The organism is Streptomyces sp. NBC_00691 (assembly GCF_036226665.1).
GTDB lineage: Bacteria > Actinomycetota > Actinomycetes > Streptomycetales > Streptomycetaceae > Streptomyces.
In genome coordinates, this window is the sequence record NZ_CP109007.1 from 3,503,362 (window position 1) to 3,560,613 (window position 57,252).

General features: G+C 72.0%; 47 protein-coding genes, 1 tRNA gene and 1 pseudogene (2 of these 49 cut by a window edge). 27 read left to right on the top strand and 22 right to left on the bottom strand.

The genetic code is table 11. The annotated features are described in order from the left end of the window. Window positions 1–271: the 3' portion of a MarR family winged helix-turn-helix transcriptional regulator gene (locus OG392_RS15640; protein ID WP_329279739.1), read on the top strand. Its footprint begins 218 nt before the window's first position; 271 of the gene's 489 nt are visible here — the last part of the coding sequence; its start codon lies beyond the left edge, outside the window; its stop codon occupies window positions 269–271. Between the two features lie 152 nt (window positions 272–423). Here OG392_RS15640 and OG392_RS15645 read toward each other — a convergent pair whose 3' ends face one another. Further along, a complete protein-coding gene (locus OG392_RS15645) occupies window positions 424–1,953 on the bottom strand; it encodes an MFS transporter (RefSeq protein WP_329279741.1) in 1,530 nt (509 codons plus the stop codon). Between the two features lie 225 nt (window positions 1,954–2,178). Beyond that, entirely contained in the window at window positions 2,179–2,841 is a 663-nt protein-coding gene (locus OG392_RS15650; RefSeq protein WP_329279743.1) for a TetR/AcrR family transcriptional regulator, read from the bottom strand. Window positions 2,842–3,122: 281 nt separating this feature from the next. On the opposite strand from OG392_RS15650, the gene OG392_RS15655 reads away from it, so the two are divergent. Continuing rightward, a complete protein-coding gene (locus tag OG392_RS15655) occupies window positions 3,123–4,394 on the top strand; it encodes a M6 family metalloprotease domain-containing protein (protein ID WP_329279744.1) in 1,272 nt (423 codons plus the stop codon). A 48-nt stretch (window positions 4,395–4,442) separates the two neighbouring features. Here OG392_RS15655 and OG392_RS15660 read toward each other — a convergent pair whose 3' ends face one another. After that, complete coding sequence (locus tag OG392_RS15660; RefSeq protein WP_329279747.1) at window positions 4,443–6,218, bottom strand: class I adenylate-forming enzyme family protein; 1,776 nt, start codon at window positions 6,216–6,218, stop codon at window positions 4,443–4,445. A 196-nt stretch (window positions 6,219–6,414) separates the two neighbouring features. On the opposite strand from OG392_RS15660, the gene OG392_RS15665 reads away from it, so the two are divergent. From OG392_RS15665 to OG392_RS15695, 7 genes are all read left to right on the top strand, one after another. Further along, window positions 6,415–6,951, top strand: a complete 537-nt coding sequence (locus OG392_RS15665) for a hypothetical protein (protein WP_329279749.1) — start codon at window positions 6,415–6,417, stop codon at window positions 6,949–6,951. A gap of 145 nt (window positions 6,952–7,096) precedes the next feature. Next, on the top strand, window positions 7,097–7,933 hold the full coding sequence (locus OG392_RS15670; RefSeq protein ID WP_329279751.1) for a DUF4097 family beta strand repeat-containing protein: 837 nt from the start codon (window positions 7,097–7,099) through the stop codon (window positions 7,931–7,933). A gap of 40 nt (window positions 7,934–7,973) precedes the next feature. Further along, window positions 7,974–8,567: a hypothetical protein gene (locus OG392_RS15675; protein ID WP_329279753.1), complete on the top strand. Its 594-nt coding sequence runs from the start codon at window positions 7,974–7,976 to the stop codon at window positions 8,565–8,567. A 225-nt stretch (window positions 8,568–8,792) separates the two neighbouring features. Continuing rightward, window positions 8,793–11,090, top strand: a complete 2,298-nt coding sequence (locus tag OG392_RS15680; RefSeq protein ID WP_329279755.1) for an MMPL family transporter — start codon at window positions 8,793–8,795, stop codon at window positions 11,088–11,090. Between the two features lie 353 nt (window positions 11,091–11,443). After that, window positions 11,444–12,499: an ATP-binding cassette domain-containing protein gene (locus OG392_RS15685; RefSeq protein WP_329279757.1), complete on the top strand. Its 1,056-nt coding sequence runs from the start codon at window positions 11,444–11,446 to the stop codon at window positions 12,497–12,499. Further along, a complete protein-coding gene (locus OG392_RS15690; protein WP_329279760.1) occupies window positions 12,496–13,311 on the top strand; it encodes an ABC transporter permease in 816 nt (271 codons plus the stop codon). Before OG392_RS15685 ends, OG392_RS15690 begins: the two co-directional genes overlap by 4 nt. 116 nt (window positions 13,312–13,427) lie before the next feature. Then, a tRNA-Arg gene (locus OG392_RS15695) sits at window positions 13,428–13,500 on the top strand. Window positions 13,501–13,869: 369 nt separating this feature from the next. Here the strand turns inward: OG392_RS15695 and OG392_RS15700 are convergent. Then, window positions 13,870–13,986: pseudogene (locus OG392_RS15700) on the bottom strand (helix-turn-helix domain-containing protein); the annotation flags it as partial. Between the two features lie 228 nt (window positions 13,987–14,214). Beyond that, a complete protein-coding gene (locus tag OG392_RS15705) occupies window positions 14,215–15,447 on the bottom strand; it encodes a DNA sulfur modification protein DndB (RefSeq protein WP_329279762.1) in 1,233 nt (410 codons plus the stop codon). 395 nt (window positions 15,448–15,842) lie between these two features. On the opposite strand from OG392_RS15705, the gene OG392_RS15710 reads away from it, so the two are divergent. Beyond that, window positions 15,843–16,091: a hypothetical protein gene (locus OG392_RS15710; protein ID WP_329279764.1), complete on the top strand. Its 249-nt coding sequence runs from the start codon at window positions 15,843–15,845 to the stop codon at window positions 16,089–16,091. 80 nt (window positions 16,092–16,171) lie between these two features. Next, on the top strand, window positions 16,172–16,612 hold the full coding sequence (locus OG392_RS15715) for a hypothetical protein (protein ID WP_329279766.1): 441 nt from the start codon (window positions 16,172–16,174) through the stop codon (window positions 16,610–16,612). A 90-nt stretch (window positions 16,613–16,702) separates the two neighbouring features. Here OG392_RS15715 and OG392_RS15720 read toward each other — a convergent pair whose 3' ends face one another. Beyond that, a complete protein-coding gene (locus OG392_RS15720) occupies window positions 16,703–18,631 on the bottom strand; it encodes an MFS transporter (protein WP_443054787.1) in 1,929 nt (642 codons plus the stop codon). Between the two features lie 167 nt (window positions 18,632–18,798). Beyond that, window positions 18,799–21,267 (bottom strand): D-alanyl-D-alanine carboxypeptidase, encoded by a 2,469-nt coding sequence (locus tag OG392_RS15725; RefSeq protein WP_329279770.1) that lies wholly within the window; start codon window positions 21,265–21,267, stop codon window positions 18,799–18,801. Window positions 21,268–21,441: 174 nt separating this feature from the next. On the opposite strand from OG392_RS15725, the gene OG392_RS15730 reads away from it, so the two are divergent. From OG392_RS15730 to OG392_RS15740, 3 genes are all read left to right on the top strand, one after another. Continuing rightward, window positions 21,442–22,140, top strand: coding sequence for a GOLPH3/VPS74 family protein (locus tag OG392_RS15730; RefSeq protein ID WP_329279772.1), 699 nt, complete (start codon window positions 21,442–21,444; stop codon window positions 22,138–22,140). Window positions 22,141–22,345: 205 nt separating this feature from the next. Beyond that, complete coding sequence (locus OG392_RS15735) at window positions 22,346–23,206, top strand: helix-turn-helix domain-containing protein (protein WP_329279774.1); 861 nt, start codon at window positions 22,346–22,348, stop codon at window positions 23,204–23,206. Between the two features lie 204 nt (window positions 23,207–23,410). Next, window positions 23,411–23,611, top strand: a complete 201-nt coding sequence (locus OG392_RS15740; protein WP_329279776.1) for a DUF397 domain-containing protein — start codon at window positions 23,411–23,413, stop codon at window positions 23,609–23,611. Between the two features lie 148 nt (window positions 23,612–23,759). Here OG392_RS15740 and OG392_RS15745 read toward each other — a convergent pair whose 3' ends face one another. Continuing rightward, window positions 23,760–24,596 (bottom strand): hypothetical protein, encoded by an 837-nt coding sequence (locus OG392_RS15745; RefSeq protein WP_329279778.1) that lies wholly within the window; start codon window positions 24,594–24,596, stop codon window positions 23,760–23,762. 82 nt (window positions 24,597–24,678) lie between these two features. Here OG392_RS15745 and OG392_RS15750 point away from each other — a divergent pair, with 82 nt between their 5' ends. Together OG392_RS15750 and OG392_RS15755 are read left to right on the top strand one after the other, a co-directional pair. Further along, complete coding sequence (locus OG392_RS15750) at window positions 24,679–25,461, top strand: SDR family oxidoreductase (RefSeq protein WP_329279780.1); 783 nt, start codon at window positions 24,679–24,681, stop codon at window positions 25,459–25,461. A 163-nt stretch (window positions 25,462–25,624) separates the two neighbouring features. Beyond that, the gene (locus tag OG392_RS15755; RefSeq protein WP_329279783.1) at window positions 25,625–27,169 is read left to right on the top strand and encodes a sodium:solute symporter family protein; all 1,545 of its coding nucleotides are present in this window, start codon (window positions 25,625–25,627) and stop codon (window positions 27,167–27,169) included. A gap of 34 nt (window positions 27,170–27,203) precedes the next feature. Here OG392_RS15755 and OG392_RS15760 read toward each other — a convergent pair whose 3' ends face one another. Further along, the gene (locus tag OG392_RS15760; protein WP_329279785.1) at window positions 27,204–28,322 is read right to left on the bottom strand and encodes an ADP-ribosylglycohydrolase family protein; all 1,119 of its coding nucleotides are present in this window, start codon (window positions 28,320–28,322) and stop codon (window positions 27,204–27,206) included. 154 nt (window positions 28,323–28,476) lie between these two features. On the opposite strand from OG392_RS15760, the gene OG392_RS15765 reads away from it, so the two are divergent. After that, window positions 28,477–29,556 (top strand): tyrosine-protein phosphatase, encoded by a 1,080-nt coding sequence (locus tag OG392_RS15765; RefSeq protein WP_329279788.1) that lies wholly within the window; start codon window positions 28,477–28,479, stop codon window positions 29,554–29,556. 4 nt (window positions 29,557–29,560) lie between these two features. Here the strand turns inward: OG392_RS15765 and OG392_RS15770 are convergent, their stop codons facing one another. Continuing rightward, the gene (locus tag OG392_RS15770) at window positions 29,561–32,146 is read right to left on the bottom strand and encodes a bifunctional FO biosynthesis protein CofGH (RefSeq protein ID WP_329279790.1); all 2,586 of its coding nucleotides are present in this window, start codon (window positions 32,144–32,146) and stop codon (window positions 29,561–29,563) included. A 178-nt stretch (window positions 32,147–32,324) separates the two neighbouring features. Next, window positions 32,325–33,155 carry an LLM class F420-dependent oxidoreductase gene (locus OG392_RS15775; RefSeq protein WP_329279792.1) on the bottom strand — a complete coding sequence of 277 codons (831 nt, stop codon included), beginning with the start codon at window positions 33,153–33,155 and terminating at the stop codon, window positions 32,325–32,327. A 176-nt stretch (window positions 33,156–33,331) separates the two neighbouring features. On the opposite strand from OG392_RS15775, the gene OG392_RS15780 reads away from it, so the two are divergent. The 3 genes from OG392_RS15780 (at window position 33,332) to OG392_RS15795 (ending at window position 35,147) form a co-directional block, all read left to right on the top strand. Further along, on the top strand, window positions 33,332–34,072 hold the full coding sequence (locus OG392_RS15780) for a GNAT family N-acetyltransferase (RefSeq protein ID WP_329279794.1): 741 nt from the start codon (window positions 33,332–33,334) through the stop codon (window positions 34,070–34,072). Between the two features lie 109 nt (window positions 34,073–34,181). After that, the gene (locus tag OG392_RS15785; protein WP_329279796.1) at window positions 34,182–34,649 is read left to right on the top strand and encodes a carboxymuconolactone decarboxylase family protein; all 468 of its coding nucleotides are present in this window, start codon (window positions 34,182–34,184) and stop codon (window positions 34,647–34,649) included. A gap of 291 nt (window positions 34,650–34,940) precedes the next feature. After that, window positions 34,941–35,147, top strand: coding sequence for a hypothetical protein (locus tag OG392_RS15795; RefSeq protein WP_329279797.1), 207 nt, complete (start codon window positions 34,941–34,943; stop codon window positions 35,145–35,147). Window positions 35,148–35,253: 106 nt separating this feature from the next. On the opposite strand, the gene OG392_RS15800 is transcribed toward OG392_RS15795, so the two are convergent. From OG392_RS15800 to OG392_RS15825, 6 genes are all read right to left on the bottom strand, one after another. Further along, entirely contained in the window at window positions 35,254–36,819 is a 1,566-nt protein-coding gene (locus OG392_RS15800) for an APC family permease (protein ID WP_329279799.1), read from the bottom strand. Between the two features lie 238 nt (window positions 36,820–37,057). Next, entirely contained in the window at window positions 37,058–38,509 is a 1,452-nt protein-coding gene (locus OG392_RS15805; RefSeq protein WP_329279801.1) for an aldehyde dehydrogenase family protein, read from the bottom strand. Further along, window positions 38,506–40,245, bottom strand: a complete 1,740-nt coding sequence (locus OG392_RS15810) for an N-acyl-D-amino-acid deacylase family protein (protein WP_329279803.1) — start codon at window positions 40,243–40,245, stop codon at window positions 38,506–38,508. Before OG392_RS15810 ends, OG392_RS15805 begins: the two co-directional genes overlap by 4 nt. 145 nt (window positions 40,246–40,390) lie before the next feature. Further along, the gene (locus OG392_RS15815; RefSeq protein WP_329279806.1) at window positions 40,391–41,515 is read right to left on the bottom strand and encodes an LLM class flavin-dependent oxidoreductase; all 1,125 of its coding nucleotides are present in this window, start codon (window positions 41,513–41,515) and stop codon (window positions 40,391–40,393) included. Between the two features lie 121 nt (window positions 41,516–41,636). Next, window positions 41,637–42,398, bottom strand: a complete 762-nt coding sequence (locus OG392_RS15820; protein WP_329279808.1) for an SDR family NAD(P)-dependent oxidoreductase — start codon at window positions 42,396–42,398, stop codon at window positions 41,637–41,639. An 11-nt stretch (window positions 42,399–42,409) separates the two neighbouring features. Beyond that, window positions 42,410–43,327, bottom strand: a complete 918-nt coding sequence (locus tag OG392_RS15825; RefSeq protein ID WP_329279810.1) for an LLM class F420-dependent oxidoreductase — start codon at window positions 43,325–43,327, stop codon at window positions 42,410–42,412. A 266-nt stretch (window positions 43,328–43,593) separates the two neighbouring features. On the opposite strand from OG392_RS15825, the gene OG392_RS15830 reads away from it, so the two are divergent. Next, window positions 43,594–43,842 carry an RICIN domain-containing protein gene (locus OG392_RS15830; RefSeq protein WP_329279812.1) on the top strand — a complete coding sequence of 83 codons (249 nt, stop codon included), beginning with the start codon at window positions 43,594–43,596 and terminating at the stop codon, window positions 43,840–43,842. A gap of 67 nt (window positions 43,843–43,909) precedes the next feature. Here the strand turns inward: OG392_RS15830 and OG392_RS15835 are convergent, their stop codons facing one another. After that, the gene (locus tag OG392_RS15835) at window positions 43,910–45,127 is read right to left on the bottom strand and encodes an amidohydrolase family protein (protein WP_329279815.1); all 1,218 of its coding nucleotides are present in this window, start codon (window positions 45,125–45,127) and stop codon (window positions 43,910–43,912) included. A 184-nt stretch (window positions 45,128–45,311) separates the two neighbouring features. On the opposite strand from OG392_RS15835, the gene OG392_RS15840 reads away from it, so the two are divergent. Together OG392_RS15840 and OG392_RS15845 are read left to right on the top strand one after the other, a co-directional pair. Further along, entirely contained in the window at window positions 45,312–48,395 is a 3,084-nt protein-coding gene (locus OG392_RS15840) for an AfsR/SARP family transcriptional regulator (RefSeq protein ID WP_329279817.1), read from the top strand. Between the two features lie 210 nt (window positions 48,396–48,605). Next, window positions 48,606–48,815, top strand: a complete 210-nt coding sequence (locus tag OG392_RS15845; protein ID WP_329279819.1) for a hypothetical protein — start codon at window positions 48,606–48,608, stop codon at window positions 48,813–48,815. A 247-nt stretch (window positions 48,816–49,062) separates the two neighbouring features. Here the strand turns inward: OG392_RS15845 and OG392_RS15850 are convergent, their stop codons facing one another. Next, entirely contained in the window at window positions 49,063–49,731 is a 669-nt protein-coding gene (locus tag OG392_RS15850; RefSeq protein ID WP_329279821.1) for an LppU/SCO3897 family protein, read from the bottom strand. Window positions 49,732–49,889: 158 nt separating this feature from the next. Beyond that, window positions 49,890–51,434, bottom strand: a complete 1,545-nt coding sequence (locus OG392_RS15855; RefSeq protein WP_329287302.1) for a FadD3 family acyl-CoA ligase — start codon at window positions 51,432–51,434, stop codon at window positions 49,890–49,892. Between the two features lie 89 nt (window positions 51,435–51,523). On the opposite strand from OG392_RS15855, the gene OG392_RS15860 reads away from it, so the two are divergent. Genes OG392_RS15860 through OG392_RS15870 form a run of 3 tightly spaced genes read left to right on the top strand, consistent with a single transcriptional unit; the run spans window position 51,524 to window position 53,878 of the window. Continuing rightward, complete coding sequence (locus OG392_RS15860) at window positions 51,524–52,666, top strand: lipid-transfer protein (RefSeq protein WP_329279823.1); 1,143 nt, start codon at window positions 51,524–51,526, stop codon at window positions 52,664–52,666. A gap of 13 nt (window positions 52,667–52,679) precedes the next feature. Then, entirely contained in the window at window positions 52,680–53,105 is a 426-nt protein-coding gene (locus OG392_RS15865) for a Zn-ribbon domain-containing OB-fold protein (protein WP_329279825.1), read from the top strand. Then, a complete protein-coding gene (locus tag OG392_RS15870) occupies window positions 53,102–53,878 on the top strand; it encodes an enoyl-CoA hydratase/isomerase family protein (RefSeq protein ID WP_329279827.1) in 777 nt (258 codons plus the stop codon). The genes OG392_RS15865 and OG392_RS15870 overlap by 4 nt, the downstream gene beginning before the upstream one ends. On the opposite strand, the gene OG392_RS15875 is transcribed toward OG392_RS15870, so the two are convergent. Continuing rightward, the gene (locus OG392_RS15875; RefSeq protein ID WP_329279829.1) at window positions 53,865–54,476 is read right to left on the bottom strand and encodes a hypothetical protein; all 612 of its coding nucleotides are present in this window, start codon (window positions 54,474–54,476) and stop codon (window positions 53,865–53,867) included. The genes OG392_RS15870 and OG392_RS15875 overlap by 14 nt on opposite strands. Before the next feature lie 123 nt (window positions 54,477–54,599). Here OG392_RS15875 and OG392_RS15880 point away from each other — a divergent pair, with 123 nt between their 5' ends. Next, the gene (locus OG392_RS15880) at window positions 54,600–55,208 is read left to right on the top strand and encodes a hypothetical protein (RefSeq protein WP_329279831.1); all 609 of its coding nucleotides are present in this window, start codon (window positions 54,600–54,602) and stop codon (window positions 55,206–55,208) included. 51 nt (window positions 55,209–55,259) lie between these two features. Here the strand turns inward: OG392_RS15880 and OG392_RS15885 are convergent, their stop codons facing one another. Further along, on the bottom strand, window positions 55,260–57,252 hold the 3' portion of the coding sequence (locus OG392_RS15885; RefSeq protein WP_329279833.1) for an outer membrane protein assembly factor BamB family protein. It continues 467 nt past the right edge of the window; only the last 1,993 of its 2,460 coding nucleotides appear in the window; its start codon lies beyond the right edge, outside the window — the gene reads right to left on this strand; its stop codon occupies window positions 55,260–55,262.

The following is a 57,252-nucleotide window of genomic DNA, read 5'->3' on the forward strand; positions in this document are numbered from 1 at the left end:
GCTCTCCCACGCCGTCGCCCGGCTGGAGAAGAACGGCTGGGTGACCCGCGAGAACTGCCCCTCCGACAAGCGGGGCCAGTTCGCCCGGCTCACAGACGAGGGCGTGGAGGTCCTCCGGCAGAACGCCCCCGGCCATGTGGCGGCGGTCCGCCAGGCCCTCTTCGACCGCCTCTCCCCCGATCAGGTGGAGCAGCTCGGCGCGATCATGCGGGTCATGGCCGAGGGGCTGGAACCCACGGACGCGGACGCGGACCTGCCCTGGCTCCGCTGACGAGCGGCGCACAGCGCACAGGGCCTGCCCCGCTCCTCCGCGGACACGCGACGCCACCGGAAACAGCCCTGCCCCGGCTCCGCTGACGAGCAGCGGAGCCGGGGCAGGAGCCGGGGCGGCGACCAGGTGGCGTACGGGATCGGTCTCCGGGATCAGTGCGCGATGACCGGCACCTTCACCTCGTCCTCCGCACCCTCACCGGACCCGGCGACGACGCCCATGTCCGGCTTCCCGGTGTTGATCAGGGTGAAGGCGATCGTGGCCGAGACCACCAGGATGCCGACGGCCCACCAGATGGCCGCGGTGTAGCCCTCGACCATGCCCTGCAGCTGGAGGAGCTTCTGCGCGGCAGGAGTGGTCGCACCCGCCGCGTTGTCCGTGAGGTACGCGGTGGTCGCCGAGGCGGCGATCGTGTTCAGCAGGGCGGTACCGATGGCGCCGCCGACCTGCTGCGAGGTGTTGACCATCGCGGAGGCCACACCGGCGTCGCGCGGGTCCACGCCGTGCGTGGCCAGCGACATGGCCGGCATGAACGCCGTACCCATGCCCAGACCGAGCAGCAGCTGCGCGGGCAGGATCAGACCGGCGTACGAGGTGCCGATCTCCAGCTGGGTGAGCAGCAGCATGCCGGCACCGGCGGTCAGGAAGCCCGGGGCCATGAGCAGCCGCGGCGGGACGCGGGTCATGAGCCGCGTACCGATCTGGGTGGAGCCGATGATCATGCCCGCGATCATCGGGAGGAACGCGAAGCCTGTCATGACCGGGGAGTAGCCCTTCACGACCTGCAGGTAGTAGGTCAGGAAGAGGAACAGGCCGAACATGGCGATGACGGCGAGACCGAGCGACAGGTAGACACCACCGCGGTTGCGGTCGGTCAGGACGCGCAGCGGCAGCAGCGGGGACTTCACCTTCGCCTCGGTGAGCACGAAGGCGGCGAGCAGGACGGCCGAGCCGACGAACATGCCGATCGTGCCGGCGTCGCTCCAGCCCTGGGACTCGGCGCGGGTGAAGCCGTACACGAGCGCGACGAGACCGAGGGTCGACAGGATGACGCCGGGGATGTCGAGCGTGGAGCGGTTGCGGCTGCCCGCGGGCTCACGGATGACGAGGTACGCGCCGACGGCGGCGACGATCGCGAAGGGGATGTTGACGAAGAAGGTCCAGCGCCAGTTCAGGTACTCGGTGAGGAAACCGCCGAGGATCAGGCCCACGGCGCCGCCACCACCGGCGATCGCGCCGTAGATGCCGAAGGCCTTCGCGCGCTCCTTGGCGTCGGTGAAGGTCACGGCGAGCAGCGAGAGCGCGGCGGGCGCGAGGAGCGCGCCGAAGGCGCCCTGGAGCGCACGGGCGCCGAGCATCATGGCCTCGCCGTTCGCCGCGCCGCCGAGGGCGGACGCGAGCGCGAAGCCGATCAGGCCGACGACGAAGGTGCGCTTACGGCCCCACAGGTCGGCGATGCGACCGCCGAAGAGGAGCAGACCGCCGAAGGCGAGGGCGTAGGCGGTGATGACCCACTGCCGGTTGCCGTCCGATATCCCCAGGTCCTGCTGGGCGGAGGGCAGCGCGATGTTCACGATCGTCGCGTCGAGCACGACCATCAGCTGGGCGAGCGCGATGAAGACGAGCGCCTTCCAGCGGCCCGGGTCGGGGTGGTTCAGGGAGTGGTCGGGGACTTTCGGCATGGGGGTAGCCACCTCTTGGCGCGTTCTGGTGAAAAAGGACGTGAAAGGTCAGGAGGACGGGCGGAGCACGGAGCCCGGATGACGGGCTGTGCGTCGCGGGTCGCGGATTACGGGTTACGGGTCACGGGCTATGAGTCGCGGACCACGGGTCACGGGCTCTGTGTCACGGGTCGCGGGTGCCGCGTCACGCACGCCGGGATCCCCGCGGACGAGCGGGGACGACGCTCACGAGCAGGAGTCGCGTCGAAGATCCTCCAGGGTCGCGGCCGTCCCGGGCAGCTCGGAGCGCGCGGGCGCCTCCAGGCCGTCGAGGAACAGCAGCAGATGACGGCGGACGAACTGGTCGAAGGACCCGCAGCCCGAACCGGGCAGCGGTCGGGTCAGCTGGGAGAGCGCCACCATCAGGTCCCCGACGCCCACGTCGGCGCGGAGCCGGCCGGCCCGCTGCGCCCGGTCCACGAGGCCCTGGACGGCCTCTTCCAGGCGGTCGCGCTCGGCGACCAGGTCGGGGTGGTCCTTGTCGAAGGCGCCGTCGAGCATCGGGCACAGGGCGCCGACGCGCTCGTCGGCGGCGCCGAGGGTGAACCGGCGGAGGGCGGCGAACGTGTCGCCCTCCTCCTCGGCGGCCCGTTCGGCGACCTCGGTGACGCGGGCCATGAGCGAGAGGACGACCTCGTGGACGAGGTCGGTGCGCTCGGGGAAGTTCCGGTAGAGCGTGGCGTTCCCGACGCCGGCCCGGCGCGCGATCTCGTCGTACGGCACCTGGGAGCCGAACTCGACGAACATCTCGCGGGCCGCCGTCACGATCCGCTCGCGGTTGCGCAGGGCGTCCGCACGCGGGCGGGGTACGCGCCGGGCGGGCGCGGAATCGGCGACGGTGCTGGTCACGCCACGGCCTCCTCTGAGGGTCTTGTCTGGGGTGTCCGGGGGTTCCCGGGATATCCGGGGAAGGACTCCCCACTTCGCTGAACACAGTCATAAACGGGGACCTGGTCCCCGTTTATTTCCCCGCCGCCGTGTGACCTGGGTCACATCTCTCGTCGGTCCACCGATCGGGCCACCCGGCGCGCGCACCGGAGGCACCCGTCACAGAGTGATCGCACAGCGCGACCCCACGAGCACCGGAAGGGGCTGTGCCGCCGACCTGCCCCCACCGGAGAGGCGCCCGTATGCAGCACCCCCGACGACGGATACGCAGACCCGTCGCCATGGCCGCGACCACGGCGCTCTCCCTCACGCTGCTCGCCTCGGCGAGCACCACCCTCCCCGGGCCCGCCCCGGCCTCGGCGGGCCCCGTGGCCGCCGCGCCCGACGGCGCCCAGCTGGGACCCTGCCGTATCGCCACCACGATGGGCGTGCAGATGTCGGAGGGGCTCCCCACGGCCCCCGGGTACGTGCGCTCCACGGGCCGGGTCAGGGCCCTGAACCTGATGGTCGACTTCCCCGACGCCCCCGGGGACGGGACGGCGATGAACCGCTTCCGCGAGTTCTTCCCGCAGACCGCCGAGTGGTTCCGCGTCAGCTCGTACGGACGGCTGCACTACCAGGCCGAGGCCCCGATACCCGACTGGCTCCGCATGCCGAAGGCCTTCTCGGCGTACGGGATCGAGCGCGGCTCACCGTACGAACCGGGGTACCGCTCCCTCGTCGAGGACATCGTCACGGCGGCCGACCCGAAGGTGGACTTCAGCGCGTACGACCTGGTCAACGTGCTGGTCACCCCGAACGCCGGGCCCTCCGCCCTCGACACCGTCCTGTCCGTGACCTTCTCCGGAAACGACGACGCCCCCTACGCGGACGGCGTGCCGCTGGCCAACACGTCCTTCGTCTACAGCCGGCAGGACGACGGCTCCGGCAGCTTCGGCGAGACCGGCTACCGGGTCCTGCCGCACGAGAACGGCCATGTCTTCGGCCTGCCCGACCTGTACACGTCGGACGGCGGCGGGACCGTCGGGCACTGGGACATCATGTCCGAGGACTGGGGAGCCAACAACGACCTGCTCGGCTGGCACAAGTGGAAGCTCGGCTGGCTCGACAACGACCAGATCGGCTGCGCGTCCGGCGTCGGCACCGGCGACTACACGCTCACCCCGCTGGCGGTCGCCGGCGGCCCCAAGCTCGCGTTCGTCCCGCTCTCCGAGACGTCGGGGTACGCGGTCGAGGTCCGCAGCAAGGAGGGCAACGACGAGGCGGTCTGCGAACACGGCGTCCTCGTCTACCGGGTGGAGTCCGACGTGGACACCGGCCACGGCCCGGTGACCGTCTCCGACAGCGAGCACGCGAGCGGCGGCTGCACGCGGCGCGCCAACGTCCACGCGGAGCTGTCGGACGCGCCCTACCGCCCTGGAGAGACGTTCACGGACCGGGCCAACGGCATACGGATCAGCGTGCTGGACGAGGACGCGAGCGGTACGTACCGGGTACGGATCACACGGAGCTGAAGCGCGTCCGGCGGAGTGGGACGCACGGGCCGGGCGGGACGGGTCATCTCACGTGCCGACGGTCGGGCCGCCCTGCGGGCCGACCCGCAGGCTGCCCCGCAGCTCCCGCTTGAGGAGCTTCCCGGTCGGGTTCCGGGGCAGCTCCTCCTCGCGTACGTGGACATGGGCGGGCACCTTGAAGGCGGCGAGGCGCGCACCCACGTGCGTGCGCAGCTCGTCGGCGCCGACGGCGGCGCCGGGCCGCAGCCGGACGACGGCCGCGACCTCCTCGCCCAGGAGCGGGTGCGGCACGCCGAGGACGGCGGCGTCGACGACGTCAGGATGCTGCTGCAGCACGTCCTCGACCTCGACGCAGTACACGTTCTCGCCGCCCCGGACGACCATGTCCGTGAGCCGGTCGACGATGGTGACCCGCCCGTCCGCGTCCACGCGCGCGAGGTCCCCGGTCCGGAACCAGCCGTCCTCGGAGAACGCCGCGCGGGTCGCCCCCTCGTCGCCCCAGTAGCCGCGGACGAGGGACTGCCCGCGCAGCCACAGCTCGCCGACGCCCCCGGCGTCGGGCCGGTCGATCCGCACCTCGGTGACGGGCGTGGGCCGGCCGACGCTGCCGGGGTGGGCACGGTACTCGGCGCCGACGTTGGACAGGACGCCGCCGCTTGTCTCGGTGAGCCCGTAGCCGTTGCGGGGTTCGAGCCGCTCCCCGTACCCGGCGGTGATCCCGTCGACGATGCCGGGCGGGGCGGCGGCCCCGCCGGTGCTGAGCAGGGTGAGGCTGTCGAGCGGGTCGCCGGTGGCGCGGGCGAGGTCGAGCAGCTGGAGGGCGGTGGTGGGGACGCCCGCGTAGTGGGTGACGCGGTGCTCCCGGATCAGTTCGAGGGCCCGGCCGGCATCCCACTTCCGCATCATGACCAGGGTGCCGCCGGCCGCCATGACCCCGTAGAAGGAGGTGAACGCGGCCACGTGGAAGAAGGGGAACGTGGTCAGCGACACGGGGACGGGTCCCGTCCCGGGCACGTCCCCGCGCGCGAGGGCCGCGGCGGCGGCGAAGTAGCGCGGGTTCATCGCGGCCCCGGCCTGCGCGAGGTGGGTGGCGACGGCGCCCTTGGGGCGGCCGGTGGTGCCGGAGGTGTAGACGATGGTGGCGTCATGCTCGGGCAGGACGTCGACGAGGGGCGGTCCGAGGTACGGGTCGGCGTCGGGGACGTACGACACGAAGCCGGAAGCGCCGGGCGCGACGGGAGCGCGGGGAGCGACGGGACGGCCGGAGGCGCCGGTGGCGCCAGGACTGGCAGGGCCGGCAGGGCTGGCAGGGCTGGCAGGGCTGGCAGGGCTGGCAGGAGCCTCCACGCCCTCCGTGTCCTCCGCATGGAAGACGATCCCGGGCACGTGGTTGCGGGCGGCCCACTCCCGTACGCGCCCGACCCGCTCCCCGTCGACGAGCAGCACCGAGGGGGTGCAGTCGTCGAGGGCGTACGTGAATTCGTCCTCGGTCCACCAGGCATTGAGCGGTACGGCGACGAGACCGGCGAGCTGGGCGGCCCAGAAGGCGACCTGCCACTCGGGGTGGTTCCGCATGGCGACCACGGCGCGGTCGCCCGGCCGCAGCCCGTACTCCCCGACGAGTCTCCTGGCGAGCCCGCAGGCCGCGTCGAAGAACTCGCGGTAGGTCGTCCGCCCGTCCTCGGACACGAGGAAGACCCGGTCGTCGTAGCCCCAGACGACCTCGACGAACTCCCGCAGCGTGCGAGGCCCGGAGGCGTACACGCCGTCCTCGACGGCGAAGGGAGCCCCGTCCGCAGTGAGCCGCTCGTCTCCACCTGACACCGCCACCGCACAACCCCCTGAGCATCCGCTCGTCGTCCCAGCGCGGCGACGCTATGCGCACCCCCGAACCGGGTCAAGCCCGGCGGCCCGCCCCCACGGCCACCATGGCGCCAACCCGGCAACACTCTGGCGCACCGTGGCGCACTATGGCGCCAGATGACTTGCAATGGCGCCACGATGGTGCCACTATTGCGTCATGGACCTCACCCCGTACGTGGACAATCTCCGCCATGAGCTCGGCGTGGCCGCCCAGGCGGGCGGCGACGAAGCCCGCGCCCTGGCGGACCGACTCACCGGGCAGCTCGAATCCGCCGCCCGGCTGACCCTGCTGAACGCCCTGTCCGACGCGATGGACGAGATCACCCGCGACCTCGCGCCCGGCTCGGTCGATCTGCGGCTGCGCGGTCTGAACCCCGAGTTCGTGGTGACCGCACCGCCCACCGCCGACCTCTTCGAGGAGGCCGAGACCGCGCTGCCGGCCCCGCCGCCCCCGGTCACGACCCCCGTGGAGGGCGAGGACGGCGCCACCTCCAGGATCAACTTCCGCCCGCCGGCCCAGCTCAAGACCCGGGTCGAGGAGGCCGCGAACCGCGAAGGACTCTCGGTCAACGCCTGGCTCGTCCGGGCCGTGGCCGCGGCCCTCGAACCGGGCAGCACGGCGGGTCGCACCCGCAAGGGCACGACGGGCGTGGGCCCCGCCGTCGGCCAGGGCTTCACCGGCTGGGTCCGCTAGCCGCCGCACATCCCACGACCCCGCGACCCGGCGACCCGGCACCCCGCGCCCGCCCGGCGCCACCGGGGCCGCCCGCGCCCTCACCGCCGCACCGAGGCACGTCACCCCGGCACTTACCTCTCCTCAGTCAAAGGACGGCACAGCCATGCCTACGTTCGAAACCCCCGCACCCCTCTCCGCCACCGTCGAGATCGAGATCGGGCGGGCCCGGATCGTCGCGGGCAAGCGCACCGACACCTTCGTCGAGGTGACGCCGAGCGACCCGGGAGACAAGCTCGACATCCAGGCCGCCGCCGAGACCAACGTCACCTGCGCGGGCGGAAAGCTGCTGGTCAAGGGCCCCAAGAAGCGCTCGCTCTTCGGCAAGATCGGCGCGGTCGACGTGACCGTCGAACTGCCCGCCGGTTCGGATCTGACCTGCAGGACGGGGCTCGGGGAACTGATCGGCGAGGGCCTGTTCGGGAACTGCCGTCTCACCACCGCCGCCGGAGACATCCAGCTGGACGAGGCCGCGGCCGTACGGCTGAAGACCTCGCACGGCGACATCCTGGTCGACAGCACGACCGGCGAGACCGAGATCCACGGCTCCGGCCGGGTGCGGATCGGCCGGATCGACGGATCGGCGACCATCAGGAACCTCAACGGCGAGACCACGGTCGGCGAGATCACCGGCGAGCTGAAGGTGAACTCCTCCAACGGGCCCATCGGCGTGGGCCGTACGGAGTCCTCGGTCACCGCCAAGACCGCCAGCGGCGCCATCCGCCTCGGCGAGGTCGTCCGCGGCCGGATCACGCTCGACTCCGCCGCCGGGGGCCTCGAGGTCGGCATCGCCGAGGGAACCGCCGCCTGGCTCGACGTACGGTCCACGGCCGGCCGCGTACGCAACGAACTGGGCGCGGCGGAGGGCCCGGGCCAGTCCGAGGAGACGGTCGAGGTCCGCGGCCGCACGAGCGTCGGCGACATCGTCATCCGCCGCGCGTAGACGCCGGGGAGCCGACGAACCGAGGGGGGAGGAAAGCCCGATGGCACACGCACCACAACCCGACACCACGGGCGCCCCCGACACCACGGGCGCTCCCGGCATCACGGGCGCCCCCCGTGCCCCAGGAGCCCCCCGCGCCTCCCGCGCATCGGCCTCCTTCGTTCGCTTCGTCGTGTTCGGCGGCGGAGTCGGCCTCGCGTCCAGCGCGGCCGTCGCCCTGCTCGCCGGTCTCCTTCCGTTCGCCCTCGCCAACGCGCTGGTCACCATCGTCTCGACGGTCCTCGCGACCGAGCTGCACGCACGCTTCACCTTCGCGGCGGGGCTCCGGCCCGCCACCGGTCGCTGCCCGCTGCGCTGCGGCCTCCGCCACCACCTGCAGTCCGCCGGAACGGCCGCCGCCGCCTTCTCCGTGACCACCCTCGCGATGCTCGTCCTGCACGCGATCGAAGGCACACCGGGTCTCGCCGTCGAGCAGACCGTCTACCTCTCCGCCTCGGGCCTCGCCGGCGTCGGCCGCTTCCTGGCACTGCGCCTGTACGTCTTCGCCACGGCCCCCGAGCAGCGGCCCGTGCCGGTCTCCGTCGACCTCCACCGGTCCCCGACGCGCCGCGAGTCGCTCACCACCGCGTCCTGACCGGACGGGAGCGGCGCCGATCCCCTCGGCCCGGCCCTCTCGGCCCGACCCCCCGCGCCGCCATGGCGCCATGCCGTGCTGCCCGCGCCCCCGGCTCCCACGCCCACGCGCGCCACACGCCACCCACCACCGGAGCACCCGCGCACCCGCGCACCCCAGGCACGCCACTCACACCCGCACCCGCCCACCCCGTCCGACCCTCAACCACCCAACGGGAGCCCCACCGTGGCTACGTTCCTCTCCGCACTCGGCCGTCTCGCCTTCCGTCGTAAGGGGGTGACGCTGCTGCTCTGGCTGTTGGTCTTCGTCGGCATGGGCGTCGCCGCCTCGTCCGCGCCGGCGCCGCCCCCCGACACGTTCTCGATGCCGGGCACCGAGTCGCAGGAGGCCTTCGACCTGCTGACCGAGAAGTTCCCCGACGCGGGCGTCGACGGCGCCACCGCGCGGGTCGTCGTCCGCGCCCCCGAGGGGACGAAGATCACGACCCCCTCGGCGCGGACCCGCGTCGACCGTCTCGTCGCCGAGCTGGGGACGTCGTCCCCGCAGGTGGTGGGCGTCGCGAACCCGTACACGTCGCCCGCCGTCAGCATCAGCGAGGACGGGACGACCGCCTATCTGGTGGTGACGTACGAGGTCCCCGCGGCGGCGGTCGACGACGCGGCGCACGACGCCCTCGACGCGGCCACCGAGCACGCCCGCGCGGCGGGGCTCACCGTCGAGGCCGGCGGTGACGCCGTGAAGATCGAGCAGGCCATGGGCGGCACGGGCGAGCAGATCGGCGTCCTGGTCTCCGCGTTCGTCCTCGTCCTGACCTTCGGCTCGATGATCGCGGCCGGAATGCCGCTGATCACCGCACTGATCGGGGTCGGCATCGGCATCTCGGGCATCACCGCCCTCGGCTCCACCTTCGGCCTCTCCGGCACCACATCGACCCTCGCGATGATGATCGGCCTCGCGGTCGGCATCGACTACGCCCTGTTCATCGTGTCCCGTTTCCGCACCGAGCGGGCCGAGGGACGTACTCCCGAGGAGGCCGCGGGACGGGCGGTCGGCACCGCCGGCTCGGCCGTCGTCTTCGCCGGCCTCACCGTGATCGTCGCCCTCGCCGGGCTCGCCGTCGTCGACATCCCGATGCTCACCAAGATGGGCCTGGCCGCGGCCGGTACCGTCGCCGTCGCCGTACTCGTCGCGATCACGCTGGTCCCCGCCCTGCTCGGCCTCGCGCCGGTCAAGGTGATGGCCCGCAAGGGGCGTCTGCGGTACGCCGTGAAGCCGCTGTCGGACCGTCAGCGGCGCCGGGCCGCCCGGCACGAGGCGAAGCTCGCCCGGAGGACGAAGCCCAACCTGGGGACGCGCTGGGCCCGTTACGTCCTGCGCCACCCCGTGGTCGTCCTGCTCGTCGGCGTGATCGGCCTCGGCACCGTCGCCGTGCCGGCCGCGAGCCTGGAGCTCGGCCTGCCGGGCGAGGGCCAGATGTCGACGCGGACGACCCAGCGCAAGGCGTACGACCTGCTCTCGGAGTCCTTCGGGCCCGGCTTCAACGGCCCGCTGACGGTCACGGTACAGACCCTGCCCACCGACTCCGCGAACGCCAGGACCGCGGCCACTGCCCCTGACACGGCCGCGGCCACGGCCGATGAGATCGGCAAGGTCCTCGCGAGGACGCCCGGCGTGGCCTCGGTCTCGCCGGCCACCGCCGACAGGACGGGCGACACCGCCCTCCTCACCGTCGTGCCCACCACCGGGCCGACCGAGAAGGAGACGGAGGAGCTGGTCCACGCACTCCGCGACACCGCCGACGACCTGGAGCGGACCACCGCGGCACGGATCCTCGTGACCGGCCAGACGGCCCTGTTCATCGACTTCTCTCAGACCCTCGACGACGCGCTCCTGCCCTATCTGGCCCTGGTCGTGGGTCTCGCCTTCCTCCTCCTGATGGTGGTCTTCCGCTCGGTCCTGGTCCCGCTCAAGGCGGCCCTCGGGTTCCTGCTGTCGGTGGCGGCGGCGCTCGGCGCAGTCGTGGCGGTCTTCCAGTGGGGCTGGCTGGCCGACGTATTCGGCATCGACGCACCGGGCCCGATCATGAGCACGATGCCGATCTTCATGATCGGCGTGGTCTTCGGCCTCGCGATGGACTACGAGGTCTTCCTGGTCAGCCGGATGCGTGAGTCGTACGCCCAGGGTGCCCGCCCGGGCGAGGCGGTCGTCGACGGCTTCCGCCACGGCGGCCGGGTGGTCGGCGCGGCCGCGGTCATCATGATGAGCGTCTTCTCCGGCTTCATCGTGGAGGACAACGACTTCGTGAAGATGATCGGCTTCGCCCTCGCGATCGCGGTCCTCTTCGATGCCTTCGTGGTCCGGATGGCGATCGTGCCGGCGTTGTTCGCCCTGCTCGGCAGGTCCGCGTGGTGGCTGCCGAAGTGGCTGGACCGGGTCCTGCCCCGGGTGGACGTGGAGGGCGAGAAGCTCACCGGGGCGCAGACGGCGCCACGCTCACCGCGGGAGAGCACGCCGGTCGGCTGATCCCCGCACGCAGCCCTCCCGCAGCCCTCCCGCAACCCCCAGCAGGCCCGACATCAGGCGCCCGATGGCACCGGCCCACCCAGGCCGGCGCCATGGGGCGCTTTCCCGCGGCCGGGATCGAACCCGGCAAAGGAGCTGGTCAGAGGAGTGAGGCGCCACGTGGCGACACCCAGACGCAAGCATGGCGCCACAATGACTCGACATGGCGCCATCGCTGTGCCACGATGATGGCGCAAGCACGGCACGGAATGGCGCCACACAAGCGCCACTCCTGTCCGAGCTTCACCCCGGCTCCGCCAGCCCGACCCCGGCCCCACCCCCAGCCCATCCCGGAAGAGAAAGGCCCGCAGACCATGAGCACCACGAACCGCCGCACGGACACGGCAACCGCAGCCGCCGCAGCGGCCACCACAGCCCCCGGCACGCGCTCCACGGCGATCTCCGCGACCGGCCTGCGCAAGTCGTACGGCGACAAGGTGGTGCTGGACGGCATCGACCTGCGGATCCCCGAGGGCACGATCTTCGCCCTGCTCGGCCCCAACGGCGCGGGCAAGACGACGACGGTCGAGATCCTCTCCACCCTCATCACGGCCGACGGGGGCGAGGCCCGGATCGCGGGCCACGACGTGAAGGCCGACGCCGACTCGGTACGCACCCTGATCGGCGTCACCGGCCAGTTCGCCGCCGTCGACGGGCTGCTGACCGCAGAGGAGAACCTGCTCCTCATGGCCGACCTCTACCACCTGAGCCGCGGTGAGGGCCGGCGCCGTACCGCCGAACTCCTGGAGCGGTTCGACCTGACCGAGGCCGCCCGCAAGAACGTCGCCACCTTCTCCGGCGGCATGCGCCGCAAGCTCGACCTGGCGATGACACTGGTCGGCCGGCCGCGGATCATCTTCCTCGACGAGCCGACCACCGGCCTCGACCCGCGCAGCCGCCGCGACATGTGGGAGCTCATCAGGGACCTGGTCACGGAGCAGGGCGTGACGATCTTCCTCACCACGCAGTACCTGGAGGAGGCCGACCACCTCGCCGACCGCATCGCGGTGCTCGACCACGGCAGGCTCGTCGCCGAAGGCACGGCGGAGGAGCTGAAGCGGCTGATCCCGGGCGGCCACGTGCGCGTCCGGTTCGCCGACGAGACCCACCTCGCCACGGCGGCCGCGGTCTTCGGTATCGCCACCGTCGACGACGAGGCGCTCACGCTGCAGATCCCCAGCGACGGCTCGGTCACCAACCTCCGCGCCATCCTCGACGCCCTGGACGGCACCGAGGCTCGGGCCGAGTCGCTCACCGTGCACACCCCGGACCTCGACGACGTCTTCCTCACCCTCACCGGCAAGCAGAACGCCCCCACCGTCCCCGCCCCGTCCCACGCCACCACCCCGCAGAAGGAGTCGACCCGATGAGCACCGCGACCCTCTCCCCGGCGAAGCCCGCCCGCTCGTACGCCCTGCGCGACTCCCTGACGATGCTGCGCCGCAACATCAAGCACATGCAGCGCTACCCGTCGATGACGATCTCGATCCTCGTCATGCCGCTCCTGATGCTGCTGCTCTTCGTGTACGTCTTCGGCGGCGCGCTCGGCGCCGGCATCGGGGCGGGCGGCGACCGCGGCGACTACATCAACTACCTGGTGCCCGGCATCATCCTGATGGCCGCGACCTCGGGGGCCGTGGCGACGGCCGTGTCGGTCTGCACCGATATGACCGAGGGCATCGTCAACCGCTTCCGCACGATGTCGATCTCCCGCGGCTCCATCCTCACGGGCCACGTCATGGGCAGCGTCCTCCAGGTCGCCACGGTCCTGGTCCTGGTCACCGGCGTCTCCCTGGCGATCGGCTTCCGGCCCGACGCCTCGGTCGTCGAGTGGGCGGCCGCCGCGGGCCTGCTCCTCTTCCTCGCCTTCGGCATGGCCTGGCTGTCCGCCGCGATGGGCATGGGCGCCAAGACGGTCGAGTCCGCGAGCAACGCCCCGCTGCCGCTGACCTTCCTGCCCTTCCTCGGCAGCGCGGTCGTCCCCCCGGAGTCCATGCCGACGGCCCTGCGCTGGTTCGCCGAGTACCAGCCCTTCACCCCGATCAACGAGACCCTCCGCGGCCTCCTGCTCGGCACGGACATCGGCAACGCCGGCTGGATCGCCCTGGCCTGGTGCACGGCCCTCGCCGCCCTCGGCTACTTCTGGTCCCGCGCGGTCTTCAACCGCGAGGTCACCCGCTGACCCCCCGGGCCGCCCACGACGGAAGGGTGGGCCCGGAAGCAATCCCGGGCCCACCCTCCACAACACCGCATCACCTCAGCACACCCCCACGCCCGTCCGCTACGCTGTCTCCGTCCGCCTTCGTAGCTCAGGGGATAGAGCACCGCTCTCCTAAAGCGGGTGTCGCAGGTTCGAATCCTGCCGGGGGCACAAGTCCGATGGCCACACCTGAACGTTCAGGTGTGGCCATCGGCCGTCTACGGCTGACACCCACGGCACTGGTCGGAATCGACCGGCCTGCATGAGGCGCGGCCCATGTGTGGACCAGCGGGACATACCAGCCCACCTCGACGCTCTTGAGCTGCCAATACGTCGGGGAGGCATGCGCCCTCTGGAGCCGTGCGCGCAGGTTCGATCCTGCACGGGCACTCAGCTCAGCTCGGAGAGCGTGATCAAGGCGCCGACCAGTGTCGCCATGCCGCGTCCGACCGGTGCCCGTGCCGCGGCCGGGCCCCGTTGACGGAGCGCTGGGCGGGGGTGAGGGAGGCCGGTGGCGGCCCAGGAGCTGGCACCCTGGTAAGCGCTGCCGGCGAGCAGACCGATCACCGCGGTGACATACACGTGGGCGGTGCCGACGGATACCCCGAAGCCGGCCGCTATCCGGGGGAGGGTGTCGTGGAGGCGCAGGTACATCAGACAGGTCCGCTGCCCTTGGCCGGCCGGCACGGTGGGAGTAGCTCTCGCAGCAGTTCCGGGGCGAGCGGATCACCACGTCGGTGGACGGGGGCTCACCCGGGCCAGCCTGGCTGGGACGCTCCTGGGCGCACCCGGCCCCCGACCGAAAGCGCTGGTCGGGGGCCGGCTCCCAGGTGCGCGTCGGTGTCGGCTCGGCCGACGGGACTCGCGCCTTACGCGTGCCCGGAACTAGAACCGTCCACGGATCTGCTTACCCGTGCCGCTCTCCGGGTGGTTCAGCGCGTCGTAGACCTTGTGGCCGGAGTCACGGGCACCGCCGGCCCAGGACACGGATCCCCGGTCGGTGACCTTGGCCGCGATGCCGCCCCAGTACTTCGCCTCGCGCTCCCACTCGATGCCCTCCAGCAGGCGCTCCAGCGTGACGCCCTCGGGAAGGGGGTCGGCGCTCCAGGACATGGTGCGGTTCATGGTCGCGCCGAGGCCGGCCACGACGGCGGGGGCGGTGACGGCGGCCTTGGCGTGGAAGAGCTCGGCGTTTTCCTGCAGGAAGGCGCCCACCGTCTCCATGACCTCGCGCTGGACGACGGCCCTGTCCGGGCGGTCGCCGCTCTCGTCGGCGGGGATGTCCTCGTGCTCGATGTTGGTCGACGCGGCGTGGATACCGGCCTTGCCGAGCATGGCCGTCGCGATGAGGGTCCGCAGGACCGACATCGTCATCCACTCCGGAGCCTTGTCCGACACCTGGCGCTTGCCGGTGAGGATGAGGCTGGACAGCGGGACCGTGGTCTCGCCGAGCGGCACGTGCAGCGACTCCATCAGCTTGCGCGTCACGGTGGTGCCGAAGTCGCGGCCGTCCATGGACATGGCCAGAGACTTGTCGACCGGAACGCCCTTCAGGTTGCGGTCGTGGAAGATCTGGCGTGCGGCCATGACACCGATGCCGTGGAAGATCTCGAACGACAGCGGGATCGCACCGAAGTCGCAGTCCTGCAGGCCGTAGGCAGCCGGGTTGTTCTTGATCCGGTGCCAGGCGGTGACCTGGGTCTCGCTGTCGAGGACGTAGAGGCCGTCCTTGATCGGCAGGGCCGAGGTGCCCTCCTCGGAGACGATCAGCGGGCGCGGCGACCACAGGGTGATCTGCGGCAGCGACCATGCGTCGTCGAAGTCCCCCCGCAGTCCGGCCGCGATGTAGTCGGCGTATTCGCCGACGTTCTTGGCCTTCTTGCTGCTCGCCGTGCCGATCTGCCGCTGGATGTCGGCGCGCGTGCGGGCGTATTCGCTGATCGGCTGCCCGGCCTTCTGGGCGCGCTTGGCGGCGTCCTCGACCTCCTGGGGGTCGTTCACGATGGCCAGCAGGTTCTCGCAGTCGATGACGCCGTTCGCCATGACCCCCTTGCGGATCTCCCGAAGGTCGGCGGGCAGTCCGGTGGTCACCGGCTTCAGAGACGCGGTCGTGTTCATGGTTCTCCCCCTCGCAAGCGGTGCCTTGACGCACCGTCATGTGTGAGGACGCTATCGGACGCATCGTCAGAGAGTCAACTGAGGTCGCCCTAGACTCCTCTTCACGCCTTCCGCAGTTCGCCATTTTGAGCTGCGGATGCGCCTAGAGCCTTGAAATCGCCACCGCGGTAGACAGTTTTTGGTCACGCTCACCGTCCGCGGTTGCGGTAGGCGTCTCCCCAGGCGGACAGGCTCACGCGGCCTGCCCTCGGCAGCCCATCCCGCCGGGTCGGCCAGGTCAGGGCTCGGAAACGCCACGCGAGCCTGTCCGCCTGGGCGCCCCGTCCGAGGACGGCTCCCGCAGCGCGGGTATCGTGCGACCCGGTCGGTCGAACAGTCTTCTCGGCGGGGGCGGCATGCACGACGAACGGATCGATGAGCGGCTGTCCGACGAGGAGCTGGAGCTGTTCGTCCAGTATCTGCACCGGTTCGCGCACCACGAGGTGGACGTCTTCCTGAACCTCGAGGTCGGCCATCCCGCGTATCCGGTCTACGTGACGTTCGGCCAGGACTACCCTCCGATCGGGGAAGCCTCGGACTGCCGGCGGCCGTTCGCGGACCGGCGGCGGCCGACGTCCGCAGCCGGTCCCGAGAACGCCGGGTAGGGGGCCCGACCGGTGATGCCGCCGAGCCGTCCCCGTCGTCTCAGCCCCGTATGTCCCCCTGTCGAGCGAAGGTGGGTTTCATGAGCCTGTTGCCGTTTGTCGATGAGCATGTCGTCGTCGTGGACTCCGGGGTCGAGGAGTTGTGGGGACGACTCGTCGTGAACGTCGGGCGGTCGCTGTCCACGGCCGGTGGGGCGCGGTACGCGCGGGTCGTGGGGGCCGTGCCCCGGGCCGCGTCCGGGGTTCGGCCGCTGGGTGTCGGGTCCGAGTTCCCCGGGTTTCGGGTCGCCCGGCTCGTGCCGGGGCGGGAGCTGGCGCTGGAGGGGCGGCACCGGTTCTCCTCGTACAGCCTCGTCTTCCGGGTCGAGGAGCTGGCGGGCGGGCGCTGTCGGCTGCGGGCCGAGACCCGCGCCGTCTTTCCCGGGGCGGCCGGGCGCGTCTACCGGGCGCTCGTCATCCGGAGCGGTGGGCACGCCTTCGCCATGCGGCGGATGCTGGCCGGATACCGGCGGCGTCCGTGACCCCCGCGGGGCCGGCTGGATACCGGCGGCGTCCGCGACCCCAGCGGAAACCGACCGGACACCGGCAGCACCCGTGACCCCGGTGGAGGCTCAGCGGAGTTCTTCCGGGCACGGCGTGCCCCGGGAGAGCTTGTACGGGGCCGCCAGGCGGTAGACGCCCGCCTTCGGGGCGACCAGTTGCGTCCATTCGTCGCCCTCCACGTCCGCCTCCGTCTTGAAGAGACAGCCCTCCTCGTTGGCGAAGACCTTCGGGATCTCGGTGTCCGACTCCTCGCGGGCCAGCTTCGACGCCTCCGTCTCCTGCGGGGGTTCGATCTTGCCGCCGTTCTCGTCCACCAGGGCCAGCCACGGCGAGTAAGGGACGCGGATCAGGACCCGGCCGGGGGTCTCGACGCGGATCACCACCTCGTTCTCCTCCGCGCTCTCCACCTCCGCCGGAGGGTCCGCCAGGGGCGTCGGGTCCGCGACCTCGTACAGGCGCCAGTTCTCGTCCGACCAGACCTGCTCCAGGTACGGCAGGCCCTCGCCGACCAGCTCCGCCTCCTGCTGCGCGCCCGAGTCGGGCGCGCCGGTCGGCAGCACCACGTAGTGGACGGCCCAGCGGTGCAGCCACTCCTCGTAGTTCACGGAGTTCAGCGTGTCGTCGTAGAAGAGCGGGTTGCGCTCCATGTCCGCCTGACGGTTCCAGCCCCGTGCCAGGTTGATGTACGGGCTCAGCGCCGAGGACTCGCGGTGGCTCGACGCCGGTACGACCTCCACCCGCGCCTTGCGCGCGTCCCGCACCTGGAGCTGGTTGACCAGCGGCGCGAGCTCGCGGGCCCAGGAGGCGTCCGGGGCCGTACGGATCACGTCGTCGACGCCCTTGAAGCCGATCCAGAAGTTCAGGCCGACGAAGGCCAGGACCAGCGCGTACCAGCGACGGGAGCGCGGCGCCGTGTACGGCAGGGCCGCCAGCAGCACGACGCCAGCGAAGAGCATCGGGAGCCGCGAGATGTTCGAGCCGATCTGCGAGTCGATCAGCCAGGTCAGCAGGGTGCCGATCGTGTACACCGCCGCCGCGGTGCGCACCGTCCGCCAGTCCTTCGGGACGAGGAAGAAGGTCAGCACTCCGAAGAGCAGCGGCAGCGCCGTCGAGCCGAAGGCCATCGGCTGGGTGCCCGAGAAGGGGAACAGCCACGAGGACAGGGCCACGACCGCCACGGGGGCCAGACCCAGCGCGTACGCGCCCGGCCGCCGGCGGTTCAGGAACAGCGCCGCCGCCGCGACCCCCAGGAACAGACCCGCCACCGGGCTGCACGCCGTCGCCAGACCCGCGAGCGGCGCCGCCACCGCGGCCTTCGCCCAGCGCTTGTGGCGCCAGCGGTGCGGCCAGCAGAACACCGCCGCGACCGCGCCGACCGCGAACATCATGCCGAGACCGAACGTCACCCGGCCCGACAGGGCGTTGCAGAGGAACGCGAAGACACCCGCGATCGAGCACGCGAGCGGATTGCGGACCGCCCGCACCCGCACCAGGATCAGCGCGGTCAGCCCCGCCGACAGCGTCCCCGCGACCATCATCGTGCTGCGCACACCGAGCATCGACATCAGGTACGGCGACACGACGCTGTACGACACCGGGTGCATCCCGCCGTACCAGGCCAGGTTGTACGCCGAGTCGGGGTGCCGGCCGACGAACTCGGCCCACGCGTCCTGCGCCGCCAGGTCGCCGCCGCTGTTCGCGAAGAAGAAGAACCACAGGATGTGGGTGACGGCCGCGAGGCCGGTGGCCACCAGGACCGTGTAGCGGCGCTTCCGCCGCGGGGCCGGGGCCGGGGCGGTGGACGCCGGGGCGGGCCGCTGCGCCGGAAGCACTATTCGCGGGAGCGAATCACTGGACGCGTCGGGTTCCGCGTGCGGACCGGCGTCGGAACGGGCATCGGGACGGGCGACGGCAGGGCCGTCGGCCCGGGCGTCGGCATGGCCGGAGTCAGGGGCTGAGTCCGCGCGGTCGGCGCGTGTCGGCTCGGCGGTGGTCACTACGGCCCTTTCCCGTGCTGCCCGTCTCACTTCTCGCGCGTGAGTCACGCGTCGTACTCGTCCCCGGGAAAACGCTAACAGCTGGGCCCCCCGGAGAACCCGGGGAGCCCGGCCGAGCGGGTGGCCGCCCGGCCCGAGGAACTCGGCGAGCGGCCGTCCCGGACGCGTCAGCCCACGCGCGTGAGCTTCTTCTCGAAGCCGGGCTCCGCCAGGTCCGCCTGGAGCGCGACCGGGGAGCTGACCTTGCCGGCGCCCGTGCCGATCGACACCTGGCCGATGATGTCGCCCGCCTTGCCGGCGTGCGGGACGGCCTTGCCGCCGTCCGTCAGCGCCAGCTTCACCTGGAGGCCCGGCCAGCCGATCGCCTTCAGTTCCCTCGTCGCCACGACCGGCGTCCGGCCGCCCAGGCCGTCGTCGACGTAACCGAGGACCTGGCCCTTGCGGACCACGGCTGCCGAGGCGACGTCCTTCTGGGCCTGCTGGATGATCTTGTAGCTGTTGTCGATGGCGAGCTGGAGCTTGTCGTTGAGCTGCTCCGCGTCCTTCGCACCCATCACGATGCCGAGGATGCGCCGGTTCTGGCCGTCGACGACGGTGTTCGCCGACCAGAGCAGATTGCCGCCCGCCGGGGTCGACGAGCCGGTCTTGATGCCGCTCACGCCCGGCTTGAGCAGGATGTTGTTGTTGTTCTCGATCCGGCCGGGGAGGCCGTCCACCGTCAGGTTGGGCATGTTCACGATCTCGCGGAACACGTCGAACTGCATGACCGCCTTCGCCAGCTTCAGCTGGTCCTGCGGGGTCGACACGGTGCTGTCGAGCAGACCCGACGGGTCCGTGTACGTGGACTGGGTCATGCCCAGGTCCTTCGCGGCGGCGTTCATCTTCTCGACGAACGCGGCCTCCGAACCGGCGTCCCAGCGCGCGAGCAGCCGGGCCACGTTGTTCGCGGAGGGGATCATGAGGAGCTCCAGGAGCTCCTTCTCCGAGTACGTCTGGCCCGTCTGGACCCTGGCCGTCGACTCGTGCTCCGCCTTGCCCTGATCGGCGGCCTTCTGGTCGATCTCGATCTCGGGGCCCTTCTGCTTCCCCTTGAGCGGGTGGTCACGGAGGATCACGTACGCCGTCATCGTCTTGGTGACGCTCGCGATCGGGGCCGGCTTCTGCGGCCCGTACGTCCCCATGGATCCGACGCCCTCGACCTCGACCGCGCCCTGTCCCTCGGTGGGGAACGGCAGCTTGAGCTCGCCGCCCCCGAAGGTGAAGGTCGGCGCGGCCGAGAGCGTCAGCACGGGCGCGGGCAGCGGGCGGGCCATCTGCACGATCGCAAAGACGATCAGGACCAGGAGGAGCAGCGGGGTCCAGATCCGCACCCGGCGCACGGTCGTCCGCAGCGGGGTGGGCGGCGGGGGCGGCGTGTTCGTCAGCTCGGCGAGCAGGTCGAGCGGGGGCAGCGGGGGCAGCGGCTGCTGCCGCGTCCGCTCGGGCTCGGCGAGCGCGGGCGCGGGCGCGGGCGAAGGCGCGGACGGCGCCTTCGGCTGTACGGGGGCGGAGGCGGCGGGCTTGGGAGCCTCGGGCGCCTTGGGGGCCGCCGCGGCGGCCGCCTGGGCCTTCTGCTCGGCCGGGATGTCCGCCCGCAGCGGCCGGAAGGTGCTGGTGCGCTCGCTGTCGGTGTCGCCGGTGCCGGCGCCCTTGCCGGCGTCCTTGCCCGCGCCGTTGCCGGTCAGGGAGGACGGAAGCTTCAGCGCGGTCGTCGGCTGGTCCACGGGCAGCCGGACGGCCTTGAACATGGTCGTGGGCTGGTCGACCGGCTCGTCCTCGACGACGTCGGCGTCGGCATCGGCATCGGCACCGTCCTCGCCGTCCTCGCCGTCCGAGTCCGCCACGTCGGTGGGGGCGGCGGGTTCCCCGGCGGGCGCCTCGGCCGCGGGCTTCGCGTCCGCAGCCGGCTTCCGCGTCGTGAACCAGGACTCCACGGAGGGCTTCTCCTCGGAGTCCTCCGCGGCCGCCTCCGCCTCGACGGCCTCCTCCTCGGAGCCGTCGCCGGAGTCGTCGTCCGACTCGCCGTCGGAGCTGTCGCCGGAGTCGTCGTCCGTCTCGGACGCACCCTCGGGCTCATCGCCCTCCGGCTCGCGCGCGGCAGCGTCCTCGGCGTCGGACCCGTCCGACCCCGACTCCGACTCCGACTCGTCCTCGACGGACCCCGCGGGCGCCTCCCGCTCCGTCTCGCGCTCCGTCTCCGGCTCATCCGCCGTCGCCACCCACGCCGCCACAGCGGCCTTCAGGCGGTCGCTCTCGGGCTCGGGAGCCTTCTCCGGCTCCCGCTCCGGCTTCTCCGACGGTTCCGGCTTCTCGGACCGCTCCGGCGAATCCGGCGTCTCCGGCTCGGGCGTGGCCGCCGGGGCGTCGTCCTCCGAAGTCCGCGGCGCCAGCGACTTGAAGACGGCCGTCGGCTGGTCCAGCTGGACCGCCGAAGCCGAGGACGACGCAACCGGAGCCGCCGACGAGGCGTCCGACTCATGGAGCACGGAAAGCCGAGGATCCCTGCCGCCGCCCGAGGCGGTCGTCTCCTGAGACGACCCCTGCTGCTCCGCCTTGTCGGGGGACTCGCCCGCCACCGTGCCTCCTCCATGCGTCATGGCTACGTACGGACCATGTACCGGTCCGTGTACCAGTGTCCTGTGTGGACCCCTTGGCCCCCGTGCTAGACGAGAACGACATACCTACTGGTTCCCGGATGAACCACCCAGGCACTCTCGACAGATGAATGTGAGAGGGGTCACCCTGTCATTCATCCACGCGGGGAGGCATGGATGGGCAGGAGCCGCAGAACCATTCCGGAAGAGCTTCTGCTGCTCGCTCTGGACCCGACCACGGGTACCACAGCGCAGCCGCAGTCGCTCGACCTCGGCCTGGCCGGAGCACAGCTAGTGGAGCTGGCGCTGGCAGGCCGGATAGCCCCTGACGGGGATCGTATCGCCGTGGTGATGCCACGGCCGACCGGAGATCCGACCTTGGACTCCGCACTGGAGCTGCTGCGCAGGCGCGGCAGCCCGGTTCGGGCCGTCCACTGGATCGGCGGACCCCGACTGGGGCTCCGTCAGACGTATCTCTCGCATCTGGAGCGATGCGGCATGGTGCATGCCGTGGAGACCCAGATGTGCGGGGTGTTGCCGACGACTCGCTACCAGGCGACGGACACGGCGATCAGTCGGGAGATCCGTTCCCGGCTGGACAGTGCGATCCGCACCGGCGTACCGCCGGACCCGCGGACCGCGGCGCTTGCCGCGCTGGCCCACGCGGTCGGTCTCGGGAAGCACCTCTACCCCGGCAACGAAGGACGGTCGTCGCGGTCCCGGCTGCGCGATCTGATCCGGCACGACCCGATGGGCGGACTCGTGGCGCACGCCGTGATGGACGTCCAGAACGGCGCGGCGGCACAGCCGCGCCGGAGCGCCGCGGGTGTCCCGGCGCAGCCTCGCGGCAGCATGGCCCGCGCGGCGGCGTCCTAGGCATCCCACGCGCAGCACAGAACCCACCCGGGAGCCGCACAGGTGTGCGGGGCGGTCTGGACGGCCGCCCCGCACACGCGCGTTTCCCGAGCTCGGCGGGGCATAGGTTGTGGTCGTTTTCCAGCGCACACCCGGCCATTGGTGGCAGTCTGCCAAGCGGTAGATACTCACAGCTACGCAGCAGACAGCCGGAGGTGCAGTTTCCGTGGCGTCCAACGTCAACCCCACCGTCAGGCGACGCCGATTGGGCCAGGAGCTGCGCAAGCTCCGGGAAGCGAAGAACATGACGGCGGAGCAGGTCGCCGAGCGCCTCCTCGTCTCCCAGTCCAAGATCAGCCGGCTGGAGAACGGCCGTCGCTCCATCAGTCAGCGCGATGTGCGCGACCTGTGCGGTGTGTACGAGGTCGAGGACGAGCGCATGGTCGACTCCCTCATGCAGATGGCCAAGGACTCGCGCCAGCAGGGCTGGTGGCACGCCTTCGGCGACATCCCGTACAGCGTCTACATCGGCCTGGAGACCGACGCGGAGAGCCTGCGGATGTACGAGCCGCAGATCATCCCCGGGCTGCTCCAGACGCACGCGTACGCGGAGGCGGTCATCACCGGCGCGCTGCCGGAGTCGGCGCCCGCGGACATCGAGAAGCGGGTCACGGTCCGCACCCGCCGCCAGGAGCGCATCCGGGACGACGAGCGTCCGCTGCGGCTGTGGGCCGTCATCGACGAGGGCGCGCTGCACCGGATCGTCGGCAGCAGGCAGCTGATGGTGGAACAGCTGGAGCACCTCATCGAGCAGTCGCACCTGCCGCACGTCACCGTGCAGGTGATCCCGTTCGAGATGGGCGCGCATCCCGGGATCAGCGGGCAGTACTCGATCCTGGAGTTCCCGGACACGTCCGACTCCAGCGTCGTCTACATCGAGGGCGTGACGAGCGATCTGTATCTGGAGAAGGCGCAGGACGTCGGCAAGTACAGCGTCATGTACGAGCACCTCAGGGCGCAGGCCCTGAACGTCGAGCAGACCCGGGACTTCATCTCGGAGATGGTGAAGAAGCACGCCAGGGGCTGAGCCGGAAAGCGTCGCGGCTCAGGTCCGAAAAGCAGCTGGGCGGGTACGGTACACCGCGTACTCGCTCCCACGGAAGCCCAGTTGGAATATGCCACTCGGACGTGTGAACGCCGGTCCCGCCGGACGGGACCGGCGAGTAGCGTCGATCACGCCGGCAAGAACGTTGGCGCGACACATCCACTGGCAGAACCGGAGCTGAGCAGCATGGCGATTATTCAGGGTGGCACCGACACCTGGACGAAGTCCTCGTACTCCGGAGGGAACGGGGCCTGCGTCGAAGTGAAGTCCCCCCTCGTGGCCGCGATCGCGGTGCGCGACTCCAAGGCCCCCGAGGGTCCCTCCCTCTCTTTCGGACCGGGATCGTGGAACGCCTTCGTCGGCGAGGTGAGCGACGGGGCCCTCTGAGCCCCGTCGCTGGAGCCGTCAGCCAGGCACCACCGGTGGTACCCGCACCAGACGTACCGCCCGCAGTACGCAAGAGCCCTCTCGACCGGTCCGCCGTCCTGGCCGAGGGGGCTCGGCCTCTGCCCGGGCCGGAGAGCGGCACGGAAGGTCAGCGCAGCTGGTCCACGTAGCGGTCCGTTCCCGGGATCGTCGGGATGAACGGCGCCACGAGTTCCACCCGGCCGCCCTCGGGGCCGCCCAGCGACTCCAGGTCCGCGAAGTGCTCCGTCCAGCACTCCCTCGGGTCCCGTTCGAGGAACCACAGCAGGGTCAGCCGGGTGTCGACGCCCTCGACCTGCTTCACGTACGTCATGCGGTCGCCGGGGAGCGGGGTCGGGCGGAAGACCGTGACCATCGCCGCCGGTGAGCCGGCGAGCCGGCGGGGCAGTTCCCCGGCCCGCAGTCGTTCGAGGAGGGCCGCGCGTTCCTCCGGGCCCTCGGTGTCGATCACCTGGAGGATCAGCCCCGCGTAGGGGTGGTCGAGGGCGTGGAAGTCGCGCGGGCCCGCCGCCCCGTCGCGGTAGACGGTCGTCTCGTGGTCCTGGAACGCGGTGAAGACATGGGTCCGTTCCTGGTGGACGCGGGCGTCGCGGTTGAGCCGTCTGTTGATGCCGACGGTCCACTTCATGTGGTCGTCGTAGCGGCCCTCGGTGATCCAGTACGTGGAGAGGTAGCAGCCCGCGGTGACGGGCCGGGCGACGGCGGACTTCTCCGGGCCGCGCAGGTCCTGGAGTTCGCGGGTGGCGACCCAGCGGCGGCCCGCGTACATCCAGGGCATCGCCATGGCGCCGGCGTAGTAGTGGTCGTCCTCGTACCAGCGGTTGTACGCGTACTCGTGGCCCGGATGCGGCTCGACCATGGTGATCAGCGCGTGGCCGGGCCGCACCCCGTACGGGCCGACGGACGCCAGCTCCGCGTACGTCTCGCTGCGGGTCTCCTCGCTCATCCTCGTTCCCCTTCCCTTGTCGGCGACACCGCCCTACTCTGACGGACCGTCAGATCGATGAACAGGCCCAGGGAGGACCCGGATGCTGCTCCAGGGGAAGACGGTCGTCGTGTCGGGTGTCGGCGCCGGACTCGGCCATCGCATCGCCGAGACGGTCGTACGGGACGGGGGCAACGCGGTCCTCGGCGCCCGTACCGGGGCCAACCTCGCCAAGTCCGCCGCCGAGATCGACCCGGAGGGGCGCCGTACCGCCCACCGGGCCACCGACATCACCGACGAGGCGCAGTGCGAGGCGCTCGCCGCCCTCGCGACCGAGCGGTTCGGCGGGATCGACGCGGTGGTCCACGTCGCCGCGTGGGACTCCTACTTCGGCGGTCTGGAGGACGCCGACTTCGCCACCTGGCAGGGGGTGCTGGACGTCAATCTGCTCGGGACCCTGCGAATGACCCGGGCCTGTCTGCCTGCGCTCAAGGTGCGCGGGGGTTCGGTGGTCCTGATCGGGACGCAGTCGGCGGTGGCCGCGCCCACGCAGGTGCGGCAGGCGGCGTACGCGGCCTCGAAGGGGGCGTTGACCTCGGCGATGTACTCGCTCGCGCACGAGCTGGGACCGCACCGCATCCGGGTCAACACCGTGCTGCCCGGCTGGATGTGGGGTCCGCCGGTGCAGGCCTTCGTCCAGTTCACCGCGCACACCGAGCAGGTCCCGGAGGCGGAGGTACTGGCACGGCTCACCGAGCGGATGGCGCTTCCGGAGCTCGCGACGGACGGGGACGTGGCGGAGGCGGCGGCCTTCCTCGCCTCGGACCGGGCGCGGGCGATCACGGGTCAGTCCCTGCTGGTCAACGCGGGTGAGCTGATGCGGTGAGCCCTTCCTGAACCAGCCGGACAAGTTCATAGACGTGAACAAGGGTCAGTAAACAGAACGATTTTACTGTCCCTTGACCCTCCATTGCATTGTCCCTGCCTTGTGACTCGCCACACCATGAACGGCGTTCACAAGGCGGACCAGATCCCCTGGAGGGGGCTCCATGAACAGTCTCGACTGGGTCGTGCTCATCGGCTACTTCGGCGTGATGGTCGCGATCGGTGTCTGGTCCCACAAGCGGGTGGACACCGTCTCCGACTTCTTCACGGCCGGCGGCCGGATGCCCTGGTGGCTCTCCGGCATCTCCCACCACATGTCGGGCTACAGCGCGGTGATGTTCACCGGGTACGCGGGCATCGCCTTCACCTACGGCGTCACGTCCTACGTCACCTGGTCCTTCCCCATCGCGATCGGCATCGCCATCGGCGCGAGCCTCTTCGCGCCCCGGCTCAACCGGCTGCGCTCCCGCCTCAAGGTGGCCTCCCCGCTCGAATACCTCAAGGACCGCTACAACCTCCCCACGCAGCAGGCCCTCGCCTGGTCCGGCGTCCTGTTGAAGATCGTCGACGTCGGCGCGAAGTGGGCCGCCATCGCCACCCTGCTCTCCGTCTTCACCGGTATCTCCCTCAACCAGGGCATCCTCATCACCGGTGTGGTCACCGGCGTCTACTGCACCGTCGGCGGCCTCTGGGCCGACGCCCTGACCGAACTCGGCCAGTTCGTCATCCAGCTCCTCGCCGGCGTCGCCATGCTCGTCGCCGTACTCGGCAAGCTCGGCGGCTTCAGCGCGCTGTGGACCGTGTGGGACCGTCCCGAGCTCCAGGGCCACACGGCGCCGACGGCCGGCCCGTACACGCTGACCTTCCTCCTCGCGTACCTCTTCATCAAGACCTTCGAGTACAGCGGCGGCATGTGGAACCAGGCCCAGCGCTACATGGCCACCCCCGACGCCCGTGCGGCCACCCGCTCCGGCCGGCTCTCCGCGGTGCTCTGGTTCGTCTGGCCGCTGGTCCTCTTCTTCCCCATGTGGGTCGCGCCGCTGCTCGTCACCCCGAAGAAGCCCGACGCCTCCGACTCGTACGCCCTGATGACCGAGCAGCTGCTGCCGCACGGCCTCCTCGGCCTGGTCGTCGTCGGCTTCTTCTCTCACACCATGGCCATGTGCTCCTCCGACGCCAACGCCATCGCCGCCGTCTTCACCCGTGACATCGCCCCCGCCGTCAGCAAGGCCGCCCGGGGCTGGAGCCAGAAGGCCGGTCTGCTCGCCGCGCGCTGGTCGACCATCGCCTTCCTCGCGCTGTCCATGGCCATCGCCACCCAGGTCAACTCCCCCACCTTCAAGGACATCATCACCGTCGTCATCAAGTGGGTCGCCGGACTCATGGGGCCGATCGCGATCCCCTTCATGCTCGGCCTGCTCCGCACCTTCCGGAAGTCCGGACCGACCGCGGCGCTCGTCTCCTGGGCCGCCGGACTCTTCGTCTTCTGGCTCACCAACTACGGCCTCGACGGCATCGAGCTCCAGATCCAGATCGTCTCGCCGCTCGCCACGTCCCTGGTCCTGTACGTGCTCATCGGCTTCGTCCGGCCCGAGGACACCCCGGAGCGGGACGCGCTGCTCGCCCGGATCGGCGGCGACCCGGACGACGAGGACGGCGCCGCGATCCCCGCGCAGGGCGGCGAGCGCGCCGGCCGGCCCCTCGCCTGAGGGACGCCGGCCGGCCTCACCCGGAGGACCCCGGTCAGCCCCTCGGGTAGCGCGCCAGCCAGCCCGGCGACGACTCCGCCGGGCCGTGCAGGGCGGCACCCTGCGTCATCTCCATCGAGAAGTCGTCCGCGAGCTCCAGGACCGTCGCACGGCCCTCCAGTTCGGCCAGCCAGGCCGGCGGGAGGGCCGTTTCGCCGTGCAGGGCGCCGAGCAGGGCGCCCGTGAGCGCCCCGGTCACCGCGGACGGCCCGTCGTGGTTCACCGCGAGCCGCAGTCCGTGCCGTACGTCCTCGCCGACCAGGGCGCAGTACACGGCCGCCGCCAGCTGCCCCTCCGCCCGGTCCTCGGCCGCCCCGAGGGCCGCCACCCGCTCCGGGTCCGGAACCCCTTCCCGTACGGCTCCGAGGGCGCGGCCCAGCGCCTCGGTGACCGGCTCGTGGCCGGGGCGCGCCGCCAGCTGCCCGAGGGCCCGGTCGACGGCCGCCTCCACGGAGCCGCCGCGCGCGAGGCCGTGGACGACGACCGCGAAGGCGCCGGCCGCGAGGCCGGCGGCCGGGGCGCCGTGGGTCTGGGCGGCGCACTCCACGGCGAGCTGGCAGACGAGCTGCGGCTCCCAGCCGACGAGCAGCCCGAAGGGGGCGGAGCGGACGAGCGCGCCGGAGTCCGCGGCCTGCGGGTTCTTGGGCCGTTCGAGGGTGCCGAGGATCTCGTCGCCGAGGCCGGTGAGGCAGGCGCGGGACGGGTCGCGGCGGGCGTAGAGCCATTCCTCGCGGGCGAGCCAGCCGTTGTCCTTGCGGCGCTCGTCGGGCCCCCAGTCGCGCTGGGTGGCGGCCCAGCGCAGATGCGCCCGGTGGATGTCGGTGGGCGGATGCCAGGCGCCGGTGTCGCGGCGGACCTGGGCGCGGATCAGGCCGTCGACGGTGAAGAGCCCCATCTGGGTGGCGGCGGTGACGGCGCCGCGGCGGCCGAAGGCGGGCGTGGGCTCGCCGAGTCCGTCAGGTCCGTGGGCTTCCCGGATCTCGTCGAGGGTGAGTCCCCCGACGCCCGCGCCCAGGGCGTCGCCGAGGGCTCCGCCGAGCAGACAGCCCCGTACGCGGGCCCGGAAGTCCTGCTGTTCGGCGCGGCCCCACACGGCCGCGGCTGTTGTGGCCACGACGTGCCCTCCCCCCGTAGACCGGTCTGCGCAGCACTGTAATGGACCGGGTACGTCCGTTCGGGGGCCGGAACGGTATGTGATCCGAAGCCCTTCAGTCCACTTTTGACCACAGTTCACCCGAGGTTTGGGCATGACTTGAACGATCCGCGTCATGAACCCCCTGACACGAGTCACGCCCCTCTCCACCGCGGCCCTCGCGGCCGTCCTGCTCACCGGCCTCGTCGCCCCGACCGCCTCCGCGCACTCCCCCGGCCACCGGCACGGCGACGAGCGGCGCGTCCCCTTCACCGCCGCCACCGTCACCGAGAACTCCGGCGGCACCTACACCGTCGCGTGGAACGCCCCCGGCACCCGCGGGGTCACGATCCGCACCGGCGGCCGTACCGTCGCCCGCGGCGGCGCCACCGGTTCGGTCACCGTCTCCGGGCTCGCCGCCACCGACCGCCGCTGGTTCGACCTGGTCCCCGACCGGGGCACCTCGCTGCACCTCGCCGACCGGCTGATCCGCCTCCAGGGCACGGTCAACTTCCGTGACGCGGGCGGCTATCGCACCACCGACGGCCACTGGGTGCGGATGGGCGAGGTCTACCGCTCCGACTCCCTGGAGAAGCTCACCGACGCCGACCTCGCCAAGCTGAAGCGCCTCGGCGTCCGTACGGTCTTCGACCTGCGCATGGAGTCCGAGCGGACCACCGCGCCCGACCGCGTCCCGGCCGGCGCCACGCACGTCGTCGCCGACGTCCTCGCCGGCACCGGCACCTTCACGTCGATGCCGAAGAGCCCCGCCGAGGCCGAGGCGATGATGGCCGAGGGCAACCGCTTCATGGTGAGCGGCGACACCGCCCGCACCGCCTACACCACCGTCTTCGACGGCATCGGCACCGACCGCAGGCGCGGTGTCCTCTTCCACTGCACCGCCGGCAAGGACCGCACCGGCTGGTCGAACGCCGCCCTGCTCACCGCCCTCGGGGTCCCCGGGGAGACGGTCATGGCCGACTACCTGGCCAGCAACACCTACCGGGCCGCCGCCAACGAGGCGATCCTCTCCCACCTCCCGGCCCCGCAGGCCGCCGTCTACAAGCCCCTCCTCGACGTCCGCCCCGCGTACCTCAACGCGAGCTTCGACGAGGTCGAGGAGGAGTACGGCTCCTTCCGCGGATACCTGCGGAAGGGCCTCGGCATCGACGACCGGGAGCTCAAGGAGCTGAAGAAGGACCTGCTGGTCGGCTGAGCCCCTACTCCTGGGGGAGGACCGGCAGCAGCTCCGGAAGGTGTCCGTCCGACGCCCTCGCGGTGCGCTGTCGTTCCTCGGGTACGTCGCCGTAGAGGGTCGTCCGGGGCTTCGCCGGGCGGCCTGCCGCCTCCGCGATGGCCTCCAGGTCGCGGATGGAGCGGTAGGAGCCGTAGCTGGAGCCGGCCATGCGGGAGATGGTCTCCTCCATGAGCGTTCCGCCGAGGTCGTTGGCGCCGGAGCGGAGCATTTCGGCGGCGCCCTCCGTGCCGAGCTTGACCCAGCTGGTCTGGATGTTGGGGATGTGGGGGTGGAGGAGGAGGCGGGCCATGGCGATGACGGCGCGGTTGTCGCGGGCGGTGGGGCCGGGGCGGGCGATGCCGGCGAGGTAGACGGGGGCGTTGGTGTGGATGAAGGGGAGGGTGACGAACTCGGTGAATCCGCCGGTCTCCTGCTGGATGCGGGCCAGGGTGCGGAAGTGGCCGAGCCAGTGGCGGGGCTGGTCGACGTGCCCGTACATCATCGTGGAGGAGGAGCGGATACCGAGCTGGTGGGCGGTGGTGATGACCTCGATCCAGGTGGCGGTGGGCAGTTTGCCCTTGGTGAGGACCCAGCGCACCTCGTCGTCGAGGATCTCGGCGGCGGTGCCGGGGATGGAGTCGAGCCCGGCCTCCTTCGCCGCCGTGAGCCACTCCTTGATCGAGAGGCCGGTGCGGGTGGCGCCGTTGACGACTTCCATGGGGGAGAAGGCGTGGACGTGCATGCCGGGGACGCGCTTCTTGACCGCGCGCGCGATGTCGAAGTAGGCGGTGCCGGGGAGATCGGGGTGGATGCCGCCCTGCATGCAGACCTCGACGGCGCCGACGTCCCAGGCCTGTGCGGCGCGGTCGGCGACCTGGTCAAGGGAGAGGGTGTAGGCGTCGGCGTCGGTGCGGCGCTGGGCGAAGGCGCAGAAACGGCAGCCGGTGTAGCAGACGTTGGTGAAGTTGATGTTCCTGGTGACGATGTACGTCACGTCGTCGCCGGAGACCGAGGCGCGGACGTCGTCGGCGATACGGGTGAGGGCGTCGAGGGCCGGTCCGTCGGCGTGGAGCAGGGCCAGGGCCTGGGCGTCGGTGAGTCGGGTGGGGTCGTCGGCGGCGACGGCGAGGGCCTGGCGGACGTCGGAGTCGACGCGCTGGGGGACCATGCCGGGGGCGGCGGCTTCCCGCAGGGCGTCCCAGTCGCCGTAGACGTGGTCGAAGTCCTCGCGCCGGTCGTGCGTACGGCCGGTGGTGTCGATGGTGGTGTGCAGGTCGGTGCGGCCGGAGGAGGTGAACGCCTCGTCCGGTTCCTGCCACGGCAGCCCGCGCACCGGCGCGTCGGGGTCGGCCAGTCCCGTTTCCGGGTCGGCGAGGGCGCGGACGTGCGGGAGGAGCCGGGGGTCGAGCCACGGCTCGCCGCGGGTGACGAACTCCGGGTAGACGCAGAGCCGTTCCCGCAGCTCGAACCCGGCGCCCCTGGAGCGCTCGGCGAGGGTCTCGATCTGCGGCCAGGGCCTCTCCGGATTCACGTGGTCGATGGTGAGGGGGGAGACGCCGCCCCAGTCGTCGATGCCGGCGGCGATGAGGCGTTCGTAGGCGGAGTCGACGAGGTTGGGCGGCGCCTGGAGGCAGGCGGTGGGGCCCATGATGTGGCGGGCGACGGCGACGGTCGCGACGAGGTCGTCCAGCTCCGCGTCGGGCATGCCGCGCATCGCCGTGTCCGGCTTGGCCCGGAAGTTCTGGATGATCAGTTCCTGGACGGAGTGATAGGCCCGCGCGATCCTGCGCAGCGCGAACAGCGACTCCGCCCGCTCCTCCAGGGTCTCCCCGATGCCCAGGAGCAGTCCGGAGGTGAAGGGCACGGAGGACCTCCCGGCGTCCTCGAGGACGCGCAGGCGGACGGCTGGTTCCTTGTCGGGGGAGCCGTGGTGGGGACCGCCGGGCTCGGACCACAGCCGGGTCGCGGTCGTCTCCAGCATCATCCCCATCGACGGCGCGACGGGCTTGAGCCGCTGGAAGTCCGTCCACGACAGCACTCCCGGGTTGAGGTGGGGCAGGAGCCCGGTCTCTTCGAGGATGCGGATGGCCATCGCCCGGACGTAGGCGATGGTGTCGTCGTAGCCGTGGGCGTCGAGCCATTCGCGGGCCTCGGGCCAGCGGTCCTCGGGCTTGTCGCCGAGGGTGATCAGGGCTTCCTTGCAGCCCAGTTCCGCACCGCGGCGGGCGATGTCGAGGACCTCGTCGGGAGACATGAACATGCCGTGGCCCGCACGGCGGAGCTTGCCGGGCACGGTGACGAAGGTGCAGTAATGGCACTTGTCCCGGCACAGCCGGGTCAACGGTATGAACACGCTCTTCGAGTACGTGATGACCCCGGGCCGCCCCGCGGCCTCCAGCCCGGCGTCACGCACCCGCCCGGCCGAGGCGACCAGATCCGCCAGATCCTCCCCCCGCGCCCGCAACAGCACGGCCGCCTCACCGACATCGAGCGCGACCCCGTCCCTGGCCCGCCTCAGAGCACGGCGCATGGCATTCGCGGAGGGGCGAGCTTCCTGGTCATCCGTCATGAACCGAGCATACGAGCGGGCACCGCGGAGCGGCTTCGGGTCCCCGCAGGAAGCGGCGGATCCGGCCGTGCGAAGCCGGTGCGGACGGCGACGGCGACGATCCGGGTCTCCGAGGAGACCGGATCGTCGCCGTCGCCGTCGGCCCGGCACAGGGGCCGCCGCAGCCGCCCCACCGCCCTCAGAGGTACTCGGCGTACCCGTCCAGGACGCGCAGGACCTCCGCCTCGTCCGCCGGGGGAAGCTGGAGCACGACCTCCTCGCAGCCCAGTTCCGCGTAGTGGGCGAGCTTGCCCGGGGTCGGGAGGACCGCGTACGGGACGATCTCCAGGGTCTTCGGGTCTCGGCCCGCCTGTTCCCAGGCCTCCTTGAGGACCGGGAGCGACTCCGTCAGGCCGCGGCCGCCGATCGGCATCCAGCCGTCCGTCTGCGCGACGATCTGGGCGAAGAGCTTCGGGCCCGCCGCGCCGCCCAGGAGGATGCGGGGCGCGCCGCCCGCCGGCTTCGGCCAGGCCTCGGAGGCGCGGACCGAGTGCCCGAACCCGCCCTCGTACGCGGTGGGTTCGGGGGCCCAGAGCGCGCGCATCAGGTTCAGGCGGTCGCGGCCGAGGTCCCGGCGGGTGCGCCAGTCCACGCCGTGGTCGGCGGCCTCCTCCTTGTTCCAGCCGAAGCCGAGGCCGAGGGTGAAGCGGCCGCCGGAGACGTGGTCGAGGGTCGCGATCTGTTTGGCGAGGGCGATCGGGTCGTGCTCGGTGATCAGGGTGACGCCGGTGCCGAGCGCGAGGCGTTCGGTGACGGCGGCGGCCTGGCCGAGGGCGACGAAGGGGTCGAGGGTGCGGCCGTACTCGCGGGGCAGCTCCCCGCCCGCCGGGTAGTCCGTGTCCCGGGCGACGGGGATGTGGGTGTGCTCGGGGAGGTAGAGCCCGCCGAACCCGCGCTGTTCGAGTTCGCGCGCGAGCCGCACCGGGCTGATGGTCTCGTCGGTCAGGAAGATCGTGGTCGAGATCCGCATAGCGGCACGGTAGGGCGTGGGGCCGGGATTTCCGAGGGGTGCGACGTGAGTGCGTGCCGCGTTGGCCGGGCGTTCACGAACCCTGTCTTCCTGGAGGCCCGCTGACGGACCGCCCGTCCCGGCTCGCGGGCGGAAATCCGCGGGCGGCTTCCCGCCCGGGCGCCTACCGTGACCCCGTGCTGAAGCGAATCGAGACGTACTACGACGCCGTTCCCCGTTCCGCCGCCCGCGCCGAGGAGTTCGGGCCGCTGACCCTGTTCGTACGGGAGGGCGCGGGCTGGCCGTACTACGCGCGGCCCGCCCTCGGTCACGGCGGGGAGGTGACGGTCGCCGACGTGGACCGGGTCCGGGCGCGGCAGCGGGAGCTGGGGGCGCCCGAGGCGTTCGAATGGGTGGCGGAGACGACGCCGGGGCTGCGGGCGGCGGTGGAGGCGAGCGGGCTCACGGTCCACGAGCATCCGCTGATGGTCCTGGAGGGCGAAGGGCTGCCGGTGGCCGTGCCCGAGGGCGTCACCGTGCGGATGGTCGGCGCGCGCGATCCGTTCCTGGCGAGCGCGGTCGCCGCCCCGTACGCGGCCTTCGGCGCCGAGCCGACGCCGGACGTCGTCGCCCAGGTCGCCGACCGGATCGCGGCGGGACTCACCCATCTCTCGGCGGCCCTGGACGACACCGGCACCGCGCTCTCGGCGGGCCAGCACCAGCCCGTCGGGGCCGTGTCCGAGGTCGTCGGGGTCGGCACCGTCCCGGTGGCGCGGCGCCGGGGCCTCGGTCTTGCGGTGACGGCGGCCCTGGTCGCCGACGCCCGGTCGCGCGGTGTGGAGCTGGTGTTCCTGTCGGCCTCGGACGCGGACGTGGCCCGGCTGTACGGACGGCTCGGTTTCCGCACGGTCGCCACCGCGCTCATCGCGGAGCCGTAGAGAGAATCCGCGGAAGGCCGTCCGGGGGTGTCACATCGTGGGGGTCCGCTCCGTCAATGCGGTGAGGGCGACGGAACGCCCCACCGAGAGACGCTGAGGAGCGATCACCATGGCGCACGCGACCACCCCCCGGATGACCAACCCCGCCTACCTCCTCCCCGGAGCGGGCCCGGCGATTCAGGAGCTGGTGAAGGCGACCCGCGACGGCGGCGTCCCCGAGTCGACCCTGGAGCTGGTGCACCTGCGGGCGAGCCAGATCAACGGCTGCGGGTTCTGCGTCGACTACGGGGCGAAGAGCGCCCGGAAGAACGGTGTGAGCGACGAGAAGCTGTTCGCCGTCGCCGCCTGGCGCGAGACCCCATACTTCTCCGACGAGGAGCGCGCGGCCCTCGCCCTGGCCGAGGCGGCGACCCGGCTCGCCGACACCTCGGACGCCGTGCCGGACGACGTCTGGGACGCCGCCGCCGACCATTACGACGAGAAGCAGCTCGCCGCGATCGTGCTGATGGTGGCGGTCACCAATCTGTTCAACCGGCTCAACGTCACCGTCCGGCAGCCGGCCGGAGTCGCTCTCTGAGGGGTGCCGCCGGGTGTCGGGCGGGTGCGGCGGCCTCGTCCGCCCGGGCGAGGAGTTCCCGCAGCACCGCCGTCCCGGGGCCCCGCCCCCGGGTCTCGGGGGCCAGGTAGAAGTACTCCAGGCAGAAGCCCGCACCGCCTTGTCGCCCGCCCGCCCGGGGCGCAGCGACCAGTTCGTCTCCCCATACATGGACGCATCCGCGGGATGCCTCCGTGGGAGGCGAGGGGGCGTCCGGGGGAGGCTTCGGGGCGTCCTCGTAACCGGATCCACGCCGTCCGCGTTGGTGCGGGCATGAAGAAGATGCTGACCGCAGTCGCCCTGACCTGTTTCGCCGCCACCGGCGGTCTCGCCGCCGCCGGAACCGCCGCCGCCGACGCGAGCCTGCCGTCGGTCGTGCCGCTCAGCGGCGTCCTGACCCCGAAGGCCAAGCCGGCCGGTACGCCGGACCTGCCGACCGCGAACGCGGCGGTGGAGCGCCTGCTCCCCGGGCGCCACTGAGCCGTACGCGGGAGGCGGACGGCGGAAGACGCGGGACGAAGGTGGCGGGACCCCCCACGGGCCCGCCACCTTCGTGTCTCGATGACTTGAGAACGCTACGCCGGACTCAGTCGGCGACGACCAGTGACGGCGTCTCCTTCGTCAGGACCTCGCCGCGGAAGAACGCGGGGCTCCGGCGCTGCATGACCAGCATGATCACCACGCCGATGAGCAGCAGTCCGACGCCGATCACGAAGACCGAGCCGACGCCGAAGACGGCGGAGCCGGAGCCGTACGCCGGGTCCCACATGTCGTAGAGCGTCTTGCCGAAGACGGCCGTGAGCATCAGTCCGCCGAGCAGCGGCATGAGGCCCTTGTAGGCGAGGTTCCGGCCGGAGCGGAAGAGCTCGCCGCGGAAGTACCAGACGCAGGCGAAGGCCGTGAGCGCGTAGTAGAAGCAGATCATCAGGCCGAGCGCGTAGATGGTGTCGACCAGGACGTTCTCGCTGAGCAGGGTCATCACGGTGTAGAAGACGCCGGTGGCGACACCGGCCACGATCGTGGCCTTGCCGGGGGTCTTGAAGACCGGGTGGACCTTGGTGAAGGACTTCGGCAGGGCCTCGTACGTGGACATCGCGAGCACCGTGCGGGCGACCGGGATGAAGGTGGTCTGGAGGCTGGCGGCCGCCGAGGCGAGGACCGCGACGAAGAGCAGGATGCCGAGCGTGGGGCCCATCACCGGGCCGGCGAGGGCGGCGAAGACGTTGTCGGAGGTCTCCGGGTTGGCGAGGCCGAGGCCCTCCTCGCCGGAGCCGACGACCATCTGGGCGGCGATGCCGGTGGCCAGGTAGGAGCCGACCAGGACGACCATCGCGATGAGCGCGGCACGGCCGGGGGTCTTGGCGCTGCCGGTGGTCTCCTCGTTGGTCGCCATGCAGGCGTCCCAGCCCCAGTACATGAAGATCGAGAGCGAGAGGCCGGCGGTGAAGGCCGCGAAGGACTGGACCGCGAAGGGGTTCATCCAGGACCAGGAGAAGTCGACCGAGGTCTCGAAGGAGCCGGCCTTCGTCAGGGCCATGCCGACGAAGACGGCGAGGACGACGAGCTGGAGGCCGACGAGGGTGTACTGGACGCCCTTGGTGGCGGTCATGCCGCGGTAGCTGATCGCGGTGGCCGCGGCGATGAGGGCCAGGCAGGTGACGATGTGGACGGCTTTGTTGTCGTCCAGGGCGGCGATGGACCCGCTGCCGCTGATCTCACCCGCGAGGAGCCAGAAGTAGGAGGTCGCGACGCCCGCCAGGTTGGAGAGGACGATGATCGTCGCGATGACCAGGCCCCAGCCGCACATCCAGCCGATCCGGGGCCCGAAGGCCTTCACGGTCCAGGTGAACGAGGTGCCGCAGTCGGGCATGACCTTGTTGAGCTCCCGGTACGCGAAGGCGACGAGGAGCATCGGGAGGAAGCCGGCGAGGAAGATCGCGGGCATCTGCAGTCCGACCTCGCCGGCGGTGGAGCCGAGTGTCGAGGTCAGGCAGTAGACGGGGGCGACGGTCGAGATGCCGATGACGGCACTGCCGAGGAGGCCGACGGAGTTTCCGCCGAGGCCTTTGGTGCGCACGCCGTTGGTGTCGCCCGGGGCGTTGACGCCCCTTACCGTGTCTCCGGCCTGGGGCCGCGCTTCCACCTGAGTCATGAACAGGACGTTAAATGCTGCGGTTTCCATATCCGGACGATCAGAATCCGCTCGCTTGATCGATCACCGCCTTGCATTGCGGGGGTCGAAGTGGAGGGACACCAATGATTGAAAGATCGACCAACGCCATGGACCGACCAACTGGTAGGTCGGTCGGTCCGTGTCCGATATGCGGGAACCGCAGCTCAGCCCGAAATGTCCGTTTCGAAATTTTCCCGAGGAATTTTCGGGGACGTCGTCAGCCCGGCCACACCACCGCCTGCAGCTCGCTGTACGCGTGCAGCGCGTACGAGCCCACGTCGCGTCCGACCCCGCTCCGCTTGAATCCGCCGAACGGCGCCTCCATGTTCCGTCCGATCGTGTTCACCCCCACCCCGCCGGCCCGCAGCCGGGCCGCGATCCGGAAGGCACGGGCCACGTCGCCCGACCACACGTAGTCGAGGAGTCCGTACTCGCTGTCGTTGGCGAGTGCGATCCCCTCCTCCTCGTCGTCGAAGGGGACCACCACGACCACCGGCCCGAAGATCTCCTCCCGCACCACCCGCATCTCGTTGGTGCAGTCGGCGAGCAGCGTCGGCGCCACGTAGAAGCCCTTCGCGAGGTCCGGCCGCTCGCCGCCGACGACGACCCGCGCCCCCTCCTTCCGGCCCAGCTCGACGTACGACTCCACCCGGTCGCGGTGGGCCGCCGAGATCACCGGGCCGACGATCGTGCCCCGCTCCGCCGGGTCCCCCACCTTCATGAAGGCCAGATAGCCGGTGAGCTTCTCGATCAGCCGCTCGTAGATCCCGCGCTGGGCGAGCACCCGGGTCGGGGCCGTGCAGATCTGTCCGCTGTAGAAGGAGAACGTCGTCCCGATCCCCATGACCGCCGAATCCAGGTCGGCGTCGTCGAAGACGAGCGCGGCCCCCTTGCCGCCCAGCTCCATCAGCTGCCGCTTGAGCGTGCGGCCGCAGACCTCGCCGATCGCCTGCCCGACCGCCGTGGAGCCGGTGAAGGACACCATGTCGACGTCCGGGGAGTCCACGGCCGCCTGCCCCGCTTCCACCGAGGAGCCGGTGACCACGTTCACGACACCCGGCGGGACGCCGGCCTCCTCCAGGGCCCGGGTCATCGCGTACACGGAGAGCGGGTCCTGCGGGGCGGGCTTCACCAGGACCGTGTTGCCCATCGCGAGCGCGGGGGCGACCTTGCCGGCAGGGTTGGCCCAGGGGTTGTTGTACGAGGTGATGCAGGTGACGACGCCGACCGGGCGGCGCACCGCCACGGCGCCGAAGACCCCGGCCTTCCCCATCGGGCCCGCCTCGTTGATCTGCGGGGGCAGCGCCTGCTCGACCGGTTCCATGGCCCCGCGCGCGTACCGCCGGAAACGGGCGGAGCCGACGGCGACCTGCATGCCGCGCGCCGTGCCGGTGGTGGCGCCGGTCTCGGCACGGGCGAGGAGGGTGTTCGCCTCGGCGTCCCGGGCCATCAGATCGGCGGCCCGGTCGAGGATCGCCGCCCGCTCCTCCGGTGTCGTACGGGACCAGGAGTCGAAGGCCTCGCGGGCGGCGGCGGCCGCGTCGTACACCTGGGCGCGGGAGGCCTCCGGGGCGAGACCGACGACCTCCTCCGTGGCGGGGTCGATCACCTCGTAGTGACCGCCGTCGGGCTCGACCCACTCGCCGCCGATGAAGAGCTGCTGGTTCACCTGGTCGCCACCGTCCTCGTGTCACGGCCGGAGCGCAGCACCTTCCCCGGGACCGCGCCGGTCACCTCGTCGTCCCGTACCGTCTCCACGCCGTTGACCCGCACGGACACGATCCCGACCGCCCGCGAGTCCAGCCGCGGGCTGTCCCCCGGCAGGTCGTGCACCAGGGTCGCCGGGCCCGCGTCGATCCGCTCCGGGTCGAAGAGGACCAGGTCGGCGTGGAAACCCTCGGCGATCCGGCCGCGCTCGCGGAGCCCGAAGAGCCGGGCCGGGTCGTCGGTCAGCATCCGCACCGCCCGCTCCAGGGGCACGAGCCTGCGGCCGCGCAGACAGTCGCCGAGGAACCGGGTCGTGTACGGCGCCCCGCACATCCGGTCCAGGTGGGCGCCCGCGTCGGAGCCGCCGAGCATCACGTCCTCGTGGTCCCAGGTCTCGCGGCGCAGCGCCCAGGAGGCCGGGTCGTTGTCGCTGGGCATCGGCCACAGGATCGTCCGCAGCTCGTCGTTGGCGCAGATCTCGACGAGGCACTGGAAGGCGTCCTGGCCGCGCTCGGCCGCGATGTCGTTCACCACGCGGCCGGTGAGTCCCTCGTTCTCGGGGCTGTACGTGTCCCCGATGACGTACCGCCCGAAGTGGGCCAGGCGCCGGAAGACGCCGGCCTCCTTGGAGTCGGCGCGCCGCAGCATCTCGGCCCGCACGTCCGGGTCGCGGAGCCTCGCGATCCGCTCGGGGAGGGGAAGTCCGAGGATCTCGCCCCATCCCGGGATGAGGTTGAGGGCGCAGAACGTCCCCAGCGACATGTTCATCGGGGTCAGGATCGGCATGGTGAGGGCGACGATGCGGCCGCCGGACTTCCGGGCCCGCTCGGAGGCGGTGAGCTGGCGCGGGACGCGTTCGGGGACGGCGGCGTCGATGGTGAGGACGTTCCAGTTGAGGGGGCGCCCCGCGGCGGCGGTCATCTCGACGAACAGGTCGATCTCGTCGTCGGAGAACTGGTCGAGGCAGCCGGCCAGGATCGCTTCGAGCTGGGTGCCCTCGTGCTCGCCGACGGCGCGGGAGAGCGCGACCAGCTCGTCCGCGGTGGCGTGCCGGGAGGCGACGGGGGCGCCGGCGCCGTCGGAGTGGGTCGACGACTGGGTGGTGGAGAGCCCCCAGGCTCCGGCCTCCATGGCCTCCTTGAGGAGGGCGACCATGTGCGCGAGCTGCTCGGGGGTGGGCTGCCCGCCGACGGCGTCGGCGCCCATCACGTACCGGCGCAGGGCGCAGTGGCCCACCATGAAACCGGCGTTGACGGCGATCCGGCCGTCGAGGGCGTCGAGGTACTCGGCGAACGACGACCAGGACCAGTCGACGCCCTCCTCCAGGGCTTTGAGGGCCATCCCCTCGACCTTGGACATCATGCGGCGGGTGTAGTCGGCGTCCTCGGGCCGGTCCGGGTGGAGCGGGGCGAGGGTGAAACCGCAGTTGCCGCCGGCGACGGTGGTGACGCCGTGGTTCATGGAGGGAGTGGCGTACGGGTCCCAGAACAGCTGGGCGTCGTAGTGGGTGTGCGGGTCGACGAAGCCGGGGGTGAGGACGAGACCGGTGGCGTCCTCGGTGGTCCGGGCGTCCTCCCGTACGGTGCCGGGCTCGGCGACGACGGCGATCCGGCCGTCCCGGATGCCGATGTCGGCGACGTGGGCGGGGGCGCCGGTGCCGTCCACGACGGTGGCGCCCGTGATGAGGTGGTCGAGCATGACGGTCCCTTTCTGGACGTGGACACGGGTGTGCCCCGGACCGGGGGCCGCCGCGGAACGGCCTCCGGCCGGGGCCGGTACGGGGCGGCGGTCCGGGAAGACACCACCCCGCGCTCGTCGTTCACCGCTCGTCGGCGTGGGGCCCTCAGGAGCCGGCGGACCGGCGGAAACGGGTCGTGCGGTGGACCGGGTCCGTGTCGATCTTCGGGATCACGTGCTCACCGATCAGCTTGATCGAGTTCATCGTGTCCTCGTACGAGATCCCGATCGGCAGCCCGAACGACAGCTGGTCCGCCCCCGCCTGCTCCCACCGCTTGCACTGCGCCAGCACCTCCGAAGGATCGCCGCAGATCATCAGCTCCTCCTGGATGAGGAGTTCGATGATCTCGGCCGAGTACTCGGGCAGCAGCTCCGGCCACTCCGGGATGCCCTCCGGCCGCGGGAAGGTGTCGTGGTAGCGGAAGAGGAGGGACTGGAGGTAGTTCAGGCCGCCTCCGACCGCGATCTCGACCGCCTTGTCGTGCGTCTCGGCGCAGATCGCCGTCGAGGTCACCATGACGTTGTCGTTGACGAAGTCGCCGATCGCCTTGGCTTCCTTGATCGCGGTCTTGTACGACTCGACGACCCACTCCATGTCGGAGACCTTCTGCACGCTGAAGCCGAGGACTCCGAGACCCTTCCTGCCGGCCATGGCGTACGAGGAGGGGGACCCGGCGGCGTACCACATGGCGGGGTGGGACTTGCCGTACGGCTTCGGGAGGATCTTGCGGGGCGGCAGTGACCAGTGCTTGCCCTGGAAGCCGACGTACTCGTCCTGGAGCCACATCTTGGGGAACTCGGCGATCGTCTCCTCCCACAGCTCCTTGGTGTGGTTCATGTCGGTGATGCCCGGCATGAACCCGAGGATCTCGTGGGAGCCCGCACCACGCCCGGAGCCGAACTCGAACCGTCCACCGGAGAGATGGTCGAGCATGGCGACCTTCTCGGCGACCTTCACCGGGTGGTTGACGGGGGCGAGGGGGTTGAAGATGCCGGAGCCGAGGTGGATCCGGTCGGTGGCGTGGGCGAGGTAGCCCAGGTAGACGTCGTTGGCGGAGAGGTGCGAGTACTCCTCCAGGAAGTGGTGCTCCGACGCCCAGGCGTACTTGAATCCGGACCTGTCCGCCTGGATGACGTACTCGGTCTCCTCCATGAGCGCCTTGTGCTCGGCTTCGGGATCGGTCTCGGCCCGCTTGCCGACGTATCCCTGTACGAAGATCCCGAATTCCAAGGGGGTTCACCGTCCTCGTGAGTTTCTGACGGATTTTCTGACGTGCCGTCAGATTCTTGATGTGCCCGACTGTCGCACCGCGGGGTGGGCCCGTCAATAGCTGACGAGTCGTCAGATAGGACTAGAAGAGGCTGACTCCCGCCAGCCAGCCGCCGTCGATCACGAAGGGCTGGCCGGTGATGTACGCCGAGTCCTCCCCGGTCAGGAACAGCGCGAGCGCCGCCACCTCGTCCGGGCGCCCGATCCGCCCGAGCGGCACGAGCCTGCGGTACAGCTCGGCCGTGGCGGCCGGGTCCACGCCCTCCGGATTGCTCATGGGAGTGTCGATGGCGCCCGGGCAGACGGCGTTCACCCGGATCCCCTTCGCGGCCAGCTCCAGCGCGGCGACCCGGGTCAGCCCGAGGACGGCGTGCTTCGAGGCGGCGTACGCGCCGACCCCGGCCATCCCCGTCAGCCCCGTGTAGGAGGCCGTGTTGACGATCGTCCCGCCGCCGGCCGCCGCGATCTCGGGCGCGACGGTCCGGATGCCGAGGAAGCAGCCGGTCTGGTTGACGGAGACGATCGCCTGGAACTCCTCCAGGGGGGTGGAGAGCAGCTCGTTGAAGCGGAGGATGCCGGCGTTGTTGACCAGCCCGTCGATCTTCCCGAACCGCTCCTTGGCGACCGCCACGGCCGCGGCCCAGTCGGCCTCCCTGGTCACGTCCAGGTGGACGTAGACGGCCCGCTCCTCCCCCAGTTCCTTGGCCAGTGCGGCGCCCGCGTCGTCGAGGACGTCGGCGAGGACGACCTCGGCCCCCTCCGCGGCGAACAGCCGGGCCTCCTGCTCGCCCTGTCCGCGCGCCGCGCCGGTGACGAGGACGACCCGCCCGTCGAGTGTGCCCATGTCCGTGCTCCCTAGAGGTGAGGGGCGACCTCCGTGCCGAAGGCCGCCATCTGGTCGATGAGTTCGGCACGGCTCCGGGAACGGAACCGGACCTGGATCTGGTCCACGCCCATCTCCCCGTACGCGCGCAGGGAGGCGGCGATCTCCTCCGGGCGGCCACTGAGGGTGCGCCGGCCGACGGGCCGGTCGGGCGTGCCGATGTACAGCGGCTCGGCGATCGCGCCGACGGTGATCGGCTCCGCGATCCCGGCCTCGGCGCGCAGCCGCAGCAGTTTCTGGATCTGTGCGGCGAGCCGGTCGCGCGGGTCGCCCTGCGGGAGCCAGCCGTCTCCCTTGAGCGCGGCGCGGCGCACGGCGGCCGGGGAGGATCCGCCGACCCAGAGCGGGACGCGCTCCTGCGCGGGCCGGGGCAGCTGCCCGAGGTCCTTGAAGGCGAACCGCTCCCCCAGGTGCTCCGGGTACTCCTCCGGCCCGAGCGCGGTCCGCAGCGCGTCCATGGTCTCGTCGAGCACGGCGCCCCGGCGCGCGAAGTCCACGCCGAGCGCCTCGAACTCCTCCTGGACGTGCCCGGCGCCGACCCCGAGGACCAGCCGGCCGCCGGAGAGGTGGTCGAGCGTCGCGTAGGCCTTGGCGGTGACGAGCGGATGGCGCAGTCCGACGACGGCGACGTGCGAGAGCAGACGGACGCGTTCGGTGGCGGCGGCGAGGAAGGAGAGCGTGGCGACCGGGTCGTACCAGACGGTGCTCATCGCCTCGGCGAGCCGGCGCGGGATGGCGACGTGGTCGCAACTGGCGAGATAGTCGAATCCGTACTCCTCGGCGGCACGGGCGACGGCGAGCAGGTCGGCGACCCCGGCGGTCGCCTCCCAGGGCTCGGCGTAGATCGCGCTCTGCGACTGGACCGGCAGCTGCATCCCGTAGACCACCATGAGGAACCCCCTTGAGTCCTGGCCGTGCGACCTGATCTGACACACCGTCACATGACGGGCGGGACCCATGCTCATACCTGACGGTCCATCAGGCAAGGCTCTCGCGTCGCCGGTTGCGGACCGTCCCGGCCGTCCCGGCCGTCCCGTGGGACGCCCATCGCCCCTTTTCCGCGCGGCGCGGCGGAGACCCGGACCTACGCTCACGGCCGGACACCGGCGCCGCACCCGACCGCGGCGCCGATCGGACAGCACTCTCAGGGGAGCCCATGCACACGAGCAGGAAGATCACCGCGCTGCGCACGCGCGGGACGGTCGTCGCGGCACTCGGCCTGGTGGCCGGCGTCCAGGCGTCGCCCGCCGGCGCGCAGGACCTGGGCGGCCACGCCCACAAGAACCTCAACAGCCGGCGATACCTGGAGGTCGGCGGCTGGGCCACCGGCAACGGCGCCCGCGCGCAGCAGTGGGAGTGCACCGGGGGGACCAACCAGATGTGGACCGTTCGCGTCCGGAACTGACGGACGACCGGCGGATCAGGAACGGAGGACCTGATCCGCCGGGGCGGTGCACGGACCGCGGCACCGGTCACGGCCGCCAGAGACCGTCCTCCGTCAGCCCGAGCAGGTCGATCGCGTTGCCGCGGACGATGCGCTCGACGACGTCCGGGGCCAGGTGCCCCATCTGCGCCTCGCCGACCTCCCTGGACTTGGGCCAGGTGGAGTCCGAGTGCGGGTAGTCCGTCTCGTACAGGACGTTCCCGGCCCCGATCGCGTCGAGGTTCCTCAGGCCGAACGCGTCGTCGAAGAAGCAGCCGAAGACGTGTCCGGCGAAGAGCTCGGACGGCGGGCGCAGCACCTTCTCGGCGACCCCGCCCCAGCCCCGGTTCTCCTCCCAGACCACATCGGCGCGCTCCAGGATGTAGGGGATCCAGCCGATCTGCCCCTCCGCGTACATGATCCTCAGGTTCGGGAAGCGCTCGAACTTGCCGCTCATCAGCCAGTCGACCATCGAGAAGCAGCAGTTGGCGAAGGTGATGGTGGAGCCGACGGCCGGCGGGGCGTCGGCGGAGGTCGACGGCATCCGGCTGGACGAGCCGATGTGCATCGCGATGACCGTGCCGGTCTCGTCGCAGGCCCGGAAGAAGGGATCCCAGTGGTCGGTGTGCACGGAGGGGAGCCCGAGGTGCGGCGGGATCTCGGAGAACGCGACGGCCCGCACCCCGCGTGCGGCGTTCCGGCGCACCTCGGCGGCGGCCAGCTCCGGGTCCCAGAGCGGGATGAGGGTGAGCGGGATGAGCCGCCCGCGGGCCTCGGGCCCGCACCACTCCTCGACCATCCAGTCGTTGTACGCCCGGACGCAGAGCAGCCCCAGCTCGCGGTCGCCCGCCTCGGTGAAGGTCTGCCCGCAGAAGCGGGGGAAGGTCGGGAAGCAGAGCGCGGACTGGACGTGGTTGACGTCCATGTCGGCGAGCCGCTCGGGGACCGAGTGGGAGCCGGGCCGCATCTGCTCGTACGTGATGACTTCGAGCCGTATCTCGTCACGGTCGTAGCCGACGGCGGTGTCGAGGCGGGTGAGGGGACGGTGCAGGTCCTCGTAGACCCACCAGTCGCCGATCGGGCCCTCGTCCCCCCTGGCCCCCATGACGGGGGCGAACTTCCCGCCGAGGAAGGTCATTTCCTTGAGCGGGGCGCGGACGATCCGGGGTCCGGTGCCGTGGTACCGGGACGGGAGCCGGTCCCGCCAGACGTGCGGGGGCTCCACGGTGTGGTCGTCCACCGAGATGATCTTCGGGAAGGTCTCCATGGCTTTCACGGTAGCGCCGATCTGACGGTCCGTCAGCTATCGTGCGTCGAATCGACGGCGTGACGGGCTCACTCCGGCCGCATCACAGCCCGGACTACGGCCGACCCGATGCTGACGGACCCCCTCCGGACAAGGCAGACTGTCCAGGGCGAAACAAGCGTGGGCGGTACGGGCAGGGGGAGCTATGGACCGTGAGAACGGGCCTCGGGTTCCGGCGCAACGGGCTCCGAGGACGGGCGCGGACGCCGGCACGGGCCTGGACCCCGACGAGGGAGGTCGCGGACGGTCGGACGCGGACGCGCAGGCCGTCACGGGCCGGGACGGGGCCGGAACGGACCACGAGCCCGCTCCCCACGCCGCCGAACCCGCCGCCGGACTCCTCCGGTTCGCCGTGCTCGGGCCCGTCCGGGCCTGGCGGGACGGGGAGCCCGTGCCCACCGGGTCGCCGCAGCAGCGGGCCCTGCTCGCCGCACTGCTCCTCCGGGGCGGACGTACCGCCACCGCCTCCGAGCTGATCGACGCCCTCTGGGGCGAGGAGTCCCCCTCGCAGGCCCTCGCGGCCGTACGGACGTACGCCTCCCGGCTCCGCAAGGCGCTCGGCCCGAAGGTCCTCGTCAGCGAGTCCGGCGGCTACGCCCTGCGCACCTCCGCCGCCGCCCTTGACGTCGCCACCGCGCAGGAACTCGGCGCCGAGGCCGAGAAGCTGCGGGCCGGCGGCGACCGGGCGGGCGCCCGCGACCGGCTCGCGGAGGCGCTGGACCTGTGGGACGGCGAGGTGCTGGCCTCCGTACCGGGGCCGTACGCCGAGACGCAGCGGACCCGGCTGGAGGAGTGGCGGCTCACGCTCCTGGAGACCCGGCTCGACATCGACCTGGAGGTCGGCGCGCACGCGGAGGCCGTGTCCGAGCTGACCGCGCTCACCGCCGCCCACCCGCTGCGGGAGCGGCTCCGCGAACTGCTGATGCTCGCCCTCTACCGGAGCGGACGGCAGGCCGAGGCGCTCGCGGTGTACGCGGACACGCGCCGGCTGCTCGCCGACGAGCTGGGCGTGGACCCCGCTCCCGAGCTCTCCCGGCTCCAGCAGCGCATCCTGCAGGCCGACGCCGAACTCGCCCGCCCGGTCGAGGAGGCCGCCCCGGCCGCCGCACCCGTCTCCCGTCCCGCGCAGCTCCCCGCGACGGTCCCGGACTTCACGGGCCGGGCGGCGTTCGTACAGGAACTGGGCGCCCGGCTCGCCACCGCCGAAGGCCATGTCATGGCCGTGTCGGCGCTGGCCGGCATCGGCGGGGTCGGCAAGACGACGCTGGCCGTGCACGTCGCGCACGAGGCGCGGCCGCACTTCCCGGACGGGCAGCTGTACGTGGACCTCCAGGGGGCGGGGTCCCGCGCGGCCGCGCCCGAGACGGTCCTCGGCTCCTTCCTCCGGGCCCTCGGCACCCCGGACACGGCCATTCCGGACTCGCTCGACGACCGGGCGGCGCTGTACCGCTCGACGCTGGACGGGCGCCGGGTCCTGGTCCTCCTGGACAACGCGCGGGACGCCGCCCAGATCCGTCCGCTGCTGCCGGGGACGGCGGGCTGCGCGGCACTGGTGACGAGCCGGATCCGGATGGTCGACCTGGCCGGGGCCCATCTGGTGGACCTGGACGTGATGTCCCCGGAGGAGGCGCTCCAGCTGTTCACGCGGATCGTGGGTGCGGAGCGGGTCCAGTCGGAACGCGAGGCGGCCCTCGACGTGGTGGCGGCCTGCGGCTTCCTGCCCCTGGCGATCCGGATCGCGGCCTCACGGCTGGCGGCCCGCCGGACGTGGACGGTGTCGGTCCTGGCGGCGAAGCTGGCGGACGAGCGACGGCGCCTGGACGAGCTCCAGGCGGGCGACCTGGCGGTGAAGGCGACCTTCGAACTCGGCTACGGACAGCTGGAGCCGGCGCAGGCGCGCGCGTTCCGGCTGCTGGGTCTGGCGGACGGCCCGGACATCTCGCTCGCGGCGGCCGCAGCAGTCCTGGACCTCCCCCTCTGGGACACGGAGGACCTTCTGGAGGCGCTGGTCGACACGTCCCTCCTGGAGTCGGCGGCACCCGGCCGCTACCGCTACCACGACCTGGTGCGGCTCTACGCGCGTGCGTGCGCGGACCGCGACGAACAGCCACCGGCGGGGAAGGAGGCGGCCCTCTCCCGCCTCCTGGACTTCTATCTGTCGACGGCGGCGCGGGTGTACGCGATCGAGCGCCCGGGCGACCGTCTCGTCGACCACCTGGAACCCACCACCCACGAGGGCCTGACCTTCACCGAGCGACACGCGGCCCAGGACTGGCTCTACGCGGAGGCGAACTGCCTCCTGGCCACGGTGCGCCAGTCGGCATCCGCCCCGGGGACCCTCCGCCGGGCGGTCGACCTGCTCTGGGCGTCACTGGACCTGGCGGAGTCGGGCGCGAACTCCCGCGAGTACGAGACGGTGGCGACGACGCTGCGGGACGCCGCGGCGCAGGCCTCGGACACCCGCGCGGAGGGCCGGGCGGCGCTGACGCTGACGTACGTCCAGCACGTGGCCGGCCGCTTCGACGAGGCCGACGGCGAGGCGCACCGGGCGATGGATCTCGCGGCCGCGACGGACGACGCCCTTCCGCTGTGCTGGGCCGCCAACGCGCTGGGCATCATGGCCCTGTACCGGGGACGCAACGACGACGGGGAACGCTTCCTGACCCAGGCGACGACGGCGTTCCGCGCCTGCGACGACGAGGCCGGCGAGGCCAGTGCGCTGTGCAACCTCTCGCGGATCCATCTCGCGATGGGGCAGACGGACATCGCCGTCGAACTCGCCCAGCGGGGAACCGAGATGTACGACGCGATGGGCCACGCCCTCAAGGGCGCCAACGGCCGCTACGCGCTGGGGCTCGCGCTGACCCAGGGCGGCCGGCTCGACGAGGCGGCGACCCGTCTCGGTGAGGCGCTGAGCGTCTTCCGGGACAGCAGGCAGCGGCTCTGGGAGGGCATGTCCCTCTTCCGGATCGCCGAGGTGGACATCGCCGCCCGCCGGTACGCCCAGGCGGCGTCCCACTCGGAGCAGGCCCTGGTCATCCTCCGGGGCGTCGGAGGCGAGTGGCGCCGCGGGCAGGCACTCGTCGTGCTGGGCCGCGCGCTGTCCGGCATAGGGCAGCACGGCCGGGCGCGGGTCTGCTGGCAGGAGGCGCTCGACATCTTCGTGGAGCTCGGCTCGGCGGAGGAGTCCGACGTCCGCGCCCTGCTGCGGGAGACCGCGGCCGCCTGACCCCTGAGCTGCCTGTTCATCGTTCGTTTATGACGGCACGGCAGTCTTCTCGTATCGGTCCGCCGCGTCGGGGGGCACACGGGTCGATGATACGGCCGTCACACCGTCGCACTAGGGTGAGCGGCTCCGAGTGGGCCTTCCGGCAGTCCACGGGGGAACAGCCGGAAGGCCCACTCCACCCATACGACGTCACTACGGGAGTTGATCAGCATGGCCGATCTGGAACCGACGAACGTGCCCGCCGCCGGCGACGACATCGTCAGCAAGAACATGCACGCGACCGACGCGCCGCTCAAGGACTCGGTGGCCGAGAAGCTCGGCTTCAACGGCAACATGCACGCCACCACGGAGCCCATCGACGGCAGCGCGGGCACGGCCACGACCGACAACATGCACGCCACCACGGAGCCGGCCAAGTAGACCATTCCCGACGGGGACGGGCCGCGGCGGCGACTTCGGGGGAGCCGCCGTGACCCACCGGGGAGGTCCGGTCGACGGGGGAGCACACGGGCCCGGGGGACGCCCGGGACGGAACCAGGGGGGATCCGTCCGGGCAGGGCCCGTGCGCAACGCGATCGGACCACTGTGAGACGGAGGGGCCGGGCAGCTGCCCGGCCCCTCCGCCGTGTGCCCCCACCGCCCCTCCCGGGCCCGGCGCGTCCGGGACTCAGCGGGCGTAGGAGCCGAGGCCGACCAGGCAGTAGACGTACTCGTTGACCGTCCTGCCGTTCATCGTGTAGCGGTGCGAGAAGGCGTACTGCGTCTGGGGGTTGGCGTTGCAGCGGTTCATGTCGGAGGTGAACGGGAACGTCTGGATCACCCTGTAGTGCGCGTCGGACGCCGAGCACGGGACCTCGTCGACGCCGCTGACCGACTGCGCCGTCGACGAGTCGGGGAGCGAGCCGTTGAGGCAGGTGCCCTTCTCGTACGGGTCGGGTTCCCTCTCCGTGGGGGTGGCGGCCCCCGTCGGGTCGCCGTCCACGTCGAAGGTGGGCGGGGCCGGGTAGGAGAACGTCGGGATCGGGCCGGGGCCCGTCGAGCCCGCCCGGTCGTCCTTGTCGTCGCCCAGGAGGTACGAGCCGCCGATGAGCGCGCCGATCACGGCGAGCGGGATCAGGCAGCCGAGGACGCCGCCCTTCTTCTGTCCGCCGGCGACGGTGATGCGGAGGTACACCGTGCCTTCGCCCAGCCGTGCGGCGACGAGTTCGCCGTGACGACAGGGGCGGACGCTGAGGTGGGCGGGGCCGGTCGGCAGTGTGACGGTGATGATCACGCCCTGGGCCGCCTGCTGCGGGGTCAGGGTGAGGGGGATCTCGGAAGGCGCTGGCGAGGACACGGGCTGCTCCAGGGGAGGGGGACTGCGGTTCGCCGAGGACGGCCCCTATGACGTGTACACGGCGGCGGATGGTTGCACTCCCTTCGGGCGGCGCACGAGCCGCGCGGGGCGCGGACCCTCGGCGCACAGGCCGGGCGGCGCACGACCCGCGCGGCGCCTCAGCGCCTGGCCCTCAGCTCTCCCTTCACCACCTTCCCACTCGCGTTCCTCGGCAGCTCCGTCACGAACTCGACCTCCCTCGGCACCTTGAAGTTCGCCATCTCCCGCCGCGACCAGGCGATCAGGTCGTCCGCCGTGACCCTCGCGCCCGGCCTGCGGACCGCGAACGCCTTGCCCACCTCCCCCAGCCTCGGGTCCGGGATGCCGATGACGGCGACGTCCGCGATGTCCGGGTGGAGGCCCAGGAGTTGCTCGATCTCGGCCGGATAGGCGTTGAAGCCGCCCACGATGAACATGTCCTTGAGGCGGTCGGTGATGCGCAGGTTCCCCCGCTCGTCGAGGACACCGATGTCTCCCGTGTGGAGCCAGCCCTCCTCGTCGACCGCCGCGGCCGTCTCCGCCGCGTCCTCGAAGTAGCCGCTCATCACGTGGTGGCCGCGGACCAGGACCTCGCCCGTCGCCGAGACCCGTACCTCCGTGCCGGGGATCGCCCGGCCCGAGGTGGTGGCCACCGTCTCGGCCGGATCCTCCCGGCGGCACATCGTGACGATGCCGCTCGCCTCGGAGAGGCCGTACGCCGTGAGGACCGTGCCGACGCCCAGCTCCGTGCGGAGGCGCTCGACGAGACGGAGGGGGACGACCGCCGCGCCCGTCACGACGAGGCGGAGGGTGGAGAGGTCGTGGCTCCCGCGGGCCGGGTGGTCCAGGAGGGACTGGTGGAGGGTGGGCGGGCCGGGGAGGACGGTGACGCGTTCGGCGGCGATGTTGGCGAGGACCGTGTCGACCGTGAAGACCGGCTGGGGGACGATCACCGCGCCCCGCATCAGGCAGGCGAGGATCCCGGCCTTGTAGCCGAAGGTGTGGAAGAAGGGGTTGACCACGAGATAGCGGTCCCCCTCGCGCAGCCCCGCCAGCTCGGACCAGATCGCGTAGCAGCGCAGGCTCTGGGCGTGGCTGATGACGGCGCCCTTGGGGCGGCCTGTGGTGCCGGAGGTGTAGATGATGTCCGAGGGGGCCGCGGGGTCGACGGCGGCGGCCCGCTCGTGGACCCGGGCCGCCGGGACGGTGTCGCCCTCCGCCAGGAACTCCTTCCAGGTCGTCCACTCCTCGGGCGCGGTGTCGCCGAGGACCACGACCCGCTCCAGGTCCGGGAGCGCGACCCCGGAGCGGCGCAGGGAGGCCACGTAGGAGGTGCCGAGGAACGTGCCGGTGACGAAGAGCAGCCGGGCGCGGGAGCGCTGGAGGACGTACGCCGCCTCGGTGCCCTTGAAGCGGGTGTTCAGCGGGACGAGGACGGCGCCGGCGGTGACGGCGCCGAGCGCGGAGACGATCCAGTCGAGGGTGTTGGGGGCCCAGACCGCGACCCGGTCCCCCACGCGTATGCCGGTGGCGAGACAGGCGGCCGCGGCCCGTTCGACGCGTTCGCCGAGTTCGGCGTAGCTGACGCGGTTGCGGCCGTCGACGACGGCCTCCCGCGCGCCGTACCGCTCGGCGGCCGCTCGGACGAGACCGGGGATCGTGCCCCACTCCAGGTCGCCGCGCATGCTCATACCCCACCTCCTGTAGCTGACTATCCGTCAGATTAGTTGTAGCCTGACGCGCTGTCAGCAGTGCTGCCCCATGAGGAGGTTCGGTGCTCAAGGACGCCACGGCCATCGTCGGCATAGGTCAGACCGCCTTCGCGAAACAGCTCCCCGAGACGGAGAGGACACTCGCCTGCCGAGCGATCCTCGCCGCCCTCGACGACGCCGGGATCGAACCCTCCGAGGTCGACGGCTTCGCCTCGTACACGATGGAGGAGACCGACGAGGTCGAGGTCGCCAAGGCCATCGGTGCCGGCGACGTCACCTTCTTCTCCAAGGTCGGCTACGGCGGCGGCGGTTCCTGCGCCACCGTCGGCCATCTCGCCGCCGCCGTCGCCACCGGACAGGCGAGCGTCGGCGTCGCCTGGCGGTCCCGGAAGCGGGGCAGCGGCCCCCGCCCCTGGAAGAACACCACCGTCCAGCTGCCCACCCCCGGCCAGTGGACCCGCCCCTTCGGGCTGCTCCGGCCCGCCGACGAGATCGGCATGCTCGCCCGCCGCTACATGCACGAGTACGGCGCCACCCGCGACCACCTCTTCAACGTGGCCCTGGCCTGCCGCAACCGCGCCAACCAGAACCCCGCCGCGATCATGTACGAACGCCCGCTGACCCGCGAGATGTACATGACCTCCCGCTGGATCAGCGAACCCCTCTGCCTCTTCGACAACTGCCTGGAGACCGACGGGGCACTGGCCTGCGTCATCGTCTCCGCCGAGCGGGCCCGCGACTGCCGGCAGAAGCCGGTGTACGTCCACTCCGCCGCCCAGGGCCTGCCCGCCCAGCACCACGGCATGGTCAACTACTGGAACGACGACCCGCTCTCCGGACCTGCCTGGACCGCCGCCCGCCACCTCTGGAAGCAGGCCGACTTCGGCCCCCAGGACGTCGACGTCGCCCAGATCTACGACGCCTTCACCCCGCTCGTGCCGCTCTCCCTGGAGGGCTACGGCTTCTGCGGCCGCGGCGAGGGCGCCGCCTTCACCGAGGGCGGCGCCCTGGAGATCGGCGGCCGGCTGCCCCTCAACACCGGCGGGGGCGGGCTCAGCGAGGCCTACGTCCACGGCTTCAACCTCATCAACGAGGGCGTGAAGCAACTCCGCGGCACCTCCACCGCCCAAGTCCCCGACGCCGCCACCTGCCTCGTCACGGCGGGCGAGGGCGTCCCCACGTCCGCCGTCCTGCTGCGCGCCTGAGGAGCTGATCCACATGCTGACCCCCGTCACCGACGAGGACGGCGCCCCCTTCTGGGAGTACGCCGCCCGGGGCGAACTGCGCGTCCAGAGCTGCGCCGACTGCGGCGAGCTGCGCTTCCCGCCCCGCCCCTGCTGCCCGCACTGCCAGTCGTTCGCGAGCGAGTGGCGCCCGATGTCCGGCCGCGGCCGGATCTGGTCCTATGTGCTCCCCCACCCGCCCCTCCTGCCCGAGTACGCCGCCCAGGCCCCGTACAACGCGGTGATCGTCGAACTCGCCGACGCCCCGCGCATCCGCCTCGTCGGCAATGTGGTCGCCGCCCCGGAGGCACCCCTGAACTCGGTCGACCCGAGCCGGCTCCGGATCGGCGCCCCGGTCCGGGTGGCCTTCGCCGAGATCGACGGCGTCGTCGTCCCGCGCTGGCTCCTGGAGCGCGGATGAGCGTCCGGGTCGAGCGGGACAAGGAGTCCGGCGTCGCCGTCGTCACCCTCGACCGGGCCGGGAAGCACAACGCGATCACCCTGGACATGGCCCGCGAACTGGGCGCCGTCTGGCGGGGTTTCCGGTACGAGGACGAGGTCCGCGCGATCGTCGTCACCGGGGCCGGCGGGCGGGCCTTCTGCACCGGCATCGACCGCACCGCCGTGGGGAACGTGCCGCAGCCCTCGTCCCCCTACACGATCGACGACCCGCTCCTCACGATCGGCCCCAAGGCGAACGACCTGTGGAAGCCGGTCGTCTCCGCCGTCGAGGGGATGGCCTGCGGCGGGGCGTTCTACCTGCTCGGCGAGTCGGAGTTCCTGGTCGCGGGGGAGGACGCCACGTTCTTCGACCCGCACACCACGTACGGCATGGTCAGCGCCTTCGAGACCGTCCACATGGCGCAGCGGATGCCGTACGGGGAGATCGCCCGGATGGCCCTGATGGGCAGCGCCGAACGGATCTCGGCCCGGCGGGCGTACGAGACGGGCCTCGTCTCCGAGCTGACCCCGCCCGGCGGCGCGCTGGCCGCCGCGTGCGAGGCCGCCGCGGTCGTCGCGAGCCACCCGACGGAGGCCGTGCAGGGGACGGTCCGGGCGCTCTGGTCGGTGAAGGAGGCCGCCCGGGCCCAGGCCCTGGCGCACGCGCCGCACCTGGTCGCCCTGGGCAACCTGCCGCCGGACCGGCAGGCGGAACTGTTCGGCAGGCGAGGGGCGGGGTTCAGGACGAGGTAGGCGACGGGGTGGCGGTGGAGGGGGTGGCGCCCGGCGCCTCGCCCTCGACGAAGGCGACGCACTCCTTCACCTGACCGACGGTCCCGGGGTGGGCCATCCCGACCTCGAAGGTCTTCGTGCCCCGGCGCTCGACCGTGATCGTCGTCTCGGCCTTGTCCACCACCTTGTAGGCGGCGCCCCTGAACTCCACGACGACCCGGTAGGTCTTCTCCTCCCACGCGTCCGAGGTGATCCTCAGCGTGGTCGTGGTGTCCGCCTTGCGGGCCGGCTTGCCCTTGCGCTTCTTCTGCGCGGGCTTCACGCAGTCGACGGTGGAGACACGGACGTCCGCGGTCGGCGTGGCCGTCGGCGTGGGGTCGTACGTGTACTCGTCGGCGGCGCTGTTGCCGCCCGAGCCGCTATAGTCGTCGTTGCTCTTCTCGTCGCTGGAGCAGCCGCCGCCCGAGTCGTCGTCCGAGTGACCCCGGCTCTTGCTCTTGCCGCTCTTGCTCTTCCCGCTGCCGCCACCACTGCTGCTGCCGTGGCCGGTGTGGAAACCGGTCAGCGCCAGCACCACCACCGTGAGCGTCGCCGCGAGCTTCAGGCGTGTGCGTACCATCGCCGCCCCGTCCTCCCTGTCGTGTCCGCGCCACTTTAGCGGCGGCCGGTGGCCGCGTGGCGGGCCCCCCGCGGCGGGCGTAGCGTCGGGAGCGGGAGCCGGACCGCCAAGGAGGCCGCATCGATGATCCGCAACGTCGCCGGCTCGGTCCTGGCCCTCGCCGGAGCGACGGCCGCCGTCTGGAGCCCCTTCCGTGCCTGGTACGACGGCCGTCACGGACGCGACTACGCGATCGACGAGCTGTTCACCGGCATCACCGACGCCAAGGGCGAGCTGCTCGGCTCGATGCTCGCGCCCTTCCTCTTCGCCGCCCTCCTGACCCTCCTCGGAGTGGTGCTGCGCTCCCGGCTGCTCGTCGCGTTCGCCGGGCTCGTCGTCCTCGGCTTCACCGTCCTGTGGATGGTGCGGGTCGGGCAGGCGGAGGGCGGCCTCACGATCGGCGGCGACGGTGCGGGGCTCGGCGACGGGGTCGCGAACGCCTTCGGCGGCGGGATCCTGCTGCTCCTCGGCGCGCTCGTCATGTCGGGCAGGTCCCGCCCGCCGCACCATGCGGACCGGCCGCCGCGGCCCACCCACCCCACGCTCGACGGGCCGCCCCCGGAAGACCCGTCCACCCTCGAGGAGCCGCGCGCGCACCCGGGGGCCTCGGCGCCCTACGCCGCGACGCAGACCTACGACGTACCGGCCGGGGACCCGGAGCGGGAACGGGGAGACCCGCCGCCGAAGAGCTGAGGCGCCTCGGGGCGGGTCCCTGTCCGTGCGCCGGGCGGCCCGACGGCCGGGTCACCGAGCGGCGGCCCCCCGGCCCGTGGCCGTGCCCTTGACCGCGTCGAGCGCGTACACGCAGCGGTCCTTGCTGCAGGCGTACACGACCCCGTTCCGCACCACCGGCGAGCCGGTGATCTCGCCGCCGGTGGCCAGCTTCCAGCGCAGCTGCCCGCCGGTCGCGTCCAGGGTGTAGAGGACATGGTCGGCCGAGCCGAAGTGCACCCGGCCGTCGGCGACGACGGGCGAGCCGACCAGTTCGCCGCCCGCCGCGAACCGCCACCGGGGCGTGCCGGTGACGGCGTCGAGCGTGTACAGCGCGCTGCCGCTGCCGACGTGGACGTTGCCGTCGGCGACGAGGACCGGCTCGGTCGACTGGCGCGGCTCGGTCGCGATGCGCCAGCGGTCCTGACCGCTGGTGGCGTCGAGGGCGTACACCGTGCCGAGGTGGTCGGAGAGGTACACCCCGCCGCCGGTGACCGCCGGGCCCGGCGCGAACGCGGGCGGGGAGGTGAAGACGGCCGGCGCCTCGAAGTGCCAGCGGACATGACCTGCGGCGATGTCGATCGACAGGACCCGTGTCCCGGCGGAGACGTACACACAGCCGTCCTCGGCCGGGGCGACCCGGACCGGCACGTTGGCACAGGAGGCGGCGTCGCCGATCGGGTAGGACCAGCGCTCCGCCCCGGTGCGGGCGTCGAGGGCCTGGAGCCGGGCGTCCCGCCACACGTACACGGTGTCGCCGTGCACGGCGGGGCCCGCCTCCGGGGTCTCGAAGTCGGTCTGCGCGCCGGTGATCTCCCACAGCTTGGCGCCGTTGGAGGCCTCCCAGCCCTGCACGCCGCCGCCCCGCGTGCCGGTGACGACGGTGCCCCGGTCGACCTGGAGCGAGTACACCCAGGCGTCCGTCCGCAGCCGCCAGCGCTCGGCGCCGTCGGTCGCGTCGAGGGCGTAGAGCGTGGGCCCGTCGGAGGCGTGGATGCGGCCCGAGGCGACGGCCATGGACCAGGCCACGTCCCGGGTCTTGAACTGGCGCCGGCCGCTGCCGGTGTCCAGCGCGTGTACCTCGAAAGAGGTCACGTACAACAGGTCGCCGTCCACGACCGGGGTACCCCAGACGTCGTTCGACATCCGGAAGCGCCACGGCCGCCAGGGCCCGGGCTCGGCCGGCGCGGCCTGCTCGGAGCCCTGTGGCGGCACGTTGACCGGGCGGGAGCCGGGCGGCGGGCCGGGCTCCCCGGCGTAGGAACCGGCGTACGAGCCGTGGTCCGCGCCGTGCGGGCCGCCGCCGGGCGGACGGATCCAGCCGGTCGCCGGGCCCGCGTCGGCGCTCCGGCCGACGGCGAGCGCCGCACGGGTGTCGGCGACCCGGGGGCCGGGGCCGATCGGTACGGTCGCGCCCCCGAGGCGTACGGGACCGCCCGAGCTCTCGGAGGGCCCCGCGTGCCGGCCGCCGCCGACGGGCGCGGGCTCGGCGTGCCGGCCCCCGGCCCCGTGGGGCGCGGGCTCGGGGAAGCGCGGGTCGCCGCCGGGCCCCCGGGGCGGACGCGGCGGCATCGGCGGCGCGGTCGACGCCGGAGCCGGGCGCCCGCCGCGGCGGGTCTCGATCATGTCGGTGGCGCTCCGCGGCAGCCAGGCCGAGGCCGTGCCGCTGTCGTCGCTGCCGGGTCCGAAGAGATGCGGGGCCAGCTGGGCCTGGAGGTCGGCCGGGGTGGGCCGGCGGCTGACGTCCATCTGCATGCAGGCGTCGATGAGGGGCCGCAGCTCGTCGGGCAGGCCCTCCAGGTCCGGGCCCTCGCGGAGCAGCATGAAGACGGTCTCGACCGGGTTGGCGCCGTGGAACGGCGCGTGGCCGGTGGCGGCGAAGACCAGCATCGAGCCCAGCGAGAAGACGTCGCTCGCGCCGGTGACGCTGCGGGAGTCACGGGCCTGCTCGGGCGACATGTAGGCCGGGGTGCCGACGGCGACGTTGGTCATGGTCAGGCGCGTGTTGGAGACGCCCGACGCGATG

Excerpts from the sequence above, each read along its gene's own strand:
- OG392_RS15645 (WP_329279741.1), bottom strand. The coding sequence starts at position 1,953 with ATGCCGAAAGTCCCCGACCACTCCCTGAACCACCCCGACCCGGGCCGC.
- OG392_RS15655 (WP_329279744.1), top strand. The coding sequence starts at position 3,123 with ATGCAGCACCCCCGACGACGGATACGCAGACCCGTCGCCATGGCCGCG.
- OG392_RS15665 (WP_329279749.1), top strand. The coding sequence starts at position 6,415 with ATGGACCTCACCCCGTACGTGGACAATCTCCGCCATGAGCTCGGCGTG.
- OG392_RS15670 (WP_329279751.1), top strand. The coding sequence starts at position 7,097 with ATGCCTACGTTCGAAACCCCCGCACCCCTCTCCGCCACCGTCGAGATC.
- OG392_RS15675 (WP_329279753.1), top strand. The coding sequence starts at position 7,974 with ATGGCACACGCACCACAACCCGACACCACGGGCGCCCCCGACACCACG.
- OG392_RS15685 (WP_329279757.1), top strand. The coding sequence starts at position 11,444 with ATGAGCACCACGAACCGCCGCACGGACACGGCAACCGCAGCCGCCGCA.
- OG392_RS15690 (WP_329279760.1), top strand. The coding sequence starts at position 12,496 with ATGAGCACCGCGACCCTCTCCCCGGCGAAGCCCGCCCGCTCGTACGCC.
- OG392_RS15705 (WP_329279762.1), bottom strand. The coding sequence starts at position 15,447 with ATGAACACGACCGCGTCTCTGAAGCCGGTGACCACCGGACTGCCCGCC.
- OG392_RS15710 (WP_329279764.1), top strand. The coding sequence starts at position 15,843 with ATGCACGACGAACGGATCGATGAGCGGCTGTCCGACGAGGAGCTGGAG.
- OG392_RS15715 (WP_329279766.1), top strand. The coding sequence starts at position 16,172 with ATGAGCCTGTTGCCGTTTGTCGATGAGCATGTCGTCGTCGTGGACTCC.
- OG392_RS15725 (WP_329279770.1), bottom strand. The coding sequence starts at position 21,267 with ATGACGCATGGAGGAGGCACGGTGGCGGGCGAGTCCCCCGACAAGGCG.
- OG392_RS15730 (WP_329279772.1), top strand. The coding sequence starts at position 21,442 with ATGGGCAGGAGCCGCAGAACCATTCCGGAAGAGCTTCTGCTGCTCGCT.
- OG392_RS15740 (WP_329279776.1), top strand. The coding sequence starts at position 23,411 with ATGGCGATTATTCAGGGTGGCACCGACACCTGGACGAAGTCCTCGTAC.
- OG392_RS15745 (WP_329279778.1), bottom strand. The coding sequence starts at position 24,596 with ATGAGCGAGGAGACCCGCAGCGAGACGTACGCGGAGCTGGCGTCCGTC.
- OG392_RS15750 (WP_329279780.1), top strand. The coding sequence starts at position 24,679 with ATGCTGCTCCAGGGGAAGACGGTCGTCGTGTCGGGTGTCGGCGCCGGA.
- OG392_RS15755 (WP_329279783.1), top strand. The coding sequence starts at position 25,625 with ATGAACAGTCTCGACTGGGTCGTGCTCATCGGCTACTTCGGCGTGATG.
- OG392_RS15765 (WP_329279788.1), top strand. The coding sequence starts at position 28,477 with ATGAACCCCCTGACACGAGTCACGCCCCTCTCCACCGCGGCCCTCGCG.
- OG392_RS15770 (WP_329279790.1), bottom strand. The coding sequence starts at position 32,146 with ATGACGGATGACCAGGAAGCTCGCCCCTCCGCGAATGCCATGCGCCGT.
- OG392_RS15775 (WP_329279792.1), bottom strand. The coding sequence starts at position 33,155 with ATGCGGATCTCGACCACGATCTTCCTGACCGACGAGACCATCAGCCCG.
- OG392_RS15785 (WP_329279796.1), top strand. The coding sequence starts at position 34,182 with ATGGCGCACGCGACCACCCCCCGGATGACCAACCCCGCCTACCTCCTC.
- OG392_RS15795 (WP_329279797.1), top strand. The coding sequence starts at position 34,941 with ATGAAGAAGATGCTGACCGCAGTCGCCCTGACCTGTTTCGCCGCCACC.
- OG392_RS15800 (WP_329279799.1), bottom strand. The coding sequence starts at position 36,819 with ATGACTCAGGTGGAAGCGCGGCCCCAGGCCGGAGACACGGTAAGGGGC.
- OG392_RS15810 (WP_329279803.1), bottom strand. The coding sequence starts at position 40,245 with ATGCTCGACCACCTCATCACGGGCGCCACCGTCGTGGACGGCACCGGC.
- OG392_RS15820 (WP_329279808.1), bottom strand. The coding sequence starts at position 42,398 with ATGGGCACACTCGACGGGCGGGTCGTCCTCGTCACCGGCGCGGCGCGC.
- OG392_RS15825 (WP_329279810.1), bottom strand. The coding sequence starts at position 43,327 with ATGGTGGTCTACGGGATGCAGCTGCCGGTCCAGTCGCAGAGCGCGATC.
- OG392_RS15830 (WP_329279812.1), top strand. The coding sequence starts at position 43,594 with ATGCACACGAGCAGGAAGATCACCGCGCTGCGCACGCGCGGGACGGTC.
- OG392_RS15835 (WP_329279815.1), bottom strand. The coding sequence starts at position 45,127 with ATGGAGACCTTCCCGAAGATCATCTCGGTGGACGACCACACCGTGGAG.
- OG392_RS15840 (WP_329279817.1), top strand. The coding sequence starts at position 45,312 with ATGGACCGTGAGAACGGGCCTCGGGTTCCGGCGCAACGGGCTCCGAGG.
- OG392_RS15845 (WP_329279819.1), top strand. The coding sequence starts at position 48,606 with ATGGCCGATCTGGAACCGACGAACGTGCCCGCCGCCGGCGACGACATC.
- OG392_RS15855 (WP_329287302.1), bottom strand. The coding sequence starts at position 51,434 with ATGCGCGGCGACCTGGAGTGGGGCACGATCCCCGGTCTCGTCCGAGCG.
- OG392_RS15865 (WP_329279825.1), top strand. The coding sequence starts at position 52,680 with ATGCTGACCCCCGTCACCGACGAGGACGGCGCCCCCTTCTGGGAGTAC.
- OG392_RS15870 (WP_329279827.1), top strand. The coding sequence starts at position 53,102 with ATGAGCGTCCGGGTCGAGCGGGACAAGGAGTCCGGCGTCGCCGTCGTC.
- OG392_RS15875 (WP_329279829.1), bottom strand. The coding sequence starts at position 54,476 with ATGGTACGCACACGCCTGAAGCTCGCGGCGACGCTCACGGTGGTGGTG.
- OG392_RS15880 (WP_329279831.1), top strand. The coding sequence starts at position 54,600 with ATGATCCGCAACGTCGCCGGCTCGGTCCTGGCCCTCGCCGGAGCGACG.